The organism is Rhodococcus sp. 5G237, assembly GCF_053764735.1.
In genome coordinates, this window is sequence record NZ_JBSNCD010000005.1 from 458,292 (window position 1) to 514,660 (window position 56,369).

Here is a 56,369-nt window from a genome sequence, read left to right on the forward strand (position 1 = left end):
TGACGCGTGCACCGAAGGTGTCCCGAAATGCGAAGTCTCGGGCGTCGGACGGCATAGGGTCTGCAGATATGACATCAGCGGCAGCCGGAACGGATCGTCCGTCCGAGAAGTCGGACACCAGCTCGTCCATGATCTCCATGAACGGGGTGAACAAGCACTTCGGATCCCTGCACGTATTGCAGGACATCAACCTTGAGATCCCACGAGGGCAGGTCGTCATCGTCGTCGGCCCGTCCGGTTCGGGGAAATCGACCCTCTGCCGCACCATCAACCGGCTCGAACCGATCGACACGGGCGAGATCCACGTCGACGGCACCCTGCTGCCGGAGGAGGGCCGGGCGTTGGCCCGCCTGCGCGCGGACGTCGGCATGGTGTTCCAGTCGTTCAACCTCTTCGCCCACAAGACGATCCTCCAGAACGTCATGCTCGGCCCCTCGAAGGTGCGCAAGATCAAGAAGGAACAGGCCCGCGAGTCGGCGATGGCGCTGCTCGACCGCGTCGGGATCGCCAACCAGGCCGACAAGTACCCGGCGCAGCTGTCGGGCGGCCAGCAGCAGCGCGTGGCGATCGCACGCGCGCTCGCGATGAACCCCAAGGTCATGCTGTTCGACGAGCCCACCTCCGCCCTCGACCCCGAGATGGTCCAGGAGGTCCTCGACGTGATGACCTCCCTCGCGAAGGAGGGCATGACGATGGTCGTGGTCACGCACGAGATGGGATTCGCCCGCAAGGCCGGCGACCGCGTTCTGTTCATGGCCGACGGTCGCATCGTCGAGGACACCGATCCCGAGACCTTCTTCACCGCACCGAAATCCGATCGCGCCAAGGACTTCCTCGGCAAGATCCTCAGTCACTGACCTGATTCCCGCATCCGACGGGCCGCCCGGCCCGTCGGACGTAGTTCCGAACCGCACCGGAGGTATTCGATGAAATTGTCCCGCTCCATCCGCCTGGGCATCGGCGCCGTCGCCGTGGCAGTGGTCGCTACGGCGTGCGGTGGCGACGAGACGCGCAGTGTCTCGCAGTCCGCGGAGAACGGCACCCTGACGGTCGGTATCAAGTTCGACCAGCCGGGCCTGGGCCTGCGCAACCCGGACGGTTCGTTCAGCGGGTTCGACGTCGAGGTCGCCAAGTATGTCGCCGGTCAGCTCGGTGTCTCGGAGGAGAACATCGAGTTCAAGGAAGCTCCGTCCGCTCAGCGCGAGACCCTCATCCAGAACGGTGAGGTCGACTACATCGTCGCGACCTACTCGATCACCGATTCCCGCAAGGAGAAGGTGGACTTCGCCGGTCCGTACTTCATCGCGGGCCAGTCGCTCCTCGTGCGCGCGGACGACACCGAGATCACCGGACCCGACTCGCTCAACGGCGGCAAGCGCCTGTGCTCGGTGGCGGGTTCGACCCCGGCCCAGAACGTGAAGGACAATTACGCGCAGGACGTCCAGCTCCAGGAGTTCGACACCTACTCGCTGTGTGTCGAGGCGCTGCGCAACGGCGCGGTCGACGCGGTGACCACCGACGACATCATCCTCGCCGGTTACGCCGCGCAGAGCCCGGGCGACTTCAAGGTCGTCGGTGAGCCGTTCACCACCGAGCGCTACGGCATCGGTCTCGCCAAGGGTGACGACGAGTCGCGCAACGCGATCAACGACGCGATCGAGGAGATGATCGCCAGCGGTGCGTGGGAGGCCGCATTCCAGGAGACGGTCGGCGCCTCGGGTTACGAGCTGCCCGAGCAGCCCGAGGTCGATCGCTACTGAGTGTCGATCTCTACCGAGCACGGGCCAGTCCCGTCCTGTCGGCCGGTGCGGCCGGTCCGTGAGATCTCACGGACCGGCCGGACCGTTCCGGACACCCACCCCGTCCCCTCGATCCCGGAGTGACCTGTGGATCTGTTGAGCAAGTACAGCAGTCAGCTACTCGACGCGTTCTGGACCACGATCCAGTTGACCGTCATCTCGGCGATCGGCGCTCTGATCCTCGGAACGATCCTTGCTGCGATGCGCGTGTCTCCCATCCCCGTGGCGCGTGCCGTCGGCGCCGCCTACGTGACGATCTTCCGTAACACCCCGCTGACCCTGATCATCATCTTCTGTCTGTTCGGTCTGTCCCAGACGCTCGGCATCAAGCTGGCATCCGAGTCGTCGCCGACCTTCCTGGTGGACAACAACTTCCGGCTCGCCGTGCTCGGTCTGAGCGTCTACACGGCGGCCTTCGTGTGTGAGTCGCTCCGCTCGGGCATCAACACGGTCTCGCTCGGACAGTCGGAGGCCGGCCGCTCGCTGGGTCTGACCTTCAGCCAGAATCTGCGCCTGATCGTCCTCCCCCAGGCGTTCCGCGCGGTCATCGCCCCGCTCGGTTCGGTGCTCATCGCGTTGACCAAGAACTCGACGATCGCCTCCGTCATCGGCGTGTCCGAGGCCTCGCTGCTGATGAAGACGATGATCGAGAACGAAGCGGCCATCTTCGTCGTCGGTGGCATCTTCGCGCTCGGGTTCGTCATCCTCACCCTTCCCACCGGCCTGCTCTTCGGCCGGCTCAGCAAGCGATACGAGGTCGCCCGATGAGTGCACACGGAACCGTTCTCTACGACGCACCCGGGCCCCGCGCCAAGGCGCTCTACCGGATCCTGTCGGTGGTCGTGGTCGCACTCCTCGTCCTCGTCGGTTGGATCGTCTACCGCGCGCTCGACGCCAACGGGCAGCTGACGGCCGCCAAGTGGGAGCCGTTCATCGAATCGTCCAGCTGGACCACCTATCTGCTGCCCGGCATCCGCGGCACGATCATCGCGGCCGTCGCGTCGATCGTGCTGGCACTGGTCCTCGGCACGGTGCTCGGCATCGCCCGTCTGTCCGATCACCGATGGGTCCGCGGGATCGCCGGCACGATCGTCGAGTTGTTCCGCGCCGTCCCGGTGCTGATCCTGATGATCTTCGCCTACCAGGTGTTCGCCGAGTACCGAGTCTTCAAGTCCGAGTACCTCGCGCTCGCTGCGGTCATCACCGGCCTGACCCTGTACAACGGATCGGTCATCGCGGAGATCGTGCGAGCGGGCATCAGGTCGCTCCCGCGCGGCCAGAGCGAGGCCGCCTACGCCATCGGCATGCGGAAGAACCAGCTCATGCGGCTGATCCTGCTGCCGCAGGCCGTGACGGTCATGCTCCCGGCGATCGTGTCGCAGATGGTGATCGCGCTCAAGGACTCCGCGCTCGGCTACCTCATCGGCTATGTCGAAGTGGTGCGTTCCGGACAGCAGCTCGGCGCGTTCTTCCAGAACTACCTGCCGTCGCTGCTGGTGGTCGCGGCGATCATGATCATCCTCAACAGCGCGCTGACGCAGTTCGCGATCTGGCTCGAGAAGCGCCTGCGATCCGGAAAACGCAAGAAGGGTGCCGTGCCGGCCGAGGAGCCGCAGACGATGCCCACGATGTCGGTGCCCGGCCTGGACATGACCGGGGAGGGACGCAAGTAGTGCGCCCGACCGTCGAGGTCCGGACGTAATGTTTCAGTCGTGCGGGAGGTCGCTCGCGTCGGCACCGAAGGTCGCGAGTTCCTCCCGCACGACGTCGAACGCCATCCCCTGCGCGTAACCGCGCCGGGCCAGCATTCCGACCAGTCGCCGTACCAACTTGTCGCGTTCGGCCGCGATCTCGCGCCGATCCCCTTCGGTGGGATGCGGCGGCTGGGTGCGGAGCTTCTTGCGGACCAGTTCGACCGCTCGTTCCCGTTCGTCGGCGGTGTCGATCTGTTCGAGGGCAGCCGCCGCGTCGTCGGCGTCGATTCCCTTGCGGCGCAGTTCGAGTGCGATTGCGCGCCTACCCTTCCCCGCGTGCAGATGCCGTGAACGTGCCCACTGGTTGGCGAAATCCGCGTCGTCGATCAACCCGACCTCGGTGAGACGGTCGAGGGCACGTTCGGCGACGTCGGGTGCGAATCCCTTCTGCTCGAGCTTCGTCGCGAGCTCGGATCGGCTGCGTGCCCGATCGGTCAGCAGACGGAGACAGACGTCCTTGGCCTGCGCTTCGGTGCCACCGCCGGGCAGTTCCTGCTCGGTGCGAGCCGAGCGCCGCCGTCCGCGTCGTTCGCGCCGTGCGTCGGGCCGTTGTTCCTCGGGGTCGTCCATGACGCGCACAGTAGCCGGACCCACCGACAGCGCGGCCGGGTGCAGATACGCCACGGGGCACGGACGACGTGCGTCCGTGCCCCGTGCGGTCTGGGCGGTGACTAGAAGTCGACCGGCTCCTCGACATCACTCGGATCGGTGAGAACGGCACCGATGCCGAGCTTCTCCTTGATCTTCTTCTCGATCTCGTCGCGCACATCGGTGTTCTCGAGCAGGAACTTGCGGGCGTTCTCCTTGCCCTGCCCCAGCTGGTCGCCCTCGTAGGTGTACCAGGAGCCGGACTTACGGATGAAGCCCTGATCGACACCCATGTCGATGAGCGAGCCCTCCTTCGAGATGCCCTGGCCGTACAGGATGTCGAACTCGGCCTGCTTGAACGGAGGCGAGACCTTGTTCTTGACGACCTTCACGCGGGTGCGGTTGCCCACCGCGTCGCCGCCGTCCTTGAGCGTCTCGATCCGGCGCACGTCCAGACGCACGGAGGCGTAGAACTTCAGCGCCTTACCGCCCGTGGTGGTCTCGGGCGAGCCGAACATCACGCCGATCTTCTCGCGCAGCTGGTTGATGAAGATCGCGGTGGTGCCGGAGTTGTTGAGCGCACCGGTCATCTTGCGCAGTGCCTGGCTCATCAGGCGGGCCTGGAGACCGACGTGGCTGTCGCCCATCTCGCCCTCGATCTCGGCGCGGGGCACGAGCGCCGCGACCGAGTCGATGACGATGATGTCGAGCGCACCCGAGCGGATGAGCATGTCGGCGATCTCGAGGGCCTGCTCCCCGGTGTCGGGCTGGGACACGAGCAGGGCGTCGGTGTCGACACCGAGCTTGCGCGCGTAGTCCGGATCGAGGGCGTGCTCGGCGTCGATGAACGCCGCGATGCCGCCGGCGGCCTGCGCGTTGGCGACGGCGTGGAGGGCCACCGTCGTCTTACCCGAGGATTCCGGGCCGTAGATCTCGATGACGCGCCCGCGCGGCAGGCCGCCGATACCGAGAGCCACGTCGAGTGCGATCGACCCGGTGGGAATGACTGCGATGGGCGGACGGACGTCCTCGCCCAGGCGCATCACCGAGCCCTTACCGAAGCTCTTGTCGATCTGCGCGAGGGCGAGCTCGAGCGCCTTCTCGCGGTCGTGAGCCTGTGCTGCCATCTTGGTCCCCTTAATAGAATCTCGTCCTTGTTGTCGACGACGTTAGAACCCGGCACCGACAAGTTCGCTGTCGCGACCGCGGAAACGCCGTATCTGTGGATGGAATCACCACCTGTGGACAACCCACCCGGCGTTCCCAGCATAGCCGAACACGTGTTCGAAAGCCGGTCGCTTCGTGTACGCGAAGAATGGTCGCATCCCCGTCGGACAGAAAATCGATTCGGCGCGTGACACTCCCGGCCGGTCCCGTGACTACCGCCGTACGGGCGGGACGTCGAACTCGTCGCAGAGCGCGCGCCACACCTCCCGGGGCTCCTGTCCCGCCTCGATCGCCTCGGCCGCCGTCCGTCCACCGAGCGAGAGCAGCACGTGATCGCGCAGCAGGGCATCGCCGTGCATCTGTCCGAACTCGTCCCGGACCACCTCGTAGAACTCCGTCAACCGCACCCCGACCACGGTAGTCGCGCGTGCTGCGCCGCGACAGTCAGTCCGCTGCGGCCTCGCACACCGCGACCGGATCCTCCACGTCGCCGGCACCGTCGGCGGCCGCACGAGCCGCTGCGGCGAAGTCCGGGGACGACAGCACGGTGTCGATCGCGGAGCGGACCGCAGCCGCGTCGAGCGGACGCACCACCACCGCACTCCCCTGCCGTGCGGCGCGGTTCGCCAGCTCCCACTGGTCGCCACCCCCGGGCACGATCACCGCCGGAACCCCCGCACTCAGCGTCTTGGCGAGCATCCCGTGCCCACCCCCGCACACGACGACATCGGCCTGCCGGAGCAGGACGTCCTGCCGGCCGCGACCCGAGACGGCCCAGCTCGGGAGCGACTGCTGCGGGGGGTCGAGCATCGTCGCGGCGACCCGCATCCCGGCCCCGTCGAGTGCGTCGCAGACCGTCTCGACCATCCCGGTCACGCCGGTGACCGCGGTCGACGGCGCGACCATCACGACAGGTCCGTCACCCGGCGGCGGATCGAGGATCTCCGCGGTGGGTTCCCACAGCAGTGGACCGACGACATGCGCGTGCCCGGGCCAGTCGGGACGGGGCACCTCGAGTGCCGGCAGGGTGGCGATCAGCCGGGCCCGGGGCCCGGGATCGCGCGCCGGCAGACCGATTCCGACACGTGCGGCAGAACGCTCGCGCTCCCCCTGCCGCAACGATCTCGCGGTCATCGCACGCAACGCGGCGTCCCTCAACCGGCCCCGCACACCCGTGCCCACATCGAGACCGCTCCCGATCGGTGGAAGCCCGCGCGAGGGCAGGTACAACGGATGCGGCGAGAGCTCGACCCACGGGATCCCCAGTCGCTCGGCGGCCATCCCTCCGCCGGCGGTGAGCACGTCCGCCACGACGAGGTCGGGTAGCAGGGCTCCGAGATCCGGGAGCATCTCGTTCGCGATGTGGGCGGCACGGGCGTGGATCTTCGCCCCCGCGTCGCCGTCGTCGTCCCCGAGCCGGGGTGCGAGCCCCTTCAATTCTGCGAACGTCACACCGGGCAGCTCGAGGCCGAGCCATCGTTCGCCCGTGAGGACGACCGCGTCGTGCCCGGCATCCGCGAGCCGCAGCGACAACGCGATCGCCGGAATCGCATGACCCGCATCGGGCCCGGCCACCACCGCCACTCGCACGCGCACAGCCTGCCACATCCCGCGCACGCGGGATCGGGCCTCCCGCGCACGCGGGACAGATGTCACAACACCGTCGTGGGACGTCCCCTATCCCGCGAAGGTGTACAGCTCGAATCCGGCGGCCCGAGCGGCCGGAAAGCCCGGCAGCGGTGCGGACGATCGCTCCACCTGCTCGCGGGCCTGCTCCTCGGCGCTCCTGTCGTCGAGGGCCTCGAGATAGCGGCGGTGCGCCGAGAGCGACTCGACCGCCACCTCGACGGTGTCGGTGACGTCCACCCCGTGGGTCGGAGACGTCGTATTGACCGCCACCCACCGCACCCCGGGCCAGGCTTCGAGACCGGCCTCCGCGAGTTCCGGGAAGATCCACTCGTTGGCAGCGTCGGCAACGGCATCGAACACGGCCAGCCCGACCGCACGGTGGTCCGCGCTGTTGAGGATGCCGGGGAACCAGGTGAGCCCGAAGTTCCCGGTCACCACCATCTCGGGTCGGTGTCTGCGGATGCTCGCCGCGATGTCGCGTCGCAGATCGAGGCCGGCGACGATGTGCCCGTCGCGGTGGCCGAGGAACTCCACCGAGTCCACGCCGACGATCCGCGCGGATTCGCGTTCCTCCGCCTCCCGCAGCGGGCCGCACTCCTCGGGGTCGAGCCCGGCGATCCCGGCCTCCCCGCTCGTCGCGAGGACGTAGCGCACCTGTTTGCCCTGCCGGGTCCATCTGGCCACGGCCGCGGCGGCACCGTATTCGATGTCGTCGGGGTGCGCGGCGATCACGAGTCCGTCCTGCCAGTCCTCCGGTACCGCCTCCACAGCTGCCCCCTTCGTCCTACAGACGTGTCAGGTCGTGCTTGTCACCTCCCGATACTGCCTTGTACAGCAGGTATCCGCCGAAGATCACGGCGCCGAGTACGAGAAAGCCGAACAGGTTGTCGAGCAGGGCGCCGAGGACGGCGAGACCGACCCACACCACCGCGACGATTCCTACGATCTTCCAGAACATTGGGTACTCCCACCCTCGATGCCGACCTCTTCCGTGCCGGACTCCGTTTGCTCGGTACGCCTCGATCCTGACAGCTCGAGTGGAGAAAAACAGCAGGTCAGCGCAGATATCAGGGAAAGATCAGGGGACACCCGGAGACGCACCCCGGGTGTGGCCCACGGGCACCCGGAGGTGGGTCGGTGACCCGCGGCACGCCGGTACGGCTTAGGCTCTACGGGTTCACCGTCCATACCGGAAGGCTGAGTAATCGTGTCCACGTCCCGCCGTATCCCCGCGCGCGACCTCGCGCAGATCGCCGTCTTCGCCGCCCTGATCATCGCCCTGGGACTGCCCGGTCAGATCAGCATCGGATCGTCCGGCGTGCCCATCACGTTGCAGACCCTCGGCGTGATGCTCGCGGGTGCACTGCTCGGCGCACGCAAGGGTGTCCTGTCGGTGCTCACCGTGATCGTGCTGGGACTGGCGCTGCCCGTACTCGCCGGCGGGCGCACGACCCTCACCTCGCTGGCCGGTCCCACGGTGGGCTTCCTCATCGGCTGGGTCCCTGCCGTCGCCGTGATCGGCTGGCTGAGCATGAAGATGCTGCCGCGCTACCGCACGTTGCCCGGTGTGGCCGTCAACGTCCTGGGTGGCATCGTCGTTCTCTACGCCTTCGGTATCGCGGGCATGGTCCTGCGCACGGATCTCACGGTGTGGGCCGCCGCCGCTGCCAACGTCACCTTCCTGCCGGGCGATCTCGCCAAGGCGGTCGTCGCCGCAGCGGTCGCCGCCCAGGTGCACCGCGCCTACCCCGCACTGGCGGCACCGCGCATCGTGCCCCGCCCCGCTGCGGATCCCGCGCACTGACGCCGCCGCCCGACCGTCGATGAGCGAGATCCGATTCCGGGAGGTGCGGCACGCCTACGGCGACCGCACCGTCCTCGACGGGGTCGACGTGGTCCTCACCGAACGACGCGTCGGCATCGTCGGCGCGAACGGTAGCGGCAAGTCGACGATGGCGCGCATGATCAACGGTCTGCTCGTCCCGTCGTCCGGTTCGGTGACCGTCGACGGCCTCGACACGGCGCGCAAGGGCCGGGAGGTCCGCAAGAAGGTCGGATTCGTCTTCACCGACCCGGACCATCAGATCGTCATGCCGACGGTCGCCGAGGACGTCGCCTTCTCGCTCCGACGCAGCGGACTCGGCAAGGAGGAACGCGAGGCCCGGGTACGGCAGGTCCTCGCCGACTTCGGGCTCGCGGGGCATCACGACCACCCCAGCCACCTGCTCTCGGGCGGTCAGAAGCAGTTGCTCGCGCTCGCCGCGATCATGGTGACCGACCCGGCGGTGCTCGTCGCGGACGAACCGACGACCCTGCTCGACCTGCGCAACACGAAGCTCATCGCGCGCACTTTCGCGAGCCTGCCGCAGCAGGTGATCGCGGTGACCCACAATCTCGAACTCCTCGCGGACTTCGATCGTGTACTGGTGGTCGACTCGGGGCGGGTCGTCGCCGACGACGAACCGGCGTCCGCGCTCGCGTTCTACCGGAATCTGATCGGGTGAACACTTTCGGCCTCTACCATCCCGGACGCTCCGTCCTGCATCGGCTTCCGGCGGGAGCGAAGCTGCTCGCGGTCGCAGCACTGATCCTCGCGCTGACCCTGTGGATCCGGCAGCCCTGGCAGGTGCTGCCCGCCCTGGCGTTGGCCGTGCTCGCGTACGCGGCCGCGCGCATACCTCCGCGTCTGGCCGCTGTGCAATTGCGGCCGCTGGCGTGGATGCTGGCGATCATCGCAGCGTTCCAGGTCCTCGTCGCGGGGTGGGAACGGGCGGTGGTGATCTGCGGGTCGCTGCTCGTGGCGGTTGCCCTGGCCGCCCTGGTGACCCTCACGACGCGGACCACCGACATGCTCGACGCGATCGTGCGAGCGGCCCGTCCCCTCGCGCGCGTCGGGGTCGATCCCGACCGGGTGGGACTCGTGCTGGTGATGACCGTCCGCGCGATCCCGCTGATCGGCACCGTGGTCACCCGCGTGACCGAGGCACGCAAGGCGCGTGGTCTCGGATTCTCGTTGCGGGCCCTCGTGGTTCCGGTGGTGGTGGGAGCCCTGCGCACCGCGGAGGCGATGGGCGAGGCCCTCGCCGCTCGCGGTGTCGACGACTGAGAGGTGTCGACGACCGACGTGTTCGGCCCGCGGTGTCGATGACGGAGGTGTTCCGCCCCTCAGGGGCGGTAACGCTGCTCGATCTGCCCCAACTCGCGCCAGGACTGCGCCCAGCTCTCGAGCTTGTCGGACGTGGCGATCAGTTCGGCGCGCCGCTGGTCGAGCATCGCCAGCGACCGGTTGCCCTCGGCGGTCGCGGCGAGGCGTGCTGCAGCGGCGACGAGTTCCTCGAACTGGTCGACACCCGTCCCGAGACGCTCGCCCGCGTCGACGATGGCAGCGGACAGGTGGGTCTTGGCGGCCGCACTGCCCTGCGCGGCGGATTCGAGGGCTACGACGTCCTCGACGACGGCATCGAGTGCGGATGCGGCTGCGCGGGCCGCGTCGTCGATCTCGGTGAGGTCGTCGGGGGCCACGGAGTTCGACCGCACGAGCACACCGAGCAGGCGCCGCAGGCTCTCCTCGTTCGCCGCGAGGCGTTCCATCGGGGCGCGGGCGACCGAACCGGCCGGTGGCAGCGGCCGGCGGCGCGGCGGCGGTGGGGGCAGCGGCACGGCATCGAGGCGACGGAACGTACGGACGGCGAGGACGGCGGGCACTGCGAGAGCCGCCGTCGCTCCCCCGGCCGCGACGAGCGTCCATTCGGGAGCCGACGCGACGGCCAGGGTCGCGGTGCCGATCGCCGTGGTGCCAGAGCCGGCACCGAAGAAACTGGCACGCCGACGCGCGCGACGTTTCTTACGCCGCAAGCGGGCGGCCGGATCGCGCCAGCGGCGCGCGGCCTCCATCGCGTTGTCGGTGGCGTCGCGGAACGCAGAGACGACCGAACCGGGGATGTTCCCGGTCCGGTCGTCTCCGGAGGCGTTCACGGCGGATCAGTTCCGAGGCGTGCGGATCAGCGGCCGGTGGTACCGGCAGCGTTCGGGGGCTCTTTGCGCGTGTCGACGGCAGGGTTGGCGGGAGTGCCCGGAAGCGCCTCGCCCTTCATCGACGCCCGGATCTGCTCGAGTCGGCTGTGACCGGCCATCTGGACGGTGGCCTGCTGCACCTCGAGCATGCGGCCCTGCACCGAGTTCTGGGCGAGCTCGGCCGAACCGAGAGCGTTGGCGTAGCGACGCTCGATCTTCTCGCGGACGGCGTCGAGGCTCGGAGTGGTGCCCGGAGCTGCGAGGGTCGAATCCATCGAACGCAGCGACTCGCTCACGCGCTCCTGCATCTTGGCCTGCTCGAGCTGGCTGAGCAGCTTCGTGCGCTCGGCGACCTTCTGCTGCAGCGCCATGGCGTTCTGCTCGACGGCCTTCTTGGCCTGCGCGGCGGCCTGGAGCGACTGGTCGTGCAGCACCTTGAGGTCCTCGACGGACTGCTCGGCGGTGACGAGCTGTGCCGCGAAGGCCTCGGCCGCGTTCGTGTACTGGATCGCCTTCTCGGTATCGCCCGCCGCCGTGGCCTGGTCGGCCATCATGACGGCCTGGCGAGCACTCGCGTTGAGCTTCTCGACCTCGTCCAGCTGACGGTTGAGCTTCATCTCGAGCTGACGCTGGTTACCGATGACGGAGGCCGCCTGCTGCGAGAGTGCCTGATGCTGACGCTGCGCGTCCTCGATCGCCTGCTGAATCTGGACCTTCGGATCGGCCTTCTCATCGATCTTCGAGTTGAAAAGCGCCATCAGGTACTTCCAGCCCTTGACGAAAGGATTAGCCATGGGTGTGATCCTGCCTCCATCTGGTACGCCGCGCCGAACGCGACCCGGTACGCGGCCCTCGCGCCCCGGTTCGAAGATCGCCGGTCCGCTGCTACCCCCGACGACCCACCTGCCCCGGCCGGGTCCGTGCACGCACCACGCCCCGGTCGATGTCGCTTACGACCGTATCCGGCGAGGCCGGCACGGTTCGTGATCCATGTTAGGCGGCTGCCAGCGCCTGCGCGGCGGGTGCAGGGATCACCATGCGCGGCTCCTGCGCGAGCAAACCGGGCTCGGCGGTGGCGCCGTCGTCGGACCGCTCGGCCGGTGCCGTGTCGGCTGCGGTGGTCTCCATGTCCGTGCGACGGTCGAGGCCGTCCGCCAGCAGACCGCTCACGTCGAACAGCACGTCGGACAGCGGGACCTCCAGTGCATCGCAGATGGCCGCGAGCAGTTCGCTCGAGGCCTCCTTCCTGCCGCGCTCGATCTCCGAGAGATAGCCGAGGCTGACCCGGGCGCTGCTGGAGACTTCGCGCAGGGTGCGGCTCTGCGAAACACGGGTGCGCCGAAGGCTGTCACCGAGTGCCTCACGCAACAACAGCGCCATCCCATCCTCCTTCGTCCGTCGTGCCGACACCTCGTCAACGCACGACGACGCTGCGAGGTTCCCGCAGATCGATCGGACCTCGATACCGCGGTGTCCAGACATTACAACGCCGACGGCGGTTGCAGACGTCCGAGTAGTCCCGACACAGCGGTGTCGACCGCACCGAGCCGGATCCCGCGCGTCCCGTCCCGTGGTTACCGGGCGTCCTCACCCACCGTGCGGCCGTCGCCCGGTGTGTCCCGGGCGGCGGCATCCCCCGAGACGTCCGCCCCCGAAACGTCCCCCGCACGGGCGGTCTCGCTCTCGCTCCGGCGCACCCCGGAACGCAGCCGGATCGCCTGGACCACATAGTCGAGTCCCGTCACCACCGTCAGTGCGACCGCCAGGATCATCAGGCCGATCGCCACCGGTTCCACCGATTCGGGCAGCGGCATCAGGTAGACACCGATGGCGAGCGTCTGCACCAGGGTCTTGAGCTTGCCGCCGCGACTCGCCGGGATCACGGCGTGCCGGAGCACAGCGAACCGCAGGGCAGTGATACCCAGCTCCCGAGCCGCGATGATGCCGGTGACCCACCACGACAGGTCGCCGAGCAGCGACAGCCCGACGAGCGCGGCACCGATGAGGGCCTTGTCGGCGATGGGATCGGCGAGTTTGCCGAAATCGGTGACGAGACCGTGCTTTCGCGCGAGTTGACCGTCGATCCGGTCGGTGATGGCGGCGATCGCGAAGACTCCGGTCGCCGCGAGCCTCCACGCGGTGTCGTGCCCGTCGCCGACGAAGAGCAGCACCAGGAAGACCGGTACCAACGCGATCCGGCCCACCGTCAGGATGTTGGCGATGTTCCACAACGGCACCGGATCGTGCGGGCTCCCGGCGTGCGGTCCCGGTGCGGCGCCGCTCCCGCCCGACGCGGTGACATGCTGGCGGGGCGTGCTCATGTGCCCCACAATATCGGTAGCCGCACGCGCTACTGTTCACCGCATGACGACACCGCCGACGAACCACGACTCGAACGATCGAATGGTCGTACGGCGCGCCCGAACCTCCGACGTGCCCGAGATCAAGCGGCTCATCGACATCTACGCGGGCAGGATCCTGCTCGAGAAGAATCTCGTGACCCTGTACGAGGCCGTCCAGGAGTTCTGGGTGGCCGAACTCGGCGGACAGGTCGTCGGGTGCGGGGCCCTGCACGTGCTGTGGTCGGATCTCGGCGAGGTGCGCACCGTGGCCGTCGACCCGTCCGTCAAGGGCCACGGCGCCGGTCACCTGATCGTCGCGCGCCTCATCGAGGTCGCCCGCGAGCTCGAGCTGGAACGACTGTTCGTGCTCACCTTCGAGGTGGAATTCTTTGCGCGGCACGGTTTCGCGGAGATCCAGGGGACTCCGGTGACGGCCGAGGTCTATGCGGAGATGTGCCGGTCGTACGATACGGGCGTCGCGGAGTTCCTGGACCTGAGCTATGTGAAACCGAACACGCTCGGGAACACCCGGATGCTCCTCACCCTCTGATCGAGACCACGAAAGCGAGACCCGTATGGCCCTGTTCGCCGTCGAGTACACCTATTCGGATGCGACCGCCTCGGCGCGCGACGAGCACCGCCCGAAGCACCGAGCATGGCTCGGCGACCTCGTGGATCAGGGCATCGTGCGGGCGACCGGCCCGTGGACGGACGGTTCGGGTGCGCTCATCCTCGTCGACGTGGCCGACGAGGCCGCGGCGCGCGAACTGATGGGCCAGGACCCGTTCGCGCAGCGCGACCTCGTCGACGCCGTGCGCATCACCGGGTGGAACCCGGTGATGGGCGTGTTCAACTCCTGACGGATTCCTTCTCGCCGCGCGTCCTGAGCAGGCTGGCCACCGTCGTCACGGCCAGCACTCCGATGATCACGATCAGGGACACGCCGGTGGAGATCTCCGGGACGGCAACGTGCTCGCCGCCGTTGATCCAGCCGAGCGTGTTCTCGTGCAAGGCATGGAGCACCAGCTTCACGCCGATGAACGCGAGGATGATCGACAGTCCGTAGGACAGGTAGACCAACCGCTCGAGCAGACCGCCGATGAGGAAGAACAGCTGTCGCAGGCCCATCAGGGCGAAGGCGTTCGCGGTGAACACCAGATACGGCTCGTTGGTCAGACCGTAGATCGCGGGGATCGAGTCGAGCGCGAAGAGGATGTCGGTGAAGCCGATGGCGACAAGCGCGAGCAGCATCGGCGTGACGAGCTTCTTGCCGTCGATGCGAGTGATGAGGCGGTCGCCGTCGTACTCGTCGTGCACCGGCAGGAACTTCCGGGCCAGCTTGACCATCCGGTTCTCCGAGATGGCCTGCGGGTCCTCACCGTGGTCGCGGATGAGCTTGACGGCCGTGTAGATGAGGAAGAAGCCGAACAGGTAGAACACCCAGCTGTAGGCGTTGATCGCCGCGGCACCGACCGCGATGAAGGCACCGCGCATGACCAGCGCCAGCACGATGCCGATGGTGAGGACCTTCTGCTGGTACTCACGGGGCACCGCGAAGGTGGCCATGATGATGACGAAGACGAAGAGGTTGTCGACCGACAGCGCCTTCTCGGTGATGTAGCCGGCGAAGTACTCGCCGCCGTAGGTCGGTCCCCAGACCGCGAAGACGATCACGCCGAAGAGGATCGCGATGGCGATGAAGACGGCCGACCAGAAACCGGATTCGCGCAGTGTGGGCGCGTGCGGCTTGCGGACGTGGGCGAAGAAGTCGAAGACGAACAACCCGATGATGACGGCGATCGTGATCAACCAGGTGGTCAGGTTTACGTGCATGGACCCATAGGCCTTCCGGTAGGTATGCGTACCTGCCGGAGGTCTCTCCCGCCCGGACTATCGCCGGACCGACGGCCCCGGGACGGCATCGGCGCCGCACGTGTTGACGAGACCGCCGCGGATCTGGGGATACTCCCCTCCACAGCTTCCACGATTGTGCCACACATCGTCGCTTCCCGCCGGAGGCAGCAGGGACGGCCCGTCGAGAGGGCATGTCTCACTGCTCTGCAGCCGGGGCCTCTGCCGGATCTCCACCGCCACGGATCGAGTACAGCAGGCCGTCGAGCTCCTCGGGCTTGACCAGCACCTCGCGGGCCTTGCTGCCCTCGCTCGGCCCGACCACACCGCGGGTCTCCATCAGGTCCATCAGGCGACCGGCCTTGGCGAATCCGACGCGCAGCTTGCGCTGCAGCATCGACGTCGAACCGAACTGGCTCGTGACGACGAGTTCGACGGCCTGCAGGAAGACGTCGAGGTCATCGCCGATGTCGGGATCGACGTCCTTCTTGTCGCCGGCCTTCGGAGCGGTGACTCCCTCGTTGTACTCGGGTTCGGCCTGATTCTTGGCGAAGTCGACGACCCCTGCGATCTCCTCGTCGGTGATGAACGCACCCTGCAGGCGGATCGGCTTGCCCGCCCCCATCGGCAGGAACAGTCCGTCGCCCATACCGATGAGCTTCTCGGCACCGGGCTGGTCGAGGATGACGCGCGAGTCGGTGAGCGAACTCGTCGCGAACGCGAGTCGCGAGGGCACGTTCGTCTTGATGAGACCCGTGACGACGTCCACCGAGGGTCGCTGGGTGGCGAGCACGAGATGGATGCCGGCGGCGCGGGCCTTCTGGGTGATGCGGACGATCGCGTCCTCGACGTCGCGTGGGGCCGTCATCATCAGGTCGGCGAGCTCGTCGACGATGGCGAGGATGTACGGATACGGCCGGTACACGCGCTCACTGCCGAGCGGTGCGGTGATCTCCCCCGACTTCACCTTCGCGTTGAAGTCGTCGATGTGGCGCACGCGGTTGGCCTGCATGTCCTGGTAGCGCTGCTCCATCTCCTCGACGAGCCAGGCCAGCGCCGCCGCGGCCTTCTTCGGCTGCGTGATGATCGGGGTGATCAGGTGCGGGATGCCCTCGTAGGGCGTCAGCTCGACCATCTTCGGGTCGATGAGGATCATCCGCACCTCGTCGGGCGTCGCGCGGATGAGCAGCGACACGAGCATCGAGTTGACGAAGCTCGACTTACCGGAACCGGTCGAACCGGCGACCAGCAGGTGCGGCATCTTCGCAAGGTTGGCGGAGACGAAGTCGCCCTCGATGTCCTTGCCGAGACCGATGACGAGGGGGTGATGGTCGCGGCGGGTCGACGGCGCCGCGAGCACGTCCGACAGCCGCACGAGTTCGCGGTCGGTGTTGGGGACCTCGATGCCGACGGCGGACTTGCCCGGGATCGGTGCGAGCAACCGGACGTTGTCGGTGGCCACCGCGTACGCGATGTTGCGGGCGAGCGCGGTGATCTTCTCGACCTTGACGCCGGGGCCGAGTTCGACCTCGTAGCGGGTGACGGTCGGGCCACGGGTGAAGCCGGTGACCGCGGCGTCGATCTTGAACTGTTCGAGAACCTCGGTGATCGCCTCGATCATCTGGTCGTTCGCGGCCGACCGAGTCTTGGGCGGGTCGCCCTTGGTGAGCAACTCCAGCGAGGGCAGCGTGTAGTCGCCCTCGATCTCGCGGTCGCGCACGAACGTCTCGGCCGGTTCCGGTTCGGAGGTCTGGTCGACGACCTCGGGTACCGGGGCGGCCTTCGGCTTCTTACGGGCGGGAGCGGGGGCCGGTGCTGCGGCCGGGGTCTCGGCGACCGAGGGCATCTCCAGCGTGGCCGGCGGCGAGGCGGGCGCCTCCGGTTCGGGTGCGCGGTCGTCCCACAGCGGGAGCACCTCGGTCTTCGCGTCGCCGTCGAACTCGTCGGGCGGGTAGTTCTCCACCGGGGTACGCCGGCGACGGGACCGCTTGGGCGCGGGCGGCTCGTCGATCGGGTAGCCGTCGGCGTCGAACATCGGCGGCTCGTCGTAGCCGTAATCGTCGTCGTAGTGGTCGTCGTAGTCGCCGTACTCGTCGTCGGCGCGGTAGCCGAGGCCGAAGTAGTCGCGGAACAGTTCGGGCAGCTCCCGCACCGTGGTGCCGGTGAGCAGCAGGATCCCGAAGCCCGCCGCGAGGAGCATCAGCGGCACGGACAGCCACACGGTGAGTCCGGAGGTGAGCGGTCCACCCACGGCGGCACCGACGAAACCGGCCCCTTCCGAGCGGCCCTCCGCGTCGGTGGGCGAACCGGAGGCGATGTGCCACAGACCCAACGCGGGCAGACCGACGAGCAGTCCGCCGACGACGAGCCGGGGACGGATCTCGGGATGCGGTTCGGTGCGCATGAGCGTCACCGCGACGCCGACCGCGACGAGCGGAAGGACCGCGCTCGCACCGCCGGTGACGGCGCGGACGGCCGTCTCGACCCACTCCCCCACCGGGCCGCCGACGCCGAACCACACCGTGCCGGCGATGATCACGCCGATGGAGATCAGTCCGAGCGCGATGCCGTCGCGGCGGTGTCCGGACTCGATCTCGGTGGCGCGACCCATCGTCCGGGTCGTGGCTCCGAGGGCGCGGGCCGTCATCATCCAGCCGGCGCCGACGGTGCGGCCGACAGCGGTGAGGATCCCCCCGGAACTGCGCCGGGGACGGGCGGGCGCGGGGCGGCGGCTCGCGGCCGGAGTGCGACGTGCGGTGCCACCGCTGCGACGGTTCGCGGTCGAGGCCGCGGCGCGCGGCTTGCGTGCGGGGGTGGACCGGGTCGATCCGGACGCCTTCGACTTCGCGGTCGATCCGGTCTTCGAGGTGGAGGCACCCGCGCTGCGAGCACGGGAGGTGCTGCCGCCCGAACCCCGCGCCCCCGCCCGCGACCGAGAGGTCGTAGACGACGTTCCGCGGCTGCCCGACGACTTTCCTGCCATATCCGCCAGGGTAGCCGCACGGACCTCTCATGAACCATCAGCAACGCGGGTACCGGGCGGCGGCACTGGTCACACGCCGTCCCGGGCGAGCGCTCACAGTCCGCGTTTCGACCCCGCCAGTTCGGTGACCGCCGACTCGTCACCCTCGATCTCGAGCCGCACCTGGTCGCGGCCGAAGGCGTGCAGCACGAGTTCGGCCGGTTCGCCGCGCAGCACGACGGTGCGCGGACCGCGCTTGCGCAGGGTGACCCGCTCGCCGGAACCGGACCGCTCGAAGACCACCGTGACGTCGCATCCGCCGTAGCTGTTACGTCCGATCATCCGCGCGATGCGCCAGAGCTGGTCCTGGTCGTCCGCCGACAGCGTCCGCGGCTCCCATCCGGGCTGCGCGCGGCGCACGTCCTCGTGGTGCACGAACATCTCCGCCGCGTTGGCGACGGCGTCGAACAGGAACATCGGCGACCACTTCGGCGGGCCGGAATCGACGTCGGCGAGCAGGTGTGCCCACTGCCGGTCGGTGGCGGAGCGTCGCACCTTCTCCGTGTGATCGGCCAGGGCCGGGACGACGATGCCGGGCATCGCGTCCACCCGGCGCTCGCGGACGAGCAGGTGCGCGGCGAGATCCCGGACCGTCCAGTCGCCGCAGAGCGTCGGCGCGTCGGGCCCGACCTCGGACATCGTGCGGACGAGGGCATGTCGTTCGCTTCGGGCGAGGCTCATTCCGCCACTCTAGCGATCACTCCTGCCCTCGCCCATCGCGCGAACCCGCGTGTTCGGCGGGACCGCGCGCACCGCACTCAGGAGACCGGGATCACCGTGGGCACGATCATCGGGCGACGACGATAGGTCTCGGCGACCCAGCGGCCGACGACGCGACGGATGCCCTGGGCGATTCGATGGGTCTCCGTGACGCCTTCTGCAGCGAGTTCGTTGAGCGCCTTGTCCACGAGCTGCGCCGCCTCGTTGAGTGCGCCCGGATCGTCGGAGAAACCGCGACCGGAGACCTCCGGGGTGCTCACCGCACGGCCGGTCGCGGCGTCGACCGCGACGGAGATGGAGATGAAACCACCCTCGCCGAGGACGAGACGGTCGGACAGCGTGGACTCGCCCACGTCGCCCACCGACAGGCCGTCGACGTAGACGTGACCGACCGGGACGCGCCCGACGATCTCGGCGAGTCCGTCGACCATGTCGACGACCACACCGTCCTCCGCGAGCACGATCCGCTCGCGGGGAACACCCGTGGCCTCGGCCAGGGCGGCGTTCGCCCGCAGGTGGCGCCACTCGCCGTGGACGGGCATCGCGTTGGTGGGTCGCACCGCGTTGTAGAGGTACAGCAGCTCGCCGGCCGACGCGTGACCGGAGACGTGCACCTTCGCGTTCTGCTGGGTGACGACCTTCGCGCCGCGCTTGGCCAGACCGTTGACGACCGCGAACACGGAGTTCTCGTTGCCGGGGATCAGCGACGACGCGAGGACGACGAGGTCGTCGGCCCGGATGTTGATCTGCCGGTGCTCGCCGCGCGCCATCCGGGACAGCGCCGAGAGCGGCTCGCCCTGCGAACCGGTGGAGACCAGCACGACCCGGCCGTCGGGCAGGCTCGCGGCGGTGTCGATGTCGACCTCGAGGCCGTCGGGCACGTTGAGATAGCCCAGATCCTGCGCGATCTGCATGTTGCGGACCATCGACCGGCCGACGAACGCCACGCGCCGGTTGTAGCGCTCCGCGACGTCGACGATCTGCTGGATGCGGTGCACGTGGCTCGCGAAGGACGCGACGATCACCCGGTTGGTGGCCTTGCCGATGACGGTGTCGAGCACCCCGCCGATCTCGCGCTCGGGCGTGACGAAGCCGGGGACCTCGGCGTTCGTCGAGTCGACGAGGAACAGGTCGACACCCTCGTCGCCGAGGCGGGAGAAGCCCGCGAGGTCGGTGAGGCGGTTGTCGAGCGGCAGCTGGTCGAGCTTGATGTCGCCGGTGTGCAGCACGACCCCCGCGGCGGTGCGGATCGCGACGGCGATCGCGTCGGGGATGGAATGGTTGACCGCGAAGTACTCGCACTCGAACGGACCGTGCGAGGTGCTCTGCCCCTCGACGACCTCGACGAGCTTGGGACGCTGACGGTGCTCGCGGCACTTGGCCGCGACCAGCGCCAGGGTGAACTTGGACCCGACGACCGGGATGTCGGGGCGCAGACGCAGCAGGAACGGCACGGCACCGATGTGGTCCTCGTGGCCGTGGGTGAGGACGATCGCCTCGACGTCGTCCATCCGGTCCTCGATGTACCGGAAGTCGGGCAGGATCAGATCGACGCCGGGCTGCTGGTCCTCGGGGAAGAGAACACCGCAGTCGACGATCAGGAGCCGTCCCTGGTGTTCGAAGACCGTCATGTTGCGGCCGATCTCGCCGATACCGCCGAGCGCGACGACGCGCAGACCGTCGCGAGGAGCCTTGGGCGGCGTACCCAACCGTTCAGTGGGGTCGACGACGCGCGCGTCGGGTCGCTGGGCGGCCGCGGAGTTCTGCGGCACCCGGCGCGGGGCGCGGGAGGGCGGACCGGCGTTGCGGGTGGCGCGGCCACGGCCACGATCGGGGCGGCTCATCACAGCACCCCCGCAGCCTGGAGATCCGCCGCGAGAGCGTCGATCTGCGCTGTCACCGGGGCGACCTGCGGCAGACGGGGCTCTCCGACGTCGATACCGAGCAGTCGCAGCCCTGCTTTCGAGGCGCTCACACCTCCCAGTCGCGCGACGGCCCGGTAGATGGGCACCATCGACAGATTGATGCGACGGGCGAGTTCGAGATCGCCGGCCTCGAAGGCGGTGTGCAGCTCGCGGAGGCGACCGGGCACGAGATGGCCGATCACGCTGACGAATCCGACGGCGCCGACGGACAGCCACGGCAGGTTCAGCGGGTCGTCGCCCGAGTAGAACTTCAGGTCGGTGGTGCCGATCAGCTCGGCGCCCGCGTTCAGATCACCCTTGGCGTCCTTCACCGCGACGATCCGCGGGTGCTCGGCGAGCAGACGCAGCGTGTCGGTCTCGATCGGCACGACGGATCGAGGTGGGATGTCGTAGAGCATGACCGGCAGATCGGTCGCATCGGCCACCGCGACGAAGTGGGCGTAGAGACCCGCCTGCGGGGGCCGCGAGTAGTACGGGGTCACCACGAGCAGGCCGTGCGCACCGGCTCGCGCGGCGTCGCGGGCGAGCTCGACGCTGTGGGCGGTGTCGTTGCTGCCGGCACCGGCGATGATCTTGGCGCGGTCGCCGACGGATGCGAGCACGGCCCGCATCAGCTCCATCTTCTCGTTCTCGGTCGTCGTGGGCGATTCGCCGGTCGTACCGGCGAGAACCAGTGCGTCACAGCCACCCTCGACGAGGTAGTTCGCCAGACGCACGCCCGCATCCACGTCGAGCTTGCCATCGGCAGTGAACGGGGTCACCATCGCTGTGGCGACGGTGCCGAACGGAAGCTCGACAGCAGTTGCGGAATCACCGTTGGTCATGGTCAGAAGGCTACCGCGTGGCAGGGCCGCCTCGACACACGCCCGCCCCCCGAAGACGGATCACAGATCGGTGTAGCAGTCGATCGGAGATCGGGGTACAGGTCGATCAGAGATCGGTCGCGAGCGTGGGAGCTGCGATCTCGCTGCCGTCGGCCAGCTTCGTGATCGCGAAGTCCGAGAACGCGTTCGGTGCGGCATCCGCGAGCTGACGCACACATTCGACGGCGAGACGCCGGATCTCGACGTCGGCATGTTCGGTCGCGCGCATGGCGACGAAGTGACGCCACGATCGGTAGTTGCCGGTGACGACGATGCGGGTCTCCGTGGCGTTGGGGAGCACCGCCCGGGCGGCCTCCCGGACCTGCTTGGCGCGCAACGGACCGGCGGGAAGATGCGAGAGCTTCTCGTCGAGCGCCGCCAACAGCGCCACATAGGCCTCGCGGCTGCGCTCCGCGGCCGCGAAGAACAACTCCTCGAGTTCGGCATCGCCCGCGATCGCGGGCGGAACCACCACGGGCACCTCACCGTCGGCGACGAAACGCTGGGACAGCTGGGAGAACGAGAAGTGCCGGTGCCGGATCAGCTCGTGCGTGCACGAACGGGAGATGCCGGTGATGTAGAAGGTCGCCGTCGCGTGTTCGAGAACGGACAGGTGCCCCACGGTGAGCAGGTGACGGAGATAACCGGCGTTCGTCGCGGTGCGGGGGTTGGGCTTGGACCAGCTCTGGTAGCAGGCGCGACCGGCGAACTCGACGAGCGCTTCCCCGCCCTCGGCGTCGGTGTCCCAGTCGACGTCGTCGGGAACGTGGAACTCCGTCGTGGCGATGAGCCGGACCTTCGGAACGGCGGGTTCGGGCGCCATCGTCTCCTCCTCGCCTCGGTCGTCGCGCATCCTCCGGACGCGCCGTCTCTTCCGTCCGCACACTAACGCGCCTCGACCTGCGACGATCGATGACATCACGATGACACCTTGCGTGACATCATCGGTGACGTCACACTGGCGTCATGGACATCGACAAGTACACGTCCGCCATCACGGACTCCGTGATCTCCGCGGCCGAACTCGGCGACGAGCAGACCCGACGCACCGCCGCAGCCCTCGCGACAGCCATCGCCGCACCCGTCCGCCTCGCGGTCCTGGCAGCACTGTCCGACATGGCCAACGAGATCAGCGACGAACTCGGCGACCGCACCGTCACGGTGCGCCTCGACGGCACCGACGCCGTCCTCGCCGTCCACAGCGAACCCGCTCCCCCGCACGTGGATCCGACGCCGTCCTTCGAGGAGATGACCGGCGACATCAGCCGGGTGACCCTGCGCCTCGTCGAACAGATCAAGACCAAGGCCGAGGAAGCGGCGCAGCAGAGCGGACTCTCGCTCAACTCCTGGATGGCACAGGCCGTACAGGGCGCCCTGCGGGAGCAGATGCGCTATCAGCGCCGTGCCGACGAATGGCGCCGTCAGGGCGGCTGGGCGAAGCCCACCTCGCCCGCACCTACCGAGCAGCAGCCGTCCGGTCCGACCGACACCGCGGGCCCGGACGACGCCGCCGGCCGCAACGACACTGCGGGCCCCGACGACACGAACCCGCGCAGCGACGCGTGAGGTACCTCACCGCACGATAGAGTGCCGACGCACACAATCGGGCGACGCGGAGGGCGCATGGCGGTCAGCAGCACCAGGAGTTTCGACATCGACGCAACCCCGGAGCAGGTGATGGCCGCGCTCGCCGCGGTCGAACGCCTGCCCGAGTGGTCGTCGACCCACAAGTCCGTCACCGTCGAGTCCACCCACCCCGACGGACGACCCCACCGCGTACGGATGACCGTCTCGATCGTCGGCATCACCGACGAGCAGGTCGTCGAGTACTCCTGGAACGGCGACGAGTCCATGTCGTGGACCCTGGTGGAGAGCAGCCAGCAGCGCCAGCAGGACGGCGCCTACACCCTCACCGCCAAGGGATCCGGCACGACGGCCGAGTTCTCACTGACCATCGATCCGAAGATCCCCATCCCCGGATTCCTCGTGCGGCGCGCCGAGAAGATGGCCCTCGAAACCGCAGGCAAGGGCCTCAAGTCGTTCACGGAGAAGAACTTCCGCTGACCGCGGAGCGAAGAATTTCCGCTGACCGCGGAGCGCAAGACTTTCGCTGATGTCAGATCTCACCGGCCGCGGTCGCCGCGACGATGGCGCCGAGCTCGTAGCACTGCTCGCGCACCTTCGCGTCGACCGGTCCGGTGATCTCGAGATCGGCAGCAGCCTGCACGAGACCCAACCCGGTGGTCAGGCGCCGAACCGAGGCCACAGCGCCGGCTGTGTCGTTGTTCCCGTGCACCCACAGACCGTAGGGACGGCCGGCCACGGCATCGAGACACGGGTAGTAGACCGTGTCGAAGAAGTGCTTGAGCGCACCCGACATGTAACCGAAATTGGCTGTCGTGCCGAACAGGAAGCCGTCGGCGGCCAGCACATCGGGCACCGTGGCGCCCAGCGCGGGAACCACCCGGACGGTCACACCCGTGATCTCCGGGTCCCGAGCTCCCGCCAGGACGGCTTCGAGGATCTCGCGGGTCGGCGGCGACGGGGTGTGGTGCACCACCAGCACCGTGCGGGATCCGTCCCCGCGCCCTGCCTCGTCCGCCCCTGCCCGGTCTTCCACAGCCTCGTCCGTCACATCAGCAGGCTGCTGCACCACGTCGAGGTTGTCAAAGCCGCTCGCCGGTTCAGGAACCGGCGTGGCCGTCCCGTTCGAGCTTCTCGAGCGCGACCGCCCGGCGCATCGTCTCCCGCGCGCGGCTGCGGTCGCCCGCGTAGTCGTACGCGCGTGCGAGCCGGTAGGAGTTGCGCCAGTTGTCGGGGTCGGCTTCCCATTCCTGCCTCACGGTCGCGAACAGTTCGTCGGCGGCGTCCCGCTCGACCCGCCCCGACGGCATGCGGGGCAGGTCGTCGACGTCGAGTTCGAGGCCTTCGTCGTGGATCCGCCGCGCGAGGTGCTGATGCTGCAGCCCTGCGCGGAGGGTCGCATAGACGATCCAGGCTCCCACGATCGGGAGGATGAGGATGCCGATCCCGAGACCGATCGCCGCGACCTCACCGGACCGGACCAGTTCCAGGCCGGTGGAGCCGAGCAGAACGAAGTAGAACCCCAGCGCCACCACGATGAACGCAATGGGGACGAGGACTTTGAGCGAGCCGGTTCTCACAGGTCGAGGAGGGGATCGATTCCGACGGTCAGACCCGGTCGCTTACCGATCTCCCGCACACCGAGCAGCACGCCGGGAGCGAAGGAGGAACGGTCGATCGAGTCGTGCCGAATGGTGAGGGTCTCGCCCTGGGTGCCGAGCAGCACCTCCTGGTGAGCGACGAGGCCGGCGAGACGCACGGAGTGCACGCGGACACCGTCGACGTCGCTGCCGCGAGCACCGTCGAGTTCGGTGGTGGTGGCGTCCGGGCTCGGAGCCACACCGGCCTCGGCGCGGGCCTGCGCGATCAGACGGGCAGTGCGGTAGGCGGTGCCGGACGGGGCGTCGGCCTTGTTCGGGTGGTGCAGCTCGATCACCTCGACGGAGTCGAAGAACCGGGCGGCGGCCTGAGCGAAGCGCATCGACAGCACGGCACCGATCGCGAAGTTCGGCGCGATGAGCACGCCCACCTCGGGACGATCCGCGAGCCAGCTCCGCACCCGGTCGAGGCGCTCGTCGTCGAAGCCGGTGGTTCCGACCACGGCGTGGATGCCGTTCTCGACGAGGAAGTGCAGGTTGTCCATGACGACGTCGGGGTGGGTGAAGTCGACGACCACCTGGGTCTGCGAGTTCACGAAGGCGTCGAGGCTGTCGCCCTTGTCGACGGTGGCGACGAGCTCGAGATCGGACGCGGCGTCGACGGCGGCGCAGATCGCCTGGCCGACCTTGCCGGCAGCACCGAGTACACCCACCCGAACCTTTGTTGCATCCACTTGCGTCGTCACGCCCTTTCGTTGCCGTCTCCCCCGGAAATCCTACGCAACCACCCGTGGACGTCCCGAGCGGGTCGAACGCCACCTACTGCTGTGCGCAGAGCGCGTCGAGCCACCGACCGACGGTCGAGCTGATCTCGTCGACCCATGCCGTGTCCGAATCCGAGGACGTGTGGGCGCGAGTGCCGTGGGTGCGATCGAACAGAACTCCTTCGAGCAGGGTCACCAGATCGCGCCCCGCCGTGTCGGGATCCGGCGCATCGAGCTCCCGCACGAGATCGGTGGCCGCGGAGATCGAGAACATGCAGGCCGCGAGCGCCTCGGCAGACTCCGGTTCGAGGCGCGCGTCGGTCGCGAGCGCGTACCGGGCCAGCACATCGGTGCGACGCACAGTGAGCAGACGTTCGAGATAGCGCGCGATCAGGTCGGCGGGAGGGCTCGGGTCGCCGGTCGTGTCGTCGAACAGCGCGGCGAAATCCGCGCGCGACCGTTCGGCGAGGCGGGTGATCGCAGCCGAGACGAGCGCGTGGCGGGTGCGGAAGTAGTAGGAGGTCGAGCCCTTCGGCAGGCCGAGGTGCACGTCGATGGCCGTGTGCGTCACCGCGTGGTTGCCGCCACGGGCGGCGAGTTCGAGGGCGGCATCGCTGATGGCCGTGCGCCGGGAGGGACGTTCGGGTGAAGTCGTCACTCTACGATGATAGAGTCTCGGCCGTGAGGGTGCGCCGACGCAGGAACCGCATGTCGCCGAATACCGCCTCGTCGAACCCCGTCCCCCGCACGGTGTTCGACGAGGCCGCGCGCAGCCGGGGGTTCGTGCTCGATCCCGCGCAACACGACGCCGTCGAGCAGCTGTGTCATCCCGAGCGCCCGAACGTCTACCTGTGGGGCCCGCCCGGGCGCGGCAAGAGCTGGCTCGCCGACGTGTACTTCTCGGCCTATCCCGGACGGAACAAGCTGCGCGTCCACTTCCACGAGTTCTTCCGCGACCTGCACGTCGAGCTCCGACGGCACCGCTTCGATCTCGACGCCGCACTCGATCACCTGATCGGTCGCGCCGAGCTCGTGTGCTTCGACGAATTCCACGTCCACGATCCGGCGGACGGCACGTTCGTCGCCCGGCTGTTCCCCGCACTGCTCGGTCGCCGCACGCGTCTCGTCCTGACCTCGAACTATCCTCCCCGCCACCTGCTCCCCAACCCGCTCTTCCACGACGGCTTCGTCCCGACGATCGAGCTCGTCGAGCGGTGCGCGACGGTCGTCGCTCTGGACGGTCCGCGCGATCATCGGCTCGGCTCCGACCATGCGAAGGGATTCGCGTCGGGGATCTGGGCCGTCTCCCCGTCCGACCGGCAGCTACGACGGCTCGGTCTCGAACGGCCGGCGCCGGCCGAACATCGGGTCCTGCGCCCGGCGGAACGTCCGCTCCGCGCTCTACGGGCCGAGGAGGACTGTCTCTGGTTCGACTTCGGCGATCTCTGCGACCACACCACGGCGCCGGCCGACTATCTGGCGCTTGCGGCGGATCACCTGTTCTGGGTCGTCGACAAGATCCCGGATCTGACGACCGCGGGTCGCGAACCCGCGCAGCGGTTCGCCAATCTGGTGGACGTGCTCCACGACCGCGACGTGCGGGTCGTGTTCGTCTCGGAGGTCGCGGTATCGGAACTCGCTGCTCCGGCGGGACCCGTCGCGCACGACATCGGACGCCTGCGGAGCCGACTGGCCCAGCTGAGGACGATTCAGGACACGAGTTCGCGCACCGACGCCGGAACGTCACGAGTGCGCCGGTAGGGGCCGGCGACGGCGACCGCGAACGGCCGGTGCAGCAGGTCGGCGGCCACGCTGCGCACCTCCTCGGTGGACACCGACGAGATGCGTTCGAGGGTCTCGGTGATGCTCCAGTGCTGCCCGTAGCTCAGTTCGCTGCGGCCGATCCGGTGCATGCGCGCCCCGGTGTCCTCGAGTCCGAGCACGAGACCGCCGCGCAGCGACCCCTTGGCACGGGCGCATTCCGCGTCGGTGATGCCGTGTTCGGCCACGTCGGTGAGCACCTCCCGGACCACCGCGGCGACCTCACCGAGGTTGTCGGGCTGACAGCCCGCGTACACGGAGAAGGCGCCGGTGTCGGCGAAGGTGTCGGTGCCGGAGTACACCGAGTAGGCCAGACCCCGCTTCTCGCGTACCTCCTGGAACAGGCGCGAACTCAGACCACCACCGACGGCGGCGTTGAGCACCGACAACGCCCAGCGACGCCCGTCGTGCCGGCCGAAGGACCGCACGCCGAGGGTCAGGTGCGCCTGTTCGTTGTCGCGCTCGACGATGCTCATCGTCGGCGCGGTGCGCAGTTCGAGCCGTCCGTCGCGGCAGGGCGCGGGAGTGGCCGCGTCGTCCAGGTGACCGGCGAAGGCGCGGCGCACCAGTTCGACGGTGTGCGCGTGGTCGACGTTGCCGGCGACCGCGACGACCATCCGCGGCGGGGTGTAGCGGCGCACGTGGAACGAATGCAACTGGGTCCGGGTCATGGACTCGATCGACTCGACGGATCCGATGATCGGCCGGCCGAGGGGGTGATCGCCGTACAGCGCGGTGAGCAGCGAGTCGCCGAGCAGGTCCTCGGGATCGTCGTCGCGCATCGCGATCTCCTCGAGCACCACTTGACGCTCGACGTCGACGTCCGCGCTCAGGCACCGGCCGCGCAGGACGACGTCGGCGACGACCTCGACGGCGATCGGCAGGTCGTCGTCGAGGACGTGCGCGTAGAAGCAGGTGTGTTCCTTGCTGGTGAACGCGTTGAGCTCTCCCCCGATCCCGTCCATCGTCTCGGCGATGTCGAGAGCGGTGCGCGTCGGGGTCGCCTTGAACAGCAGGTGCTCGAGGAAGTGGGCGGCGCCTGCGACCGACGGTTGTTCGTCGCGGGATCCGACACCGACCCACACTCCGACGGCCGCCGAGCGCACTCCGGGGACGTGCTCGGTGACGACCCGCACTCCCCCGGGGAGGACCGAGCGGCGGACGCCGGTGGCCGCGACGGGTGCGGGGGTCGAAGCGTCGTTCTTCACGTGGGAACTGGAAGCCATGGGGATCTTCGGTGGTCCTGACAAGGTCGGGGGCGCGGAACATTTCACAGTACACCGGGACTCTCCCCCACCATCGGTCGCGCTCACCACCCCCGTCGTTGTGGTTGCGAACCCACGAGCCGGCCGGGACGTGCCTCCTCGCGGCTGCGGTAGACGATGTACGGCCGGAACAGGTATCCGACGGGGGCACTGAAGGCGTGGACGAGGCGCGTGAACGGCCAGATGGCGAAGAGCGCGAGGCCGATCAGGGCGTGCAGCTGGAAGCTGAACGGCGCCTCCACCATCAGGTCGCCGCGGGGTTGCAGGACCCAGATCGACCGGAACCACGGCGAGACGGTCTCCCGGTAGTTGTGTTCCTCGCCCACGACGCCCGACCCCATCAGCGTGGTGGCGAGACCCGCCACGATCGCGGCGACGAGCACGAGATACATGACCTTGTCGTTGAGAGTGGTGGCGCTGAAGACGGGACCGCGGGTGCGACGGCGGTACACGAGCAGGGAGATGCCGACGAGCGTCGAGACACCGGCGATCGTGCCGAGCGTGATGGCCTGCACGTGATAGGCGTGCTGACTCAACCCGACGGCGTCGGTCCACGACTGCGGGATCACCAGGCCGATGACGTGGCCGACGATCACGACCAGGATCCCGAAGTGGAACATCGGGCTCGCGATGCGCAGTAACCGCGCCTCGTACAGCTGGGACGAACGGGTGGTCCATCCGAACTTGTCGTATCGATACCGCCACCAGGTCCCCACCGCGACGATCGCGAGCGTCACGTACGGCACCACGTCCCAGAAGATCTCTCCTGCACTCATGATTCCGGGACTCCTCGCCGGGGCGGCACCGTCAGGGTGAAGGGCTGCAATCCGATCGACTCGCGGGGCGGTCCCGCCTGCGCGAGGCGCCGGGCCCGTTCCTCGTCCCGGGCGGTGACCGGCGGGAGGGTCGCGCACACGGCCGCGACGACCTGCGCGTACGGCGAGCCGACCTCACGCAGGGAGGTGTGCAGCACGTCGAGGGCCACCCGATACCGGGTGAGGAGTTCCTCGCCCGCGGCGGGATCCACGGTGGCCGCGAATTCGAGAACGACCGGCAGATGGTCGGGTGATTCGTGGACGGGCGGCTCGACACCCGCGGCGCGGTAGGCACTCGCGAAGGCGTGCATCTCGGCGCCGCGATTCCGGGTGTCGCCCGCGGTCCAGTAGGTCAGGTACATCGTCGAGCGTCGCCGCAGGTCGAAGGTCTCGACGTACTGCCGGGCCAGGACGAGCAGATCCGGTTCGTTCAGCGCGCGGACCGCCGTCCCCAGCATGTCCTTCTCGGGATCGGTGATGTGGTCGACGAGTTGCCCGGCGACGCCCAGCCGTCCGGCGTGTCCGTCGTCGGGATAGGCGAGCAGCAGCGACGCGGCCTGACGGACGAGACGATGGTGCAGGGCGCGATCGACGCCGGCGCGCCGTGGACGCAACAGTCTCATCGCTTCTCCCCTTCCGTGCCGTGACCGCCCGGGAACATGCCCGTCGGCACTCCCTTGCCGTCCCAGTTCAGGAGATTCACCCGCGACGGGTTCGACGCGTTCGCTGCCATCCCCTCACTGGTCTGCCGCTGCGCGAGGGCGTGGAAGGTCTCGACCGCCACCGGGACCGGGGCGCCGCTGGCCTCCCCGAACGGACCCGACTCGTACATGCCGGGGCCACCCTCGTAGGACAACGCGCAGTCCGTCGCCGACTCCTCGAGCCGATGCCCTTCGGCCGCGTAGGCGGTGGGGATGACGTATCGCTCGTCGTACTTGGCGAGGGCGAGGAGCCGGTACATCTCGTAGATCCGTTCCTCGGTCATGCCGACGGCCTCGGGGATCTCGGGGCGGGTCTCGCGGCCGAGATTGATGTCGCGCATGTAGGAGCGCATCGCCGCGAGTCGTCGCAGCACCGCCTCGACCGTCGCGGTGTCCCCGGCGGTGAACAGTTCCGCAAGGTACGCGATGGGGATGCGCAGGGCGTCGAGGGCGCCGAACAGGTTGCCGATGTCCTCGCCGTCGTGTCCCTCCCGGCTGACGGCGTCGACGACCGGCGACAGCGGTGGCACGTACCAGACCATCGGCATCGTCCGGTACTCCGGATGCAGCGGCAACGCGACCCGGTACGTGCTGATCAGGTCGTAGACCGGCGACCGTTGCGCGGCCTCGATCCACTCGTCGGAGATGCCCTCGGCGCGGGCGCCGGCGATCACTTCGGGGTCGCGCGGGTCGAGCAGCAGCCCGCGTTGCGCCTCGTACAGGTCGGTGTCGTTCTCCACCGATGCCGCCTCCAGGACCCGGTCGACGTCGTAGAGGACGAGACCGATGTACCGGAGCCTGCCCACGCACGTCTCCGAGCACACCGTCGGCAACCCGACCTCGACCCGCGGGTAGCAGAAGGTGCACTTCTCGGCCTTGCCGGTCTTGTGGTTGAAGTACACCTTCTTGTACGGGCATCCGGACACGCACATCCGCCAGCCGCGGCACCGGTCCTGGTCGACGAGGACGATGCCGTCCTCCGATCGCTTGTACATCGCGCCGGACGGACACGACGCCACACACGACGGGTTGAGGCAGTGCTCGCAGATCCGCGGCAGGTAGAACATGAAGGTCTGCTCGAACTCGAGCTTGACCCGGTCGCCGACCTTCTTCAGGATCGGGTCGTCGGGCACGATCGACGGCGAGCCACCGAGATTGTCGTCCCAGTTCGCCGACCATTCCACCTTCATCGGCTCGCCGGAGATCAGGCTGCGCGGTGACGCCACCGGGACGTGGTCGCCGAGCGGCGCGTTCGTCAGGTTGTCGTAGTCGTAGGTCCACGGTTCGTAGTAGTCGTCGATCGACGGCATCTTGGGGTTCGAGAAGATGCGCGCGAGTTTCGCGAGGCGTCCACCGTCGCGGAGACGCAGCCGTCCCTTGCTGTCCCGGACCCAGCCGCCGCGCCAGCGCTCCTGATCCTCGTAGGTGCGCGGATAGCCTTGGCCCGGGCGGGTTTCGACGTTGTTGAACCACACGTACTCGGTGCCCGACCGGTTGGTCCACGCCTGCTTGCAGGTCACCGAACAGGTGTGGCATCCGATGCACTTGTCGAGGTTCATCACCATCGCAAGTTGTGCCATGACCTTCACGACCGCCTCGCTTCCTGCTCACGCATCAGTAGACGACCTCCTGGGATCGGCGCCGCACGATCGTCACCTCGTCGCGCTGGTTGCCCGTCGGGCCGAGATAGTTGAACGCGTAGGCTGTCTGCGCGTATCCGCCCGCGAGGTGGCTCGGTTTGATGAGGATGCGGGTGAGCGAATTGTGGATGCCGCCGCGGCGTCCGGTGGTCTCGCTGCGCGGGACGTCGATGACGCGGTCCTGGGCGTGGTAGACGAACACCACCCCTTCGGGCATGCGGTGCGAGACGATCGCCCGGCACACCACGACACCGTTGCGGTTGACGGCCTCGACCCAATCGTTGTCGCCCACCGAGATCTTCGCGGCGTCGGCCGGCGACATCCACATCGTCGGCCCGCCCCGGGACAGCGACAGCATGAACAGGTTGTCCTGGTACTCCGAGTGGATCGACCACTTCGAGTGTGGGGTCAGATATCTCACCGTCAGGCCGATACCGTCGCCGGAGCCGACCGCCTGCTCGCCGAACAGCCGCGACATGTCGAGCGGGGGCCGGTAGACCGGGAGCTGCTCCCCGAGTTCTTCGAGCCAGTCGTGGTCGACGTAGAAGTGCATCCGGCCCGTCAACGTATGGAAGGGTTTCAGCTCCTCGATGTTCACGGTGAACGGCGCATACCGGCGACCTCCCGTTTCGCTCCCCGACCATTCGGGGCTCGTGATGACCGGTACGGGACGGGCCTGGGTGTCGGCGTAGGTGATCCGCCGTTCCTCGCTGCCCTCCGCGAGGTGCACGAGTCGTCGTCCGGTGCGTTTCTCCAGTTCACGGAAACCCTCGACGGCGAGCCTGCCGTTGGACGTGCCCGACAGCGCGAGGATCGTGTCGGCCATCCGTTCGGCGGTGGTGATCGCCGGACGGCCCCGTCCGGCACCGGAATCCATGACGCCGAATCTCTGTGCCAGTTCGGCGACCTCACGGTCCGGCCGGGTCACGACGCCCTTGGTGTTCAACCCGAGGGTCTCGACGAGCGGACCGAGCGTCGCCCACTTCTCCGCGATCGCACCGTAGTCCCGTTCGACGACGGCGAGCGGACCCATCGTCCTCCCCGGAACCGGCACTTCGCCGGTCGAGCGCCAGTCCCGTTCGGTGCCGGAAGGATACGCCATCGCTGCGGGCGTGTCGTGCTGCAGTGTCCCCATCACGATGTCGGTGCGGGTTCCCAGGTGAGTCCGGGCGAGGGTGCTGAAGGTCTGCGCGATGGCGCCGAAAGCGTCGTAGTCCGAACGGGTCTCCCAGGGCGGGTCGACCGCCGCGGTGAAGGCGTGGATGTAGGGGTGCATGTCGGTGCTCGACAGGTCGCCCTTCTCGTACCAGGTCGCGGCGGGCAGGACGATGTCGGAGAACAACGTCGTCGAGGTCATGCGGAAGTCGATCGACATGAGCAGGTCGAGTTTTCCTTCGGGCAGGTCGTCGGGCCACGCCACCTCACCGGGCCGCAGGCCGGGGGCCGTCGGCTCGGCCTGCACGTTGGAATCGGTGCCGAGCAGGTGCCGCAGGAAATACTCGTTGCCCTTGCTGGACGAGCCGAGCAGGTTCGACCGCCACACGCTGAGCACGCGCGGCCAGTTCCGCGGGTCGTCGGGGTCGGTCACCGACAGTTTCAGTTCGCCCGAGGCGAGTTGCTGCGCGACGTGCTGTGGGATCTCCCGTCCCACCGCCCGTGCCTGTTCGGCAACCTCGTGGGTGTTGCGGTCGAACTGGGGATAGAAGGGCGTCCAGCCCATGGCGACCGCGGACGCCATGACGTCCATCGTGTGCTTGTCGCGGAAACGCCCGCGCCCCAGCGGACTGGCCAGCGCGTCGGCACGGTAACCGTCGTAGCGCCACTGGTCGGTGTGCACGTACCAGTAGGAAGTGCCGGCCATCTGGCGGGGCGGGCGAGACCAGTCCGTCCCCATCGCCATGGCCGCCCATCCCGTGACGGGACGGCACTTCTCCTGCCCGACGTAGTGCGCCCATCCACCCCCGTTGCGTCCCATGCAGCCGGTGAGCATGAGCAGCGCGAGCACCGCGCGATAGGTCGCGTCGCCGTGGAACCACTGGCAGATGCCGGCCCCCATGATGATCATCGAACGCCCGCCCGACTCCTCGGCGTTGCGGGCGAACTCCGTCGCGATCCGGATCGCCTGGGCCGCGGGCACCCCGGTGAGGGCCTCCTGCCAGGCCGGGGTGTACGGCGAGCCCGGGTCGTCGTACCCGCTCGGCCACTGCCCGGGCAGGTCGAGCTCCGGACGGTTCACCCCGTACTGCGCGAGCATCAGGTCGAAGACGGTGCACACGAGGTGATCCCCGATCCGACGGACCGGCACACCCCGTTCGATGCTCTCACCGTGCCCGTCGACGGTGTCGAAACTCGGCAGGTGCACCGCCGCGGTCTCGACCGCTCCCCCGCCGCCGGGCGCGACCGTCAGGGTCGGGACGAGGTCACCGAGTTCGAGATTCCACTTGCCGATGCCGTCGTCGCCGTAGCGGAAGCCGAGGGAGCCCGGGGGTACGACGGCGGTGTCGGTCGCACCGTCGACGAAGACCGGCTTGAACGCCGCGTTCTCGACGCTGTGTCCGAGATCGACGGCGGTGAGGTTCTTGCCCGGCACGAGCCGTCCGCCGCGTTCCTCGAGCCGCACGAGGAACGGCAGATCGGTGTATCGGCGCACATAGTCGACGAAGAACGGAACGCGCTGCCGCACATAGAACTCGGTGAGGAGCACATGGCCCATCGCCATCGCCAGGGCACCGTCGGTACCGGCCGCGCACGCCATCCACTCGTCGGCGAACTTGGTGTTGTCGGCGTAGTCCGGACTCACCGAGACGACCTTGGTGCCGCGGTAGCGGACCTCCGTCATCCAGTGCGCGTCCGGGGTGCGCGTGACGGGCACGTTCGAACCCCACATCATCAGGTAGGAGGCGTCCCACCAGTCCCCGGACTCAGGCACGTCGGTCTGATCGCCGAAGACCTGCGGCGACGCCACCGGCAGGTCGGCGTACCAGTCGTAGAACGACGTCATCACGCCGCCGAGCAGCTCGACGAACCGGGAACCGGCGGCGAAGGAGACCATCGACATGGCGGGGATCGGCGAGAAGCCGGCCACCCGGTCGGGTCCGTACTCCTTGATGGTGTGGACGTGCGCGGCGGCGATCATCTCCGTGGCCTCGGCCCACGTGACGCGCACCAGTCCACCCTTGCCGCGGGCACGCTGGTAGCGGCGGCGCCGCTCGGGATCGTTCTGGATGTCGGCCCAGGCGAGCACCGGATCGCCGAGTCGCTGCCGCGCCTCCCGGTACATCTCGACGAGCAGCCCGCGCGCGTACGGATAGCGCACGCGCGTCGGCGAGTAGGTGTACCAGGAGAAGGCCGCGCCGCGCGGGCACCCACGCGGTTCGTACTCGGGACGGTCGGGGCCGACTGTCGGATAGTCGGTTTCCTGGGTCTCCCAGGTGATGATGCCGTCCTTGACGTAGATCTTCCACGAACACGAACCGGTGCAGTTCACCCCGTGTGTGGAGCGGACGACCTTGTCGTGGCTCCAGCGGTCCCGGTAGAAGATGTCGCCTTCTCGGCCACCGCGCCGCGTGACCGTGCGTGTGTCGTCGGACTGCTCGCCGGAGGTGAAGAACCGTCCGCTGCGCACGAGCAGTTCCTCGATCCGGTTCCCGATTCCGGCGGTGTCCGTCACGATTTCTCCTCACGTACGTCGCGGGCCCCGGATCCTGCTGCCGTCGGGGGCGGTTCGTGGGTGTGCAGGCGGAATGCGGTGTAGAGCAGGCACACCAGTGCCGTCGCCGCGAGCAGGAGCAGACCGACGGTGTAGTCGTTGCCCTCGGCGTCGTAGGTCGCGCCCATCACCAGGGGCGGGAAGTAACCGCCGAGCCCACCGGCTGCGGCGACGATGCCGGTGACACTGCCCACCGCGTGTGCCGGGGCGCGTCGCGCCACCCACGCGAAGACACCACCGGTGCCGATGCCCAGGAAGATCGCCATCGTGATGAACGTCAGCGCCGACCACAGGTCGGGCGGGGGCTGGAAGGTCGCGATCACCGCCATCACCGCGGTACCGGCGAACGAGGCCAGGACCACGTACTTCGGCGGCACCCGGTCCGACAGCGCTCCGCCCACGGGCCGCGCGAGGACCGCGGCGAGCGCGAAACCCGCCGTGCGCGTACCGGCGTCGACGGCGGAGAAGCCGTAGATCGTCTTGATGTAGGTGGGCAGATAGTTGCTGAATGCCACGAACCCGCCGAACACGACGGCGTACAGGAACGACATCTCCCAGGTCACACCGAGTTTCGCCGCGGCGGTCAACTTGGGCAGCACCGGATCGGTGTTGGGACGGAATTCGGGAGCGTTGCGCATCACCAGGATGCACACCACGGCGGTCACGGCGAGGGCGGCCGCCACGACGATGTGGGTGGGCACCAGCCCGAACCAGTTCACGAAGCGCGGCGTGAAGAAGGCCGACAGGGCCGTGCCCACCATGCCCGCCCCGAACACGCCGGTCGCGAAGCCGCGGCGGGCAGGTTCGTACCAGTTGTTGGCGAACGGGATCCCGACCGCGAAGATCGTGCCCGCGATGCCGAGGAAGAACCCGCAGACCAGGAGCAGCGGGTAGGAGCCGGCCTCGGCGGCGAATCCGACCGCGACGACAGGAACGATCGACAGCAGCGAGACGGCGATGAACATCGCCCGTCCGCCGTACCTGTCCGTCATCGCCCCGACCACGATGCGGCCGAGGGAGCCCACGAGGATCGGCGTGGCCACCAGCATCGACGCTTCCGTGCTGCTGAGCGACATGTCGGTGGCGTAGGTCGTCGACAGCGGCCCGATCATGTTCCAGGCCCAGAAGTTGATGGCGGACACCCACGTTGCCAGAGCCAGATTCGCTCCGCGCAACCTCCCGAGATCCGCCGGCGTGGCCGTTCTCACATACTCAGGGAACCATTCCCGGGCGCGGTCCGGACCCGGTTCGGCGGAACCTCACCCGGATGACGTCCGGCCGTTGCACCCCGGTAACCATGGTCTGCCGGAAACGACGCACCCGTGGTGCCCGACCGGATGTCGGGCGCCACGGGTGCGGGGTTCACACGCCCACCGGGAACCGGCGGGCGGGTGGGGTGATCAGGACTCGGCGTTCTCGCCGGTCGCAGCGGCCTCGGCCGACTCGTCCTCGACCGGGACGAGGCTGATCTTGCCGCGGTTGTCGATGTCGGCGATCTCGACGCGGATCTTCGAACCGACGTTCACGACGTCCTCGACCTTGGCGATGCGCTTGCCGTTGCCGAGCTTGCTGATGTGCACCAGGCCGTCGCGGCCGGGGAGCAGGGAGACGAACGCTCCGAACGCCGTGGTCTTGACCACGGTGCCGAGGAAGCGCTCGCCGACCTTCGGCAGCTGCGGGTTGGCGATGGCGTTGATCTTGTCGATCGCGGCCTGCGCGGACGGGCCGTCCGCTGCACCGACGTAGACGGTGCCGTCATCTTCGATGGAGATGTTGGCGCCGGTCTCCTCGGTGATCGAGTTGATCATCTTGCCCTTGGGGCCGATGACCTCACCGATCTTGTCCACCGGGACCTTGATGGTGGTGATACGCGGAGCGAACTCGCTCATCTCGTCGGGCGTGTCGATGGCCTCGGCCATGACCTCGAGGATCGTGGCGCGAGCATCGTGGGCCTGCGAGAGCGCACCGGCGAGGACCTGCGACGGGATACCGTCGAGCTTGGTGTCGAGCTGCAGGGCGGTCACGAAGTCCTTCGTGCCGGCGACCTTGAAGTCCATGTCGCCGAACGCGTCCTCCGCACCGAGGATGTCGGTGAGGGCGACGTAGCGGGTCTCGCGGGTGCCGTCCTCGAGTTCGACCTCGTCGGAGACCAGGCCCATGGCGATACCGGCGACCGGGGCCTTGAGCGGCACACCGGCGTTGAGCATCGACAGCGTCGAGGCGCAGACCGAACCCATGGACGTCGAGCCGTTGGAGCTCAGGGCCTCGGAGACCTGACGAATGGCGTAGGGGAACTCCTCCTGGCTCGGGAGCACCGGGATCAGGGCACGCTCGGCGAGCGCACCGTGACCGATCTCGCGACGCTTCGGGGAGCCCACACGACCGGTCTCACCGGTGGAGTACGGCGGGAAGTTGTAGTGGTGCATGTAGCGCTTGCTGGTCTCGGGACCGAGCGAGTCGACCTGCTGCGCCATCTTCACCATGTCGAGCGTGGTGACACCCATGATCTGGGTCTCGCCGCGCTCGAACAGCGCCGAACCGTGGGCGCGGGGAACGACCGCGACCTCGGCGGAGAGGGCACGGATGTCGGTGACACCGCGACCGTCGATGCGGAACTGGTCGCGCAGGATGCGCTGGCGCACGAGCTTCTTGGTCAGCGAGCGGAAGGCAGCGCCGATCTCCTTCTCGCGACCCTCGAAGTTCGGAGCGACCTGCTCGAGCACCTCGAGCTTGATCTCGTCGGTGCGGTCGTCGCGCTCCTGCTTGCCGGCGATGGTGAGCGCCTCGGCGAGCTTCTCAGACGCAGCGGACTCGACCGCGGCGTAGACGTCGTCCTGGTAGGGCGGGAACAGCGGGAAATCGCCGGTGGGCTTCGCGGAGGCAGCGGCGAGCTGCTGCTGCGCGATGCACAGGCGGGCGATGAACGGCTTCGCTGCCTCGAGGCCCTCGGCCACGACGGTCTCGGTGGGCGCCTGGGCGCCACCGTCGACGAGGGCGATGACGTTCTCGGTCGCCTCGGCCTCGACCATCATGATCGCGACGTCGGCGGTGTCGGGGTTGTCTCCCCCACCGACGATGCGACCGGCGACGACCATGTCGAAGACGGCGTTCTCGAGCTGCTCGACGGTCGGGAACGCGACCCACTGGCCCGACTTGTTGTCGTCGGAGACGATGAGCGCGACACGCACGCCACCGACCGGGCCGGAGAACGGCAGGCCGGCGAGCTGGGTGGAGGCCGACGCGGCGTTGATCGCGACGACGTCGTAGAGGTCGTTCGGGTTCAGGCTCAGAACCGTGACGACGACCTGGATCTCGTTGCGCAGACCGTCGACGAAGGACGGGCGCAGCGGCCGGTCGATCAGACGGCAGGTCAGGATCGCGTCGGTGGAGGGGCGTCCCTCGCGACGGAAGAACGAGCCCGGGATGCGACCCGCGGCGTACATGCGCTCCTCGACGTCCACCGTCAGCGGGAAGAAGTCGAACTGGTCCTTGGGCTGCTTCGAGGCGCTGGTGGCCGAGAGCAGCATGGTCTCGTCGTCGAGATAGGCGACGACCGAACCGGCGGCCTGGCGTGCGAGGCGGCCGGTCTCGAAACGGATGGTGCGGGTGCCGTAGGCACCGTTGTCGAGCGTCGCGGTGGTCTCGTAGACCCCTTCGTCGATCTCGACTGCGGTAGTGCTTGTCATCTGTATGTCTTCTCTTCCCTCTTCGTCTTCGCCGTACCCGCGCGGGCGCCGCGACCCCCGTGGCCACGGCTGCGCACCGACTCACGGAGGCGGTCGTCGATCGAAACCCTCCGGCGGATTCGGGATACGACACCCGACGGGACCGGAAGGTCACTACCGAGGACCGACACCGTCGGTGCATACGGATCATCGCCGCTGGAGGCGATGGAAGTCGCCGGCCGAACCGGCACAAACACCGACAGCCAACGAGGCCCAGTGTAGTGGGTACCCCGTCGGCTGCCGGAAAAGATCAGCGAATGCAGATCAGGTCGTGTCGTGTCCGCGTCAGCGACGCAGACCCAGACGCTGGATGAGCGAGCGGTAACGCTCGACGTCGACCTTCTCGACGTACTTCAGCAGGCGGCGACGACGACCGACCAGCAGCAGAAGGCCGCGGCGGGAGTGGTGGTCGTGCTTGTGCTGCTTGAGGTGCTCGGTGAGGTCCACGATGCGCTTGGTGAGCAGTGCCACCTGCGCCTCGGGGGAACCGGTGTCGGTCTCGTGGAGGCCGTACTCGCCGAGGATCTGCTTCTTCTGTTCGGTGGTCAGAGCCACTGGGTCACTCCTGTACAACTGACGTCCGCGTGACGGTAGACGGACCGAAGTCCGCCCGGTACGGCCACCGCGAACCGCAGCGCGCACCGACGGTCCAGCCTATCAGAGCCGGCTTCCGCCGCCGAACCACGATCAGGATTCAACGCCGGCCGGCACCCGCGCGGCCCACCGCGGCCGACACCTCGGCGAAACCCTGATCGAGCAGCTCGACGTACCGGTCGATGTCGCGGTCGGGACGGTTGTCGTCCCGTGCCGGGGCCAGGACGGTGACCGCGAACGCATCCCCCGCCCGCGCGAAGGTGTGCATGAAGTCGACACGCGGCACGAGGGCCTGCACACCGGCAATGAACTTCAGGTGCCCCCACGGCACCGACCACCGCGCGTCCGCACCGCAGTTGACGCTGCTGAGCGCCGTCGCGACGCCAGGGACCGCTCCGGACGCGAGCGCGTGCGCCAGCGCGCGGGAGACACGCCGGAAGACCGGATAGGGCGCGGCGCCCGTGCGGTGCATCGCGTCGATGCTCTCCGCCGAGTCGACGCGGGCCCGTTCACGCGCGAGGGAGTCGGCGATCGTCGCCGCGCGCTGCGCAGGCTCGGGGATCTCGACGTGCAGGGGCACCAGACCGCCCGCGACGCGATTCACCCCGAGCCCGGCCGCCGACTCGCCGAGCGCCACGGGCACCGCCGCGTACTCCGAGGGCAGATCCTCCCCGCGCTCGCGGTAATAGCGCTCCATCGCGAGCGACACCGCCGTCAGCCCGAGGGCGGTCACCGTCCACGATCGTCCGGCCAGCGCCGACAGGTCGGGCCGCAGGATGCGGATGACCCGGCGGTTCGTCTGCACGACGGGAGTCCTGTCCGGGGCGGGATCCGCGCTTACCGTTCCGGGCAGCGGATCCTGACGGCGACGACGCGCCTCCAGATGTGCCCGCACGAGCCCGCCGAGCGCGACGACCGGCCAGATCGCGAGACGGGCGATGCCGTGCGTCGTGGCCGCGACGGGATGGGTCGTGCCGGCGGGCGGCGCGAGACCGTCGACCTCCAGCGGCCGGCCCTCCTCACCGAACAGGGCTTCGAGGAGCCCCCGGGCGGAGGAACCGACGAGCATGGCATGGCTCGCCTGGATCGCGGCGACGGTGACGGTAGCGCCGGGCTCGTCCGGATCGGGGACGCCCGGGAAGACGTGCACCTGCCACGGGCACCGGGCGGCGTCGACGCCGTCGGCGGACAGTCGCGCCACCGACCCGAGCCAGTCCTCGAAGGTGGAACTGCGCGCGTCGTGGACGGTGACCACGTCGTCGACGGCGAGGTCGGCCTTCACCCAGTAGGGATAGTCCAGTGAGCCCGGCGCGTCGGCGATCCGACGTGCCAGAGCGCTGACCAGGTGCATCCGGGAGTCGAAGAACGACAGAATCGACCCGCGGTCCGGGGTATTTCCCCGGTCCTCCGAGAACACGGCGAACGACCACCAATCGGTGGGCCGTCCCGGGATCGACTGAAAGTAGTTACCCGCATCGACCCACGAAAGGCGCGCGGACCTCCACTCTCGAAAAAACATGTAGCCGATTGTGACGGCGGACAAGACCTTTTTCGTACCGAACTCGCAGTTTCGTTCGTTCGGACGACACCGGACGGTCGACGGACACCCACGTCACTCGGTAGTCGGTGTCACTCGGTAGTCGGTGTCACTCGGTAGTCGGTGTCACTCGGTAGTCGGTGTCACTGGGGAGTCTTCGTGAGAACCTCTCGCGCTCGGTCGGCGTCGCGGTGCATCGCGGAGATGAGCGCCTCGACCGAATCGAACTTCTCCATGCCCCGCAGCCGCTCGACGAAGTCGACCGCCACGTGCTGGCCGTAGAGATCGGCCTTCTCGTCGAGGACGAACGCCTCGACCGTGCGCTTGCGTCCGGAGAAGGTCGGATTGGTGCCCACCGACACGGCCGCAAGGTAACGCTGACCGGCCGTGAGTCCCTCGACGGGCGAACCGGAGTCGAGCACCGTGAACCAGGCCGCGTACACGCCGTCGGCGGGGATCGCCGCGTAGATCGGCGGTGCGACGTTGGCGGTCGGGAATCCGAGTCCGCGACCGCGGCCGTCGCCGTGCACGACCACGCCCTCGACCCGGTGCGGGCGCCCGAGTGCGTCCGCGGCAGCGACGACGTCCCCGGCGTCGACGCACGAACGGATGTAGGTCGACGAGAACGTCACGGCGTGCTCGGCGACCAGCGTGAGCCCCTGCACCGCGAACCCGAAGCGCTCACCGATCGAGCGCAACATGTCGACGGTGCCGGCCGCCTTCTTCCCGAAGGTGAAGTTCTCCCCCACGACCACCTCGGCCACGTGCAGTCGCTCGACGAGGATCTCGTGGGCGTACCGCTCCGGTGAGAGCTTCATGAATTCCGGGGTGAACGGCATGACGCAGAAGACGTCGATACCGAGTTCCTCGGCGAGCTCGGCGCGTCGCGCGAGGGTGGTCAGCTGCGCCGGGTGGCTGCCCGGACGGACCACTTCCATGGGGTGGGGATCGAAGGTCATGAGCACGGCGGCCACACCGCGTGCCCGCGCGGCCTCGACGGCACGCGCTATGAGCTGCTGATGGCCGCGGTGTACACCGTCGAACACGCCGATCGTGAGTACACACCGACCCCAGTCCGCAGGAATTTCGTCCAGACCTCGCCATCTCTGCACATCGGCAGCCTACGGCCCGTGAGCGGGTCGGGCACGCCCGGATGGCTCCCGGCGCGCCCCACATGACGGTGACGGCTCGGCGAATGCATAATTTCGGTGTGCCGAACTTTTCGCCGAGAGCCCGCAGAACACAGTCCGTACGTTCCCGTGCCGGTCGCATGATCGCCGCCCTCGCGGCCACGGCCTGCGCCGCCGCCCTCGCGGCGTGTTCGACCACCGGTTCCGCCGACGATCGGCCCCTGGTCCTGACCACCTTCACCGTTCTCGCCGACATGGCACGCAACGTCGGCGGCGATCACGTGCGGGTCGAGTCCATCACCAAGCCCGGCGCCGAGGTCCACGGCTACGAGCCCACCCCGGGCGACCTGCGGTTCGCGACCGAGGCCGACCTCGTCCTCGACAACGGACTCGGTCTCGAACGGTGGTTCGAACAGTTCGTCGCCGACGTCGACGCCGAGCACGTGGTCGTGAGCGACGGTGTGGACCCACTGCCGATCGGTGAGGGCGCGATGACGGGCCCCTACAACCCCCACGCCTGGATGTCCCCACTCGCCGCCCGCGTCTACGTCGACAACATCACCGCGGCACTGGCCGACCTCGCCCCCGAGCACGCGGACGACTTCGCGGCCCGCGCCGAGGCGTACAAGGCCGAACTCGACGCTCTCCACACCGAACTCGTCACCGCCCTCGACGGCATCCCTGCCAACCGGCGCGCACTCGTCACCTGTGAAGGCGCGTTCAGCTATCTCGCTCGGGATGCCGGGCTGCAGGAGGCCTATCTGTGGCCGGTGAACTCCGACCAGCAGGGCACCCCCCAGCAGATCGCCCGGACCGTCGACTTCGTGCGCACCAACGAGGTGCCGGCGGTGTTCTGCGAATCGACCGTCTCGGACAAGGCGCAACGGCAGGTCGCGGCCGATACCGGAACGGAATTCGGCGGAATCCTCTACGTCGACTCGCTCTCCGAGGCGGACGGCCCCGTCCCCACCTACCTCGATCTGCTCCGACACGACATCGACGTCATCACGACGGGACTGAGGCCATGACTTCGACACTCGACACACCGGCACTGTTCGTCGACGACGTGACGGTGCGCTACGACACCGTCCTGGCCCTGCAGAACGTCACTCTGAAGCTCGCACCGGGCCGTGTCTGCGGACTCGTGGGAACCAACGGTTCGGGCAAGTCGACGCTGTTCAAGACGATCATGGGCCTCGTGCGACCCACCTCGGGTCGCGTCACCATCGGCGGGACGACCACCGCCGTGGCGCGTCGTCGCACACAGGTCGCCTACGTGCCGCAGTCCGAGGCAGTCGACTGGAACTTCCCGATCGGCGTGCGCGACGTCGTCATGACGGGCCGCTACGGCCACCAGGGCTTCCTGCGCCGCCCGCGCGCCGCCGACCACGAGGCCGTCGACGCCGCGCTCGACCGGGTCGGCATGACCGCGCTGTCCGGCCGGCAGATCGGGCAGCTCTCGGGCGGCCAGCGCAAGCGTGTCTTCGTGGCACGGGCGATCGCGCAGGGCTCGCCGTTGCTGCTGCTCGACGAGCCGTTCGCGGGGGTCGACACCACCACCGAGCACGCGCTGACCGCCGTCATCCGCGAACTGGCGGCGAGCGGTCACACGATCCTCGTCGCCACCCACGATCTCGCGGGTCTGGCACAACTGTGCGACGAAGCGGTGCTGCTGCAGCGACGCGTGCTCGTGCACGGCTCCCCCGAGGAGATCCTCCTCCCGGAGAACCTCGCCCGCGCCTTCGGCGCTCCCCCACCGGCGAACGGTGGACGAGCCGAGGACGTCGCGCGGGAGACCTACGCACAGGAGGCCGGACGATGATCGACGTGCTGATCGAACCCCTGCAGTACGGCTTCATGCAGCGCGCGCTGCTCGTCGCGGTCGCCGCGACGATCGTGTGCGCGCTGCTCAGCTGCTGGCTCGTGCTCATCGGCTGGTCGCTGATGGGCGACGCGGTCTCGCACGCCGTACTGCCCGGTGTCGTCCTCGCCTATCTGGTGGGGGTGCCGTTCGCGCTCGGAGCCCTCGTCTTCGCCGGCATCGCCGTCGCGTTGATCTGGCTCGTCCGCGGCACGAGCCGCGTCAAGGAGGACGCCACCATCGGCATCGTCTTCACGACACTGTTCGCCCTGGGCGTGGTGCTGATCTCGAAGAACCCGAGCCAGATCGACCTGCACCACGTGCTGTTCGGAAACCTGCTCGGGCTCGCGACGGGCGACGTCTGGCAGGTGTCGATCCTGGCGGCCGTCGTGCTGGCCGTCCTCGTCGCGAAGCGCCGCGATCTGACGCTGTTCGCCTTCGACCGCGTCCAGGCGCACACCCTCGGCCTGTCCCCCGCCGCGCTGTCGGCGTTGCTGTTGTCGCTGCTCGCGGTGACGATCGTCAGCGCGCTGCAGGCGGTCGGCGTGATCCTGGTCGTCGCGATGCTCATCATCCCGGGCGCGACGGCCTATCTGCTCACCGACCGGATGGCCCGGATGCTGGTGATCGCACCGGTACTCGCGGTGATCGCGTCGGTGGTCGGTGTGTACACGAGCTATTACACCGACGCCGCGACCGGCGGCGTCGTTGTGCTCGCCCAGGCCGTGGTCTTCACTCTCGCGTACCTGTTCGCGCCGCGTCAGGGTGTCGTCACCCGGCTCGTGATGCGTCGCCGCGCGCCGGAGGGCGAAAGAACGAGCGAGACGACGGAGAGCGTGATTCCCGGGTGATGGTTACCTAAGCTGGACGCGTGCCTGAGAGTAACGAGACCACCGCGACCGAGATGCTGTCCTCGGTCGCACAGGACTATCTCAAGATCATGTGGACGGTCCAGGAGTGGTCCGGGGAGAAGATCTCCACCAAGCTGCTCGCCGAGAAGCTGGGCGTGTCGGCGTCCACCGTGTCCGAAGCGGTGCGCCGTCTCGCGGACCAGGGGCTCGTCGACCACGAGCGCTACGGCGCGATCTCCCTCACCGACGAGGGCCGGCAGGCCGCGGTGGCGATGGTCCGGCGCCACCGCCTCATCGAGACCTTCCTGGTCCGCGAGCTCGGCTACGGGTGGGACGAGGTGCACGACGAGGCCGAGATCCTCGAGCACGCCGTCTCCGAACGGATGGTCGCGGCGATCGACACCAAACTCGGTCATCCCGAACGCGACCCGCACGGCGACCCGATCCCCGCGCCCGACGGCACGATCCCGTCACCTCCGGCCCGCGCCCTGAGCGAGTTCAACGACGGCGACCACGGCCGCGTGGCCCGCATCTCCGACTCCGACCCCGCGATGCTGCGCTACTTCGACGAGGTGGGGATCGCCCTCGACACCGACATCACCGTGCTCGAACGTCGCGACTTCGCCGGAACCATCTCGGTCCGGCTGGGCCCGACCGAGGGCCGCACGATCGATCTCGGTCACCCGGCAGCGGAAGCGATCTGGCTCGTCTGAGCCGGCTCACATGTTGGAGGGCCGCACCACGAACACCGCCGCGGCCCGCTTGCCCTTCTCCTGCAGCAGCGCCGCGGCCCGACCCTGTGCATCCACGGCGCCGTAGACCCCGTGGATCCCGACGGGCTCGAGCCAGCGGCCGTTCGCGAGCAGTCCCGCCTCCTCGTCGCTGATGGTGCGGCACTCGAAGGCCGTGCGCACGGCCGCGTCGATGTCGAGGCTCGGCGTCGGGTCGTCGGCGAGTTGTTCGAGCGTGCGGGCGTGCTCGAGGCCGAACGGGCCGACCTTCGTGCGACGCAGCGCCGTGAGATGACCGCCCACTCCGAGCGCCGCGCCGAGATCGCGTGCGAGCGCCCGGATGTAGGTGCCGGACGAGCAGTCCACGTCGACGTCGACGTCCACGAAGCCGCTCTCGGGCACATCGCGGCGGGCGAGGACGTCGAACCGCGAGACGGTGACCGGCCGGGCCTTCAACTCGACCGCCTCCCCCTCGCGCATGCGGGCATAGGCGCGCTTGCCGTCGATCTTGATGGCGCTGACGCTGGCGGGCACCTGCTGGATGTCGCCTGTCAACGCGGCCACGCCTTCGCCGATCTGCTCGTCGGTCACGTGCGTCGCATCGGTGGTCGCGACGGTCTCGCCCTCCGCGTCGTCGGTGACGGTGCTCTGCCCGAGACGGATCGTCGCGGTGTACGACTTGGTCGTCAGTGCGAGCAGCCCGAGCAGCTTCGTGGCGCGCTCGACGCCGAGGACGAGCACACCCGTCGCCATGGGGTCGAGGGTGCCCGCATGCCCGACCTTGCGGGTGCCGAGCAGTCGGCGGCAGCGCGCCACCACGTCGTGGCTCGTCATGCCGGCGGGCTTGTCGACGACGAGCAGGCCCGCGCGGGCGAGTGCCGGATGTTCCTGCGGGGGTACGGTGTCGTTCATCAGCGCACCGTGATCGCGGTGAGGACGAGACCGTCGGCGACGAGCCACCGTCCGTCGAAGCCCGTCAACGGCTGCCCGTCGAGGGTGTCGCCGGGGACGAGCAGTCGCGAATGGAAGGTGCCGGTGACCGCGTCCGAGGTGGTGTCGCGCTCGAAGGTGATGTGGGCGTCCTCGAAGCCCAGCCACCTCTTCGTCAGCGGGAACCACGCCTTGTAGGTGGCCTCCTTGGCGCAGAACAGCAGACGGTCCCAGTGCAGGTCGTCGCCGGCCGAGGCGAGCCACTCGCGTTCGGGTTCGAGGCTCACCGCGGGCAGCACCCCGTCGGGGAGCACGTCGTGCGGTTCGGCGTCGATGCCGAGCGAACGGATCTGCAGCGAATAACCCAGCACCGCACCGCGATAGCCGTCACAGTGGGTGAGGCTGCCGACGACGCCGCGCGGCCAGACGGGATCGCCCTTCTCTCCGCGCAGTACCGGCGCGGGGTCGACGCCGAGGGTGCGCATGGCCTGGCGGGCGCAGTGACGGGCACCGGCGAACTCGCGGCGCCGCTTCTCCACGGCCCGCGCCACGAGCGGCTCCTCCTGGGGATGCGGCCGCAGTCCCGGTGGGTCCTCGAACAACTCGGCTGCAGCGACGCCGTCCGGCACGATGCGCCCGATCAGCGCGCCGCGCGTGTCCGTCTTCTGCCCGGTGTCCGGTTCGGTCACCGCAACTCCTTCTCTCGTTGAGCCCGCATCTTCTCGGCCTCGGCTTCCATCTCGGGGGTCACCGTGAAGTGACCGCCCCACTTGTTCAGGCTGCCCGGCGGATACTCCGGGACGGGGAGGATCTGCCGCAGGGGCTGCTCCGGCATGCCGCGTCGCTGCCATTCGCGCGGGTAGCCGACCGAGACCTCCTCGAAGCGCACCCCGTCGTAGTAGGTGGTCCGCGGGATGTGCAGGTGGCCGTAGACGCTGCACAGCGCCCGGTAGCGCAGGTGCCAGTCGGCCGTCTCGGTGGTGCCGCACCACAGCGCGAACTCGGGGTAGAACAGCATCCGCGTGGGTTCGCGCACCAGCGGGAAGTGGTTGATCAGCACGGTGGGCAGCGCGGGATCGAGCGCGTCGAGACGGGCTCGGGTCTGCTCCACACGTACCCGGCACCAGGTGTCGCGCGTGATGTACGGATCCGGCTTCAGCAGGAATTCGTCGGTCGCGACGACGTTGCGTTCGCGCGCGAGAGCGAGACCGTCCGCCTTCGTCGTGGTGCCCTCCGGCAGGAACGAGTAGTCGTAGAGCAGGAACATCGGCACGAGCACCACGGGCCCGTCCTCGCCCTCCCAGATCGGATACGGATCCTCGGGGGTGAGCACGTCGAGTTCGCGGCACATCGTCACGAGGTAGTCGTAGCGCGCGACCCCGAACATCTGCACCGGATCCTTGGCGGTGGTCCACAGTTCGTGGTTGCCGGGCACCCAGATCACCTTCGCGAACCGGCTGCGGAGCAGCGACAGCGCCCACCGGATGTCGTCGGTCTTCTCCGACACGTCGCCCGCGACGATCAACCAGTCGTCGGGCGACTCGGGATACAGATCCTCGGTGACCGGCCGGTTGCCCCGATGGCCCACATGGATGTCGCTGATCGCCCACAGCTTCGCTGCCACGCACTAACCTCCCGACTCGTCCTGGACACGCACCTGCCGGTCCGCGCCCGTCACCGCCCATCGTCCCGAGAGCGTGCGCCATACGACGGCGATCATCCGGAACACGATGAACACCGTAAGCCCCGTCCAGATACCCGCCAGACCCCAGTCGTACGCGAGCGACAACCAGATCAACGGCAGGAAGCCGAACAACGCCGAGGCCAGCGTCGCGGTCCGCAGGAACGCCGCGTCCCCGGCACCGAGGAGAACACCGTCGAGTGCGAACACGATTCCTGCGAGCGGCATGATCGCGACGAAGAACCACCACGCCACGCCGATCTGATCGAGCACCTCGGTGTCGGTGGTGAACAGACCCGGGATCACGTCCTTCCCGACGACGAAGACCACCGCGAGGACGACGGCGAAGACCGCCGACCAGGCCGACAACCGCCACGCCAGGCGCGTCGCGCCCCGCCGATCGGCCGCACCGAGCGCTGCGCCGACGAGGGCCTGCGCGGCGATCGCCAGCGAGTCCAGGGTGAGGGTCACGAAGTTCCACAGTTGCAGCACGACCTGATGACCGGCCACCGCGGCCGCACCGAAGCGCGACGCCACTGCCGCCGCGGACAGGAAGCAGGCCTGGAACGCGAGGCTGCGGGCGATCAGATCGCGTCCGAGCCGCAACTGCGCCCCGATCACGGCGGGTCGCGGCCGAAGCGGAACCCCGGACCGCAGCAGCGCCACCACGAACAGGACGGCCGTCACGGACTGCCCGATCACGTTGGCGACGGCGGAACCGACCAGCTCCCACCGGGGAGCACCCAGCAGACCGTGGACCAGTACCGGGCACAGCACTGCCGACAGGGCGAGACCGACAATGACGAATCGCAGCGGCCGGATCGTGTCCTGGACGCCGCGCATCCAGCCGTTCCCGGCCAGGCCGACGAGGATCAAGGGTGCCCCGAACAGCGCGACCCGCAGCCACGAGACGGCGGCGTCGGCGATCTCGGCATCGCCGGCGAGCAGCCGCGCGACGGGACCGGCCAGTGCCTGGCCGACGAGCAGGATCGCCAGTCCGACGATCATCGCGAGCCAGGTCGCCTGCACGCCCTCGCCGACGGCGTCGTCGTGCCGGTCCGCGCCGTGGAAACGCGCCGCGCGCGCGGTGGTGCCGTACGACAGGAAGGTGAGCTGGGTGCTCACCTGCGCGAGGATCAACCCCCCGATCGCGAGACCGGCCAGGGGCAGCGCCCCGAGCCGGCCGACGACGGCGATGTCGAACAGCAGGTAGAGCGGTTCCGCCGCGAGCACCCCGAGGGCGGGAAGGGCGAGCCCGAGGATCCGCCGTCCGGTGACGTCCGAGGCGCGTGAGCCGCCGGGCGTCTCAGAGGCGCGTGAGCCGCCGGGCGTCTCAGAGGCGCGTGAGTCGCCGGGTGTATCCGAGGCGCGTGAGCCGCCGGGCGTCTCGGAGGCGGGCGACCCGCCGGACGCAGTCAACCGAGCACGCCGCGTAGGGCGGCGACGATCCGATCGGTGTCGCCGTGGGCGGTGTATCCCGCCGCCAGGCGGTGTCCTCCGCCGCCGAGTGCGGTGGCGACGGCGGACACGTCCACCGAGGTCTTCGCGCGCAGCGAGACGGTCCACTCCTCGGGAGCGACCTCCTTGAACACCGCGGCGACCTCGGCCTCGGCGGTGGTGCGCACGATGTCGATGACGCTCTCGACCTCCTCCGGACCGAGATGCGCGGAGTCGGCGCGCCGGACGAAGGCGTAGACCAGTCCCCTGCCCTGCGCAGCGTCGCGTTCGAGCGTGGCGGTCGCCAGCACCGACGACAGCATCGGCAACCATCCGAAGGGATGGGTGTCGAGCAGGGCCCGCGTGATCGACGTGCCGTCGATCCCGGTGGCGAGCAGTCGCTCGGCGAGTCCGTGGGCCTGCGGGCGACCCCACCGGAAAGATCCGGTGTCGGTCACCAGTCCCGCGTACAGGCAGTGCGCGAGTGCGGCGTCGATCTCGACACCCCACACGTCGAAGAGGTCGGCGAGCACCATCGCGGTGGCCTCGGACTCCGGATCGACGAGGTTGTGGGTGCCGAACCGCGTGTTGGACAGATGGTGGTCGATCACCAGGACGTTCGGTGCGGTCTTCAGACGGTCGCGCAGGACACCGAGACGGCCCGCGGTACCGCAGTCGACGGTCACCACGAGATCGGCCTCGCGGCGCACCTCCGCGACCGGCGTGACCAGGTGTGCCCCCGGCAGCGACCGCATCGAGTCCGGCATGTCCGCGGGCGAACCGAACGCGACCTGCACGGCGACACCGCGTCGCTCGAGCGCGAGTCCTAGGGCGAGCCCGCTGCCGAGGGTGTCGGCGTCGGGGTTGATGTGGCACAGCACCGTCACGGTGGCCGCCGCGTCGAGCAGTGCGGCGGCACCGTGCAGGTCGACGGATCCTGCCGGGCCGGACGGGACGCCGGCATCGTCGCGATGCGACGGGACCATCGGAGGAGTCTGGTCGGGCACCGGTGCGTTATTCGTCGTCGTCACCGGCGTCGCGCTCACGGGGTTCTTTGTAGGGATCGGCATCGCCGGCTGGAACGGCACCCTCACGGGCGCGTGCGACCTCGTCGTCGGCCGCGCGAGCACGCGCGAGGAGTTCCTCCATGTGTCGTGCCGTGTCGGGCACGGTGTCGGTGACGAACGTCAGCGTCGGGGTGAACCGCACACCGGTGCCGGCGCCCACCTTCGAGCGGAGCACGCCCTTGGCCTTCTCGAGGCCGGCAGCAGCGGCCTCGTGATCGGGTTCGGTGTTCAGATCCGCGCCGCGGACCGTGTAGTAGACGGTGGCGTCGTGCAGATCCGCGGTGACCTTCGCGTCGGTGATCGTCACGAACTCGAGCCGCGGATCCTTGATCTCGAGGTCGATGGCGGTGGCCACGATGGTGGCGATGCGCTTCGCGAGTCGGCGGGCCCGTGCTGGATCGGCCATGTCGTTCGTTCCCTTCTGTGGCCGCCGGCAGGCGGCCCGTCGTGCGGCCGGGATCAGTCCTCGGGCCCGTACAGCCTGCGTCTGACCGACAGCAGGTCGAGTTCGGGCCGCTGGGCGACCAGCCGCTCACACTTGTCCAGTATCTCTCCGACGTGCGCGAGGTCGGGGGCGACGACCGCCACACCCACCTGCGCCCGGCGGTACAGATCGTGTTCCCCGGTTTCGGCGGCGGACACCCCGAGCCGGCGCAGTTCTGCGACCACCGGACGGATCGCCGATCTCTTCTGTTTGAGCGAATGCACGTCGCCGAGCAGCAGGTCGAGTTCGAGTGCTCCCAGATACATCCGCTTCTCCCCTCGAGGACCGTCCGGTCGGCCGCCCGGTCGACTCCGTGCCGGCCAGGGTCGGGCGTCCCGACACACCCGTGGCGGCGAACGACGAATCGTTCACCGCCACGGGTGCGGGTGGATCAGTCGCGCGGCTTCTCGCGCAACTCGTACGCCTCGATCACGTCGCCGACCTTGATGTCGGAGTAGGTGATCGTCAAACCGCACTCGAAGCCCTCGCGGACCTCGGTGACGTCGTCCTTCTCGCGGCGCAGCGACGAGATGGTGACCGTCTCGGCCACGACGTTGCTGTCGCGGATGAGGCGGGCCTTCGCGTTGCGCTTGACGATGCCGGACTGCACGAGGCAACCCGCGATGTTGCCGACCTTCGACGACTTGAAGATCGCGCGGATCTCGGCGCGGCCGAGCTCGACCTCCTCGTAGATCGGCTTGAGCATGCCCTTGAGGGCCTTCTCCACCTCGTCGATCGCCTGGTAGATGACCGAGTAGTAGCGGATGTCGACGCCCTCGCGGTTCGCGAGCTCCGTGGCCTTGCCCTCGGCGCGGACGTTGAAGCCGATGATCACGGCGTTCGACGCGGCAGCGAGGTTGACGTTGGTCTCGGTGACGCCACCGACACCGCGGTCGATGACACGCAGACGCACCTCGTCGTCGATCTCGATACCCATGAGCGCCTCTTCGAGGGCCTCGACGGTACCCGAGTTGTCGCCCTTGAGGATGAGGTTGAGCTCGTTGTGCTCCTTGAGAGCGGCATCGAGGTCCTCGAGGCTGATGCGCTTGCGGCTGCGTGCTGCGAGCGCGTTGCGCTTGCGGGCATTACGCCGGTCGGCGATCTGACGCGCGATGCGGTCCTCTTCGACGACGACCAGGTTGTCGCCGGCGCCGGGCACCGACGTGAAGCCGACGACCTGGACCGGACGCGACGGCAGTGCCTCGAGCACGTCCTCGCCGTGCTCGTCGACCATGCGACGCACGCGGCCGTAGGCGTCGCCGGCGACGATCGAGTCGCCGACGCGCAGGGTGCCGCGCTGGATGAGCACCGTGGCCACCGGACCGCGACCGCGGTCGAGGTGCGCCTCGATGGCGACGCCCTGCGCCTCCATGTCCGGGTTGGCCCGCAGATCGAGCGCTGCGTCGGCGGTGAGCAGCACCGCTTCGAGCAGCTGGTCGATGTTGAGGTTCTGCTTCGCGGAGATGTCGACGAACATGGTGTCGCCGCCGTACTCCTCCGCGACCAGCCCGTACTCGGTGAGCTGCTGACGGATCTTCTGAGGGTTCGCACCCTCCTTGTCGATCTTGTTCACCGCGACCACGATCGGGACATCGGCGGCCTGCGCGTGGTTGATCGCCTCCACCGTCTGCGGCATGACGCCATCGTCGGCTGCGACCACGAGGATCGCGATGTCCGTCGACTTCGCGCCGCGGGCACGCATGGCGGTGAACGCCTCGTGACCCGGGGTGTCGATGAAGGTGATCAGGCGATCTTCACCGTTGAGGTGCGTCATCACCTGGTAGGCACCGATGTGCTGGGTGATGCCACCGGCCTCGCCCTCGCCGACGTTCTCCTTGCGGATCGTGTCGAGCAGACGGGTCTTGCCGTGGTCGACGTGACCCATGACGGTGACCACCGGCGGACGCTGACGGAGGTCTTCCTCGCCGCCCTCGTCCTCGCCGTACTGGATGTCGAACGACTCGAGCAGCTCGCGGTCCTCGTCCTCGGGCGAGACGACCTGCACGACGTAGTTCATCTCCGAGCCGAGCAGCTCGAGGATGTCGTCGTTCACCGACTGAGTGGCCGTGACCATCTCACCGAGGTTGAACAGCGCCTGCACCAGGGCCGACGGGTTCGCGTCGATCTTCTCGGCGAAGTCGGACAGCGATGCGCCGCGAGCGAGACGGATGGTCTCGCCGTTGCCACGCGGCAACCGCACGCCGCCGACCGACGGCGCCTGCATCGAATCGTATTCCTGCCGCTTCTGCCGCTTCGACTTGCGACCACGACGCGGAGCGCCACCGGGACGACCGAACGCGCCGGCTGCACCGCCGCGACCGCGTCCACCGCCGCCGCCACCGGGGCGACCGCGGAAACCACCGGGAGCGCCTGCACCTGCGGGTGCGCCACCACCGGCGCCGCCACCGCGGTAACCGCCGCCGCCACCACCGGGACGTCCACCGGGAGCTCCGCCCGGACGACCCGGACGACCGGATGCGGCCGGACGCGCAGCACGCTGCGGCATCGCACCGGGGTTGGGACGCGGGGGCATCGAACCCGGGGACGGACGGGGTCCGCCCTGACCGGGAGCCGGACGCGGACCGGCCTGGCCGGGTCCGGGACGCGGGCCACCGGGGCCTGCTGCGGGACGTCCCTGTCCGGGCGTGGGGCGGGGGCCGCCCTGGCCGGGAGTCGGACGCGGTCCGCCCGGGCCGGGGCGCGGGGCACCCGGACGCGGAGCGGGACGCTCGGCCGGAGCCGAGGAGTACGGGTTGTTACCGACGCGCGGGGTCTTCGGGCCCGGACGCGGACCGGCCGGCTTGGGGCCGGGCTTGGCCGCGGGAGCCTGCGGCGTCGCGCCGGGAGCCTGAGCAGCCGGGGCCTGCGGAGCCGCCTGGGCAGCAGGGGCCTGCGGCGCGGGAGCCGCGGGCTTCTCCGGTGCCGGAGCGGGCTTGGGAGCGGCCGGCTTCGGTGCGCCGGGCTTCGGACGTGCGGTCTCGGCCGCGGGGGCCGGGCTCGCAGGGGTGGGCCGGGGACCCGGCCGGGGAGCACCGGGCTTCGGTGCGGGGGTGGGTGCAGCCTTCGCGGCTGCATCGCCTTCGGTCTTACCGAACGATTCGCGCAGTCGACGCGCGACCGGCGGTTCGACGGTCGACGACGCGGACTTGACGAACTCGCCCTGTTCCTTCAGGCGTGCGAGTAGTTCCTTGCTGGTGACACCGAGTTCTTTCGCCAACTCGTGCACGCGGGCCTTGCCTGCCACTGCTCTCCTCACTGATGAGGTCGAGCGGCCGACTGCCCGCACGACCTCGGGTTATCTCCGATGGACGTTCATCGCTGGTGCTTCACGGTGTGCTCATGAGTGTTCGTGCCTGTTCTTCTCAGAGTGCGATGTCACTGTTGGTGTTCCTCGTCGTCGTTCCCACGTCCGTCTACCCGGCCGAAGCCGATTCGATGCGTCCGTGATCACTGTTCCGTGGACCCGACCAGCTGATCCAGCGCTGTGGTGTCCGGTTGTCCGGTCACGCGCAGTGCCCTGCCGAATGCTCGACGCCGAACCGCCAGGCCCAGACATTCCGAAGTGGGATGCAACCAAGCACCTCGCCCGGGAAGCCTGCGTCGGGGATCGGGAATCACGGCGAAACCTGACGGTTCCTTCTCGCGCGCCACCACCCGGAGCAGTTCGGCAGCCAGCGTTCGCTGCCGACATCCGACACAGGTCCGCACCGTAGTGGCGCGTTCCCCGCCGGTCGAGGACAGGTCATGCTGAACCATCGACCACTGTACCGCTGATTTGCCCGGAATCCCGCATCCCACTCCTACGCGCCTGTCGAGCCGCCGCGTGAATCGTCGTTCCCGGCCGGTGCCGCGTCGCTGCGGATGTCGATCCGCCAGCCGGTCAGCCGGGCCGCGAGCCGGGCGTTCTGCCCTTCCTTGCCGATCGCGAGGGACAACTGGAAGTCGGGAACGACCACCCGGGCGGCACGCGCGTCGGGGTCGACGACCGTGACCGAAACCACCTTCGACGGCGAGAGTGCGTTGCCCACGAACTTGGCGGGGTCCTCGTCGTAGTCGATGATGTCGATCTTCTCCTCACCCAGCTCGCGCATGACGTTGCGCACCCGCTGCCCCATCGGGCCGATGCACGCACCCTTCGCGTTGAGGCCCGGGACGGTCGAGTGCACGGCGATCTTCGATCGGTGCCCGGCCTCGCGGGCGACGGCGACGATCTCCACCGACTCGTCGGCGATCTCGGGGACCTCGAGGGCGAACAGCTTGCGCACGAGGTTGGGGTGCGTCCGCGAGAGGGTGATCTGGGGGCCGCGCTGTCCGCGGGAGACGCCCACGACGTAGCACTTGATGCGGTCGCCGTGCTCGTAGGTCTCCCCCGGCACCTGCTCTGCCGGCGGGATCAGTCCCTCGGCGTTGTTGGTCTCGCCACCGATCTTCACGACGACCATGCCGCGGGCGTTGGCACGCGAGTCGCGCTGCACGACACCGCTGACGATCTCGCCCTCGTGGGTCGCGAACTCGCCGAAGCGCTGCTCGTGCTCGGCGTCGCGGATGCGCTGCATGATGACCTGACGCGCGGTGGTCGCCGCGATCCGGCCGAAGTCCTCGGGAGTGTCGTCCCACTCGGCGATCAGGTTGCCGTCGGCGTCGCGTTCCTCGGCGAGGACCTGGATGGCGCCGGTCTTCGTGTCGACCACGACCCGCGCGTGCGGCTGATGTCCGTCGACGTGCCTGTACGCCGTGAGCAGGGCCGTCTCGAGCGTCGCGATCAGCTCG

Annotated in this window: 56 protein-coding genes (1 of these 56 only partly in view); 16 read left to right on the forward strand and 40 right to left on the reverse strand. The window is 68.8% G+C overall.

All coding sequences use genetic code 11. The features are described 5' to 3' along the window. Window positions 1–128 precede the first annotated feature (128 nt). The 4 genes from gluA to ACWPOC_RS14455 all read left to right on the forward strand — a co-directional run bounded on the left by gluA (window position 129) and on the right by ACWPOC_RS14455 (window position 3,472). A complete protein-coding gene (gene gluA / locus ACWPOC_RS14440) occupies window positions 129–857 on the forward strand; it encodes a glutamate ABC transporter ATP-binding protein GluA (protein WP_172414951.1) in 729 nt (242 codons plus the stop codon). Window positions 858–926: 69 nt separating this feature from the next. Then, window positions 927–1,760, forward strand: a complete 834-nt coding sequence (locus tag ACWPOC_RS14445; protein WP_120282322.1) for a glutamate ABC transporter substrate-binding protein — start codon at window positions 927–929, stop codon at window positions 1,758–1,760. Window positions 1,761–1,886: 126 nt separating this feature from the next. Continuing rightward, window positions 1,887–2,567 carry an amino acid ABC transporter permease gene (locus ACWPOC_RS14450; RefSeq protein ID WP_006551296.1) on the forward strand — a complete coding sequence of 227 codons (681 nt, stop codon included), beginning with the start codon at window positions 1,887–1,889 and terminating at the stop codon, window positions 2,565–2,567. Then, the gene (locus ACWPOC_RS14455; RefSeq protein ID WP_455408885.1) at window positions 2,564–3,472 is read left to right on the forward strand and encodes an amino acid ABC transporter permease; all 909 of its coding nucleotides are present in this window, start codon (window positions 2,564–2,566) and stop codon (window positions 3,470–3,472) included. The genes ACWPOC_RS14450 and ACWPOC_RS14455 overlap by 4 nt, the downstream gene beginning before the upstream one ends. 33 nt (window positions 3,473–3,505) lie before the next feature. Here ACWPOC_RS14455 and recX read toward each other — a convergent pair whose 3' ends face one another. The 6 genes from recX to ACWPOC_RS14485 all read right to left on the reverse strand — a co-directional run bounded on the left by recX (window position 3,506) and on the right by ACWPOC_RS14485 (window position 7,895). Further along, window positions 3,506–4,123: a recombination regulator RecX gene (recX, locus tag ACWPOC_RS14460; RefSeq protein ID WP_455408886.1), complete on the reverse strand. Its 618-nt coding sequence runs from the start codon at window positions 4,121–4,123 to the stop codon at window positions 3,506–3,508. 101 nt (window positions 4,124–4,224) lie between these two features. Then, window positions 4,225–5,268: a recombinase RecA gene (gene recA, locus ACWPOC_RS14465; protein ID WP_059381245.1), complete on the reverse strand. Its 1,044-nt coding sequence runs from the start codon at window positions 5,266–5,268 to the stop codon at window positions 4,225–4,227. A gap of 252 nt (window positions 5,269–5,520) precedes the next feature. Next, window positions 5,521–5,715, reverse strand: coding sequence for a DUF3046 domain-containing protein (locus ACWPOC_RS14470; protein WP_006551291.1), 195 nt, complete (start codon window positions 5,713–5,715; stop codon window positions 5,521–5,523). 37 nt (window positions 5,716–5,752) lie between these two features. Next, entirely contained in the window at window positions 5,753–6,898 is a 1,146-nt protein-coding gene (locus tag ACWPOC_RS14475; RefSeq protein ID WP_183070806.1) for a glycosyltransferase, read from the reverse strand. An 87-nt stretch (window positions 6,899–6,985) separates the two neighbouring features. Then, window positions 6,986–7,705: a PIG-L deacetylase family protein gene (locus tag ACWPOC_RS14480; protein ID WP_455408887.1), complete on the reverse strand. Its 720-nt coding sequence runs from the start codon at window positions 7,703–7,705 to the stop codon at window positions 6,986–6,988. Window positions 7,706–7,721: 16 nt separating this feature from the next. After that, window positions 7,722–7,895: a hypothetical protein gene (locus ACWPOC_RS14485; protein WP_006551287.1), complete on the reverse strand. Its 174-nt coding sequence runs from the start codon at window positions 7,893–7,895 to the stop codon at window positions 7,722–7,724. 249 nt (window positions 7,896–8,144) lie between these two features. Here ACWPOC_RS14485 and ACWPOC_RS14490 point away from each other — a divergent pair, with 249 nt between their 5' ends. From ACWPOC_RS14490 to ACWPOC_RS14500, 3 genes are read left to right on the forward strand one after another with little or no spacing between them, the layout of a single operon-like run. Continuing rightward, window positions 8,145–8,741, forward strand: a complete 597-nt coding sequence (locus tag ACWPOC_RS14490) for a biotin transporter BioY (RefSeq protein WP_120282318.1) — start codon at window positions 8,145–8,147, stop codon at window positions 8,739–8,741. Between the two features lie 19 nt (window positions 8,742–8,760). After that, on the forward strand, window positions 8,761–9,441 hold the full coding sequence (locus tag ACWPOC_RS14495) for an energy-coupling factor ABC transporter ATP-binding protein (RefSeq protein WP_024100681.1): 681 nt from the start codon (window positions 8,761–8,763) through the stop codon (window positions 9,439–9,441). Then, complete coding sequence (locus ACWPOC_RS14500) at window positions 9,438–10,043, forward strand: CbiQ family ECF transporter T component (protein ID WP_120282317.1); 606 nt, start codon at window positions 9,438–9,440, stop codon at window positions 10,041–10,043. The genes ACWPOC_RS14495 and ACWPOC_RS14500 overlap by 4 nt, the downstream gene beginning before the upstream one ends. A 59-nt stretch (window positions 10,044–10,102) precedes the next feature. On the opposite strand, the gene pspM is transcribed toward ACWPOC_RS14500, so the two are convergent. The 4 genes from pspM to pgsA all read right to left on the reverse strand — a co-directional run bounded on the left by pspM (window position 10,103) and on the right by pgsA (window position 13,272). Next, on the reverse strand, window positions 10,103–10,912 hold the full coding sequence (pspM, locus tag ACWPOC_RS14505) for a phage shock envelope stress response protein PspM (RefSeq protein WP_120282316.1): 810 nt from the start codon (window positions 10,910–10,912) through the stop codon (window positions 10,103–10,105). Between the two features lie 26 nt (window positions 10,913–10,938). Beyond that, on the reverse strand, window positions 10,939–11,745 hold the full coding sequence (gene pspA / locus ACWPOC_RS14510) for a phage shock protein PspA (protein WP_006551283.1): 807 nt from the start codon (window positions 11,743–11,745) through the stop codon (window positions 10,939–10,941). 199 nt (window positions 11,746–11,944) lie between these two features. Beyond that, a complete protein-coding gene (locus ACWPOC_RS14515) occupies window positions 11,945–12,331 on the reverse strand; it encodes a helix-turn-helix domain-containing protein (protein WP_006551282.1) in 387 nt (128 codons plus the stop codon). A gap of 194 nt (window positions 12,332–12,525) precedes the next feature. Then, window positions 12,526–13,272 carry a CDP-diacylglycerol--glycerol-3-phosphate 3-phosphatidyltransferase gene (gene pgsA, locus ACWPOC_RS14520; protein ID WP_120282315.1) on the reverse strand — a complete coding sequence of 249 codons (747 nt, stop codon included), beginning with the start codon at window positions 13,270–13,272 and terminating at the stop codon, window positions 12,526–12,528. Between the two features lie 43 nt (window positions 13,273–13,315). Here pgsA and ACWPOC_RS14525 point away from each other — a divergent pair, with 43 nt between their 5' ends. Both ACWPOC_RS14525 and ACWPOC_RS14530 read left to right on the forward strand, forming a co-directional pair. Further along, window positions 13,316–13,843: an amino-acid N-acetyltransferase gene (locus tag ACWPOC_RS14525; RefSeq protein ID WP_225623775.1), complete on the forward strand. Its 528-nt coding sequence runs from the start codon at window positions 13,316–13,318 to the stop codon at window positions 13,841–13,843. Window positions 13,844–13,868: 25 nt separating this feature from the next. After that, the gene (locus ACWPOC_RS14530) at window positions 13,869–14,153 is read left to right on the forward strand and encodes a YciI family protein (protein ID WP_120282314.1); all 285 of its coding nucleotides are present in this window, start codon (window positions 13,869–13,871) and stop codon (window positions 14,151–14,153) included. Here ACWPOC_RS14530 and ACWPOC_RS14535 read toward each other — a convergent pair. The 6 genes from ACWPOC_RS14535 to thyX all read right to left on the reverse strand — a co-directional run bounded on the left by ACWPOC_RS14535 (window position 14,143) and on the right by thyX (window position 22,497). Continuing rightward, on the reverse strand, window positions 14,143–15,126 hold the full coding sequence (locus ACWPOC_RS14535) for a TerC family protein (RefSeq protein WP_120282313.1): 984 nt from the start codon (window positions 15,124–15,126) through the stop codon (window positions 14,143–14,145). The two genes, ACWPOC_RS14530 and ACWPOC_RS14535, sit on opposite strands and share 11 nt — an antisense overlap. A 217-nt stretch (window positions 15,127–15,343) precedes the next feature. Further along, window positions 15,344–18,127, reverse strand: a complete 2,784-nt coding sequence (locus tag ACWPOC_RS14540; RefSeq protein WP_455408888.1) for a DNA translocase FtsK — start codon at window positions 18,125–18,127, stop codon at window positions 15,344–15,346. Between the two features lie 93 nt (window positions 18,128–18,220). Beyond that, window positions 18,221–18,847: a TIGR03085 family metal-binding protein gene (locus ACWPOC_RS14545; RefSeq protein WP_120282312.1), complete on the reverse strand. Its 627-nt coding sequence runs from the start codon at window positions 18,845–18,847 to the stop codon at window positions 18,221–18,223. Between the two features lie 77 nt (window positions 18,848–18,924). Next, window positions 18,925–20,730, reverse strand: coding sequence for a ribonuclease J (locus ACWPOC_RS14550; RefSeq protein ID WP_225623774.1), 1,806 nt, complete (start codon window positions 20,728–20,730; stop codon window positions 18,925–18,927). After that, on the reverse strand, window positions 20,730–21,635 hold the full coding sequence (gene dapA, locus ACWPOC_RS14555) for a 4-hydroxy-tetrahydrodipicolinate synthase (protein ID WP_120282311.1): 906 nt from the start codon (window positions 21,633–21,635) through the stop codon (window positions 20,730–20,732). Before dapA ends, ACWPOC_RS14550 begins: the two co-directional genes overlap by 1 nt. A 106-nt stretch (window positions 21,636–21,741) precedes the next feature. After that, window positions 21,742–22,497 (reverse strand): FAD-dependent thymidylate synthase, encoded by a 756-nt coding sequence (thyX, locus tag ACWPOC_RS14560; protein WP_060651230.1) that lies wholly within the window; start codon window positions 22,495–22,497, stop codon window positions 21,742–21,744. Window positions 22,498–22,640: 143 nt separating this feature from the next. Between thyX and ACWPOC_RS14565 the strand changes: the two genes are divergently transcribed. Further along, entirely contained in the window at window positions 22,641–23,240 is a 600-nt protein-coding gene (locus ACWPOC_RS14565; RefSeq protein WP_120282309.1) for a hypothetical protein, read from the forward strand. A gap of 57 nt (window positions 23,241–23,297) precedes the next feature. Further along, the gene (locus ACWPOC_RS14570) at window positions 23,298–23,738 is read left to right on the forward strand and encodes an SRPBCC family protein (RefSeq protein WP_120282308.1); all 441 of its coding nucleotides are present in this window, start codon (window positions 23,298–23,300) and stop codon (window positions 23,736–23,738) included. A 52-nt stretch (window positions 23,739–23,790) separates the two neighbouring features. On the opposite strand, the gene ACWPOC_RS14575 is transcribed toward ACWPOC_RS14570, so the two are convergent. The 4 genes from ACWPOC_RS14575 to ACWPOC_RS14590 form a co-directional block, all read right to left on the reverse strand. Further along, on the reverse strand, window positions 23,791–24,294 hold the full coding sequence (locus tag ACWPOC_RS14575) for a flavodoxin family protein (RefSeq protein WP_060651231.1): 504 nt from the start codon (window positions 24,292–24,294) through the stop codon (window positions 23,791–23,793). A gap of 64 nt (window positions 24,295–24,358) precedes the next feature. Next, on the reverse strand, window positions 24,359–24,838 hold the full coding sequence (locus tag ACWPOC_RS14580) for a hypothetical protein (protein WP_120282307.1): 480 nt from the start codon (window positions 24,836–24,838) through the stop codon (window positions 24,359–24,361). Further along, window positions 24,835–25,590: a 4-hydroxy-tetrahydrodipicolinate reductase gene (gene dapB, locus ACWPOC_RS14585; protein WP_183070804.1), complete on the reverse strand. Its 756-nt coding sequence runs from the start codon at window positions 25,588–25,590 to the stop codon at window positions 24,835–24,837. The genes ACWPOC_RS14580 and dapB overlap by 4 nt, the downstream gene beginning before the upstream one ends. An 85-nt stretch (window positions 25,591–25,675) precedes the next feature. Beyond that, complete coding sequence (locus ACWPOC_RS14590; RefSeq protein ID WP_120282305.1) at window positions 25,676–26,278, reverse strand: TetR family transcriptional regulator; 603 nt, start codon at window positions 26,276–26,278, stop codon at window positions 25,676–25,678. A 50-nt stretch (window positions 26,279–26,328) separates the two neighbouring features. Here ACWPOC_RS14590 and zapE point away from each other — a divergent pair, with 50 nt between their 5' ends. Beyond that, the gene (gene zapE / locus ACWPOC_RS14595; RefSeq protein WP_120282304.1) at window positions 26,329–27,381 is read left to right on the forward strand and encodes a cell division protein ZapE; all 1,053 of its coding nucleotides are present in this window, start codon (window positions 26,329–26,331) and stop codon (window positions 27,379–27,381) included. On the opposite strand, the gene ACWPOC_RS14600 is transcribed toward zapE, so the two are convergent. The 10 genes from ACWPOC_RS14600 to ACWPOC_RS14645 all read right to left on the reverse strand — a co-directional run bounded on the left by ACWPOC_RS14600 (window position 27,330) and on the right by ACWPOC_RS14645 (window position 42,539). Then, window positions 27,330–28,667, reverse strand: coding sequence for a M16 family metallopeptidase (locus tag ACWPOC_RS14600; RefSeq protein ID WP_120282303.1), 1,338 nt, complete (start codon window positions 28,665–28,667; stop codon window positions 27,330–27,332). The genes zapE and ACWPOC_RS14600 overlap by 52 nt on opposite strands. A gap of 83 nt (window positions 28,668–28,750) precedes the next feature. Continuing rightward, window positions 28,751–29,482, reverse strand: coding sequence for a respiratory nitrate reductase subunit gamma (narI, locus tag ACWPOC_RS14605; protein WP_120282302.1), 732 nt, complete (start codon window positions 29,480–29,482; stop codon window positions 28,751–28,753). Beyond that, a complete protein-coding gene (gene narJ, locus ACWPOC_RS14610) occupies window positions 29,479–30,144 on the reverse strand; it encodes a nitrate reductase molybdenum cofactor assembly chaperone (protein ID WP_120282301.1) in 666 nt (221 codons plus the stop codon). Before narJ ends, narI begins: the two co-directional genes overlap by 4 nt. Next, window positions 30,141–31,811, reverse strand: coding sequence for a nitrate reductase subunit beta (gene narH, locus ACWPOC_RS14615; RefSeq protein ID WP_120282300.1), 1,671 nt, complete (start codon window positions 31,809–31,811; stop codon window positions 30,141–30,143). The genes narJ and narH overlap by 4 nt, the downstream gene beginning before the upstream one ends. A gap of 25 nt (window positions 31,812–31,836) precedes the next feature. Then, window positions 31,837–35,532, reverse strand: coding sequence for a nitrate reductase subunit alpha (locus tag ACWPOC_RS14620; RefSeq protein WP_455408889.1), 3,696 nt, complete (start codon window positions 35,530–35,532; stop codon window positions 31,837–31,839). Further along, entirely contained in the window at window positions 35,529–36,779 is a 1,251-nt protein-coding gene (locus tag ACWPOC_RS14625; protein ID WP_455408890.1) for a nitrate/nitrite transporter, read from the reverse strand. Before ACWPOC_RS14625 ends, ACWPOC_RS14620 begins: the two co-directional genes overlap by 4 nt. Before the next feature lie 192 nt (window positions 36,780–36,971). Continuing rightward, complete coding sequence (locus tag ACWPOC_RS14630) at window positions 36,972–39,257, reverse strand: polyribonucleotide nucleotidyltransferase (RefSeq protein ID WP_120282297.1); 2,286 nt, start codon at window positions 39,255–39,257, stop codon at window positions 36,972–36,974. Between the two features lie 324 nt (window positions 39,258–39,581). Beyond that, window positions 39,582–39,851, reverse strand: a complete 270-nt coding sequence (rpsO, locus tag ACWPOC_RS14635) for a 30S ribosomal protein S15 (protein WP_006551263.1) — start codon at window positions 39,849–39,851, stop codon at window positions 39,582–39,584. Window positions 39,852–39,990: 139 nt separating this feature from the next. Further along, window positions 39,991–41,409 carry a wax ester/triacylglycerol synthase domain-containing protein gene (locus ACWPOC_RS14640; RefSeq protein WP_455408891.1) on the reverse strand — a complete coding sequence of 473 codons (1,419 nt, stop codon included), beginning with the start codon at window positions 41,407–41,409 and terminating at the stop codon, window positions 39,991–39,993. A 161-nt stretch (window positions 41,410–41,570) separates the two neighbouring features. Next, a complete protein-coding gene (locus ACWPOC_RS14645; protein ID WP_080968160.1) occupies window positions 41,571–42,539 on the reverse strand; it encodes a bifunctional riboflavin kinase/FAD synthetase in 969 nt (322 codons plus the stop codon). 158 nt (window positions 42,540–42,697) lie between these two features. Here ACWPOC_RS14645 and ACWPOC_RS14650 point away from each other — a divergent pair, with 158 nt between their 5' ends. Genes ACWPOC_RS14650 through ACWPOC_RS14665 form a run of 4 tightly spaced genes read left to right on the forward strand, consistent with a single transcriptional unit; the run spans window position 42,698 to window position 45,982 of the window. Next, entirely contained in the window at window positions 42,698–43,585 is an 888-nt protein-coding gene (locus ACWPOC_RS14650; RefSeq protein WP_059381219.1) for a metal ABC transporter substrate-binding protein, read from the forward strand. Further along, on the forward strand, window positions 43,582–44,379 hold the full coding sequence (locus ACWPOC_RS14655; protein WP_120282295.1) for a metal ABC transporter ATP-binding protein: 798 nt from the start codon (window positions 43,582–43,584) through the stop codon (window positions 44,377–44,379). Before ACWPOC_RS14650 ends, ACWPOC_RS14655 begins: the two co-directional genes overlap by 4 nt. Then, complete coding sequence (locus ACWPOC_RS14660; RefSeq protein WP_120282294.1) at window positions 44,376–45,269, forward strand: metal ABC transporter permease; 894 nt, start codon at window positions 44,376–44,378, stop codon at window positions 45,267–45,269. The genes ACWPOC_RS14655 and ACWPOC_RS14660 overlap by 4 nt, the downstream gene beginning before the upstream one ends. Before the next feature lie 20 nt (window positions 45,270–45,289). Beyond that, window positions 45,290–45,982, forward strand: coding sequence for a metal-dependent transcriptional regulator (locus tag ACWPOC_RS14665; RefSeq protein ID WP_120282293.1), 693 nt, complete (start codon window positions 45,290–45,292; stop codon window positions 45,980–45,982). A gap of 6 nt (window positions 45,983–45,988) precedes the next feature. Here the strand turns inward: ACWPOC_RS14665 and truB are convergent, their stop codons facing one another. The 10 genes from truB to nusA all read right to left on the reverse strand — a co-directional run. Continuing rightward, window positions 45,989–46,912, reverse strand: coding sequence for a tRNA pseudouridine(55) synthase TruB (gene truB, locus ACWPOC_RS14670; RefSeq protein WP_120282292.1), 924 nt, complete (start codon window positions 46,910–46,912; stop codon window positions 45,989–45,991). Next, entirely contained in the window at window positions 46,912–47,574 is a 663-nt protein-coding gene (gene npt / locus ACWPOC_RS14675) for a 4'-phosphopantetheinyl transferase Npt (RefSeq protein ID WP_183070803.1), read from the reverse strand. The genes truB and npt overlap by 1 nt, the downstream gene beginning before the upstream one ends. Window positions 47,575–47,615: 41 nt before the next feature. Next, window positions 47,616–48,554: a metallophosphoesterase family protein gene (locus ACWPOC_RS14680; protein ID WP_088898241.1), complete on the reverse strand. Its 939-nt coding sequence runs from the start codon at window positions 48,552–48,554 to the stop codon at window positions 47,616–47,618. A gap of 3 nt (window positions 48,555–48,557) precedes the next feature. Then, window positions 48,558–49,874 carry an MATE family efflux transporter gene (locus tag ACWPOC_RS14685; RefSeq protein ID WP_159419257.1) on the reverse strand — a complete coding sequence of 439 codons (1,317 nt, stop codon included), beginning with the start codon at window positions 49,872–49,874 and terminating at the stop codon, window positions 48,558–48,560. 152 nt (window positions 49,875–50,026) lie between these two features. Then, window positions 50,027–51,034, reverse strand: a complete 1,008-nt coding sequence (locus tag ACWPOC_RS14690) for a DHH family phosphoesterase (RefSeq protein ID WP_455408892.1) — start codon at window positions 51,032–51,034, stop codon at window positions 50,027–50,029. Between the two features lie 28 nt (window positions 51,035–51,062). Beyond that, window positions 51,063–51,521 (reverse strand): 30S ribosome-binding factor RbfA, encoded by a 459-nt coding sequence (rbfA, locus tag ACWPOC_RS14695; protein ID WP_016693580.1) that lies wholly within the window; start codon window positions 51,519–51,521, stop codon window positions 51,063–51,065. 53 nt (window positions 51,522–51,574) lie between these two features. Next, entirely contained in the window at window positions 51,575–51,865 is a 291-nt protein-coding gene (locus ACWPOC_RS14700) for a DUF503 domain-containing protein (RefSeq protein WP_006551275.1), read from the reverse strand. Window positions 51,866–51,990: 125 nt separating this feature from the next. Then, on the reverse strand, window positions 51,991–54,843 hold the full coding sequence (gene infB / locus ACWPOC_RS14705) for a translation initiation factor IF-2 (RefSeq protein WP_455408893.1): 2,853 nt from the start codon (window positions 54,841–54,843) through the stop codon (window positions 51,991–51,993). Window positions 54,844–55,046: 203 nt separating this feature from the next. Continuing rightward, on the reverse strand, window positions 55,047–55,355 hold the full coding sequence (locus tag ACWPOC_RS14710) for a YlxR family protein (protein ID WP_081314385.1): 309 nt from the start codon (window positions 55,353–55,355) through the stop codon (window positions 55,047–55,049). Between the two features lie 44 nt (window positions 55,356–55,399). Continuing rightward, a protein-coding gene (gene nusA, locus ACWPOC_RS14715) for a transcription termination factor NusA (RefSeq protein ID WP_230787453.1) crosses the window boundary here: on the reverse strand, window positions 55,400–56,369 show its 3' portion. Its footprint extends 59 nt past the window's final position; only the last 970 of its 1,029 coding nucleotides appear in the window; its start codon lies off the right edge, out of view; it ends in the stop codon at window positions 55,400–55,402.

Excerpts from the sequence above, each read along its gene's own strand:
- gluA (WP_172414951.1), top strand. The coding sequence starts at position 129 with ATGATCTCCATGAACGGGGTGAACAAGCACTTCGGATCCCTGCACGTA.
- ACWPOC_RS14445 (WP_120282322.1), top strand. The coding sequence starts at position 927 with ATGAAATTGTCCCGCTCCATCCGCCTGGGCATCGGCGCCGTCGCCGTG.
- ACWPOC_RS14455 (WP_455408885.1), top strand. The coding sequence starts at position 2,564 with ATGAGTGCACACGGAACCGTTCTCTACGACGCACCCGGGCCCCGCGCC.
- recX (WP_455408886.1), bottom strand. The coding sequence starts at position 4,123 with ATGGACGACCCCGAGGAACAACGGCCCGACGCACGGCGCGAACGACGC.
- recA (WP_059381245.1), bottom strand. The coding sequence starts at position 5,268 with ATGGCAGCACAGGCTCACGACCGCGAGAAGGCGCTCGAGCTCGCCCTC.
- ACWPOC_RS14485 (WP_006551287.1), bottom strand. The coding sequence starts at position 7,895 with ATGTTCTGGAAGATCGTAGGAATCGTCGCGGTGGTGTGGGTCGGTCTC.
- ACWPOC_RS14495 (WP_024100681.1), top strand. The coding sequence starts at position 8,761 with ATGAGCGAGATCCGATTCCGGGAGGTGCGGCACGCCTACGGCGACCGC.
- pspA (WP_006551283.1), bottom strand. The coding sequence starts at position 11,745 with ATGGCTAATCCTTTCGTCAAGGGCTGGAAGTACCTGATGGCGCTTTTC.
- ACWPOC_RS14515 (WP_006551282.1), bottom strand. The coding sequence starts at position 12,331 with ATGGCGCTGTTGTTGCGTGAGGCACTCGGTGACAGCCTTCGGCGCACC.
- pgsA (WP_120282315.1), bottom strand. The coding sequence starts at position 13,272 with ATGAGCACGCCCCGCCAGCATGTCACCGCGTCGGGCGGGAGCGGCGCC.
- ACWPOC_RS14525 (WP_225623775.1), top strand. The coding sequence starts at position 13,316 with ATGACGACACCGCCGACGAACCACGACTCGAACGATCGAATGGTCGTA.
- ACWPOC_RS14530 (WP_120282314.1), top strand. The coding sequence starts at position 13,869 with ATGGCCCTGTTCGCCGTCGAGTACACCTATTCGGATGCGACCGCCTCG.
- ACWPOC_RS14535 (WP_120282313.1), bottom strand. The coding sequence starts at position 15,126 with ATGCACGTAAACCTGACCACCTGGTTGATCACGATCGCCGTCATCATC.
- ACWPOC_RS14540 (WP_455408888.1), bottom strand. The coding sequence starts at position 18,127 with ATGGCAGGAAAGTCGTCGGGCAGCCGCGGAACGTCGTCTACGACCTCT.
- ACWPOC_RS14545 (WP_120282312.1), bottom strand. The coding sequence starts at position 18,847 with ATGAGCCTCGCCCGAAGCGAACGACATGCCCTCGTCCGCACGATGTCC.
- ACWPOC_RS14550 (WP_225623774.1), bottom strand. The coding sequence starts at position 20,730 with ATGAGCCGCCCCGATCGTGGCCGTGGCCGCGCCACCCGCAACGCCGGT.
- dapA (WP_120282311.1), bottom strand. The coding sequence starts at position 21,635 with ATGACCAACGGTGATTCCGCAACTGCTGTCGAGCTTCCGTTCGGCACC.
- thyX (WP_060651230.1), bottom strand. The coding sequence starts at position 22,497 with ATGGCGCCCGAACCCGCCGTTCCGAAGGTCCGGCTCATCGCCACGACG.
- ACWPOC_RS14565 (WP_120282309.1), top strand. The coding sequence starts at position 22,641 with ATGGACATCGACAAGTACACGTCCGCCATCACGGACTCCGTGATCTCC.
- ACWPOC_RS14570 (WP_120282308.1), top strand. The coding sequence starts at position 23,298 with ATGGCGGTCAGCAGCACCAGGAGTTTCGACATCGACGCAACCCCGGAG.
- zapE (WP_120282304.1), top strand. The coding sequence starts at position 26,329 with ATGTCGCCGAATACCGCCTCGTCGAACCCCGTCCCCCGCACGGTGTTC.
- ACWPOC_RS14600 (WP_120282303.1), bottom strand. The coding sequence starts at position 28,667 with ATGGCTTCCAGTTCCCACGTGAAGAACGACGCTTCGACCCCCGCACCC.
- narI (WP_120282302.1), bottom strand. The coding sequence starts at position 29,482 with ATGAGTGCAGGAGAGATCTTCTGGGACGTGGTGCCGTACGTGACGCTC.
- narJ (WP_120282301.1), bottom strand. The coding sequence starts at position 30,144 with ATGAGACTGTTGCGTCCACGGCGCGCCGGCGTCGATCGCGCCCTGCAC.
- ACWPOC_RS14630 (WP_120282297.1), bottom strand. The coding sequence starts at position 39,257 with ATGACAAGCACTACCGCAGTCGAGATCGACGAAGGGGTCTACGAGACC.
- ACWPOC_RS14640 (WP_455408891.1), bottom strand. The coding sequence starts at position 41,409 with ATGTTTTTTCGAGAGTGGAGGTCCGCGCGCCTTTCGTGGGTCGATGCG.
- ACWPOC_RS14650 (WP_059381219.1), top strand. The coding sequence starts at position 42,698 with ATGATCGCCGCCCTCGCGGCCACGGCCTGCGCCGCCGCCCTCGCGGCG.
- ACWPOC_RS14655 (WP_120282295.1), top strand. The coding sequence starts at position 43,582 with ATGACTTCGACACTCGACACACCGGCACTGTTCGTCGACGACGTGACG.
- ACWPOC_RS14660 (WP_120282294.1), top strand. The coding sequence starts at position 44,376 with ATGATCGACGTGCTGATCGAACCCCTGCAGTACGGCTTCATGCAGCGC.
- truB (WP_120282292.1), bottom strand. The coding sequence starts at position 46,912 with ATGAACGACACCGTACCCCCGCAGGAACATCCGGCACTCGCCCGCGCG.
- ACWPOC_RS14690 (WP_455408892.1), bottom strand. The coding sequence starts at position 51,034 with ATGGTCCCGTCGCATCGCGACGATGCCGGCGTCCCGTCCGGCCCGGCA.
- rbfA (WP_016693580.1), bottom strand. The coding sequence starts at position 51,521 with ATGGCCGATCCAGCACGGGCCCGCCGACTCGCGAAGCGCATCGCCACC.
- ACWPOC_RS14700 (WP_006551275.1), bottom strand. The coding sequence starts at position 51,865 with ATGTATCTGGGAGCACTCGAACTCGACCTGCTGCTCGGCGACGTGCAT.
- ACWPOC_RS14710 (WP_081314385.1), bottom strand. The coding sequence starts at position 55,355 with ATGGTTCAGCATGACCTGTCCTCGACCGGCGGGGAACGCGCCACTACG.